Origin of the sequence: Streptococcus sp. 3613 (genome assembly GCF_013277375.1) — a bacterium.
Taxonomy (GTDB): Bacteria; Bacillota; Bacilli; order Lactobacillales; family Streptococcaceae; genus Streptococcus; species Streptococcus pseudopneumoniae.
Map to the genome: position 1 here is coordinate 1 of NZ_VMMV01000008.1, position 57,671 is coordinate 57,671.

The 57,671-nt window shown below is 40.9% G+C and carries 51 protein-coding genes and 6 pseudogenes (1 of these 57 running past the window's edge); 21 read left to right on the forward strand and 36 right to left on the reverse strand.

Annotation, left to right across the window (positions count from 1 at the left end; translation table 11 throughout):
• Window positions 1-104: 104 nt before the first annotated feature.
• Window positions 105-212: pseudogene (locus HT708_RS00875) on the forward strand (IS5/IS1182 family transposase); the annotation flags it as partial.
• A 149-nt stretch (window positions 213-361) separates the two neighbouring features.
• Window positions 362-838 (forward strand): GNAT family N-acetyltransferase, encoded by a 477-nt coding sequence (locus tag HT708_RS00880; RefSeq protein WP_023935296.1) that lies wholly within the window; start codon window positions 362-364, stop codon window positions 836-838.
• Window positions 839-1,411: 573 nt separating this feature from the next.
• On the opposite strand, the pseudogene HT708_RS00885 reads toward HT708_RS00880, so the two are convergent.
• The 19 genes and pseudogenes from HT708_RS00885 to argR all read right to left on the reverse strand — a co-directional run.
• Window positions 1,412-1,537: pseudogene (locus HT708_RS00885) on the reverse strand (SAM-dependent methyltransferase); the annotation flags it as partial.
• A gap of 136 nt (window positions 1,538-1,673) precedes the next feature.
• Complete coding sequence (gene comGG / locus HT708_RS00890) at window positions 1,674-2,075, reverse strand: competence type IV pilus minor pilin ComGG (RefSeq protein ID WP_172925283.1); 402 nt, start codon at window positions 2,073-2,075, stop codon at window positions 1,674-1,676.
• The gene (gene comGF / locus HT708_RS00895; protein ID WP_172925284.1) at window positions 2,053-2,514 is read right to left on the reverse strand and encodes a competence type IV pilus minor pilin ComGF; all 462 of its coding nucleotides are present in this window, start codon (window positions 2,512-2,514) and stop codon (window positions 2,053-2,055) included. Before comGF ends, comGG begins: the two co-directional genes overlap by 23 nt.
• Complete coding sequence (gene comGE, locus HT708_RS00900; RefSeq protein WP_188110781.1) at window positions 2,477-2,779, reverse strand: competence type IV pilus minor pilin ComGE; 303 nt, start codon at window positions 2,777-2,779, stop codon at window positions 2,477-2,479. The genes comGF and comGE overlap by 38 nt, the downstream gene beginning before the upstream one ends.
• Window positions 2,742-3,176, reverse strand: a complete 435-nt coding sequence (comGD, locus tag HT708_RS00905; RefSeq protein WP_172925285.1) for a competence type IV pilus minor pilin ComGD — start codon at window positions 3,174-3,176, stop codon at window positions 2,742-2,744. Before comGD ends, comGE begins: the two co-directional genes overlap by 38 nt.
• Entirely contained in the window at window positions 3,139-3,462 is a 324-nt protein-coding gene (comGC, locus tag HT708_RS00910; protein ID WP_119947511.1) for a competence type IV pilus major pilin ComGC, read from the reverse strand. Before comGC ends, comGD begins: the two co-directional genes overlap by 38 nt.
• A gap of 1 nt (window position 3,463) precedes the next feature.
• Window positions 3,464-4,480, reverse strand: a complete 1,017-nt coding sequence (gene comGB / locus HT708_RS00915; protein ID WP_100104831.1) for a competence type IV pilus assembly protein ComGB — start codon at window positions 4,478-4,480, stop codon at window positions 3,464-3,466.
• The gene (gene comGA / locus HT708_RS00920) at window positions 4,428-5,369 is read right to left on the reverse strand and encodes a competence type IV pilus ATPase ComGA (RefSeq protein WP_172925874.1); all 942 of its coding nucleotides are present in this window, start codon (window positions 5,367-5,369) and stop codon (window positions 4,428-4,430) included. The genes comGB and comGA overlap by 53 nt, the downstream gene beginning before the upstream one ends.
• A 75-nt stretch (window positions 5,370-5,444) precedes the next feature.
• Window positions 5,445-5,810 (reverse strand): DUF1033 family protein, encoded by a 366-nt coding sequence (locus tag HT708_RS00925; RefSeq protein WP_000286407.1) that lies wholly within the window; start codon window positions 5,808-5,810, stop codon window positions 5,445-5,447.
• Window positions 5,811-5,960: 150 nt separating this feature from the next.
• The gene (locus tag HT708_RS00930; RefSeq protein WP_172925875.1) at window positions 5,961-7,019 is read right to left on the reverse strand and encodes a zinc-dependent alcohol dehydrogenase family protein; all 1,059 of its coding nucleotides are present in this window, start codon (window positions 7,017-7,019) and stop codon (window positions 5,961-5,963) included.
• A 317-nt stretch (window positions 7,020-7,336) separates the two neighbouring features.
• The gene (locus HT708_RS00935) at window positions 7,337-7,576 is read right to left on the reverse strand and encodes a hypothetical protein (RefSeq protein ID WP_000907298.1); all 240 of its coding nucleotides are present in this window, start codon (window positions 7,574-7,576) and stop codon (window positions 7,337-7,339) included.
• A gap of 113 nt (window positions 7,577-7,689) precedes the next feature.
• Entirely contained in the window at window positions 7,690-8,124 is a 435-nt protein-coding gene (locus HT708_RS00940) for a cytidine deaminase (protein ID WP_023934276.1), read from the reverse strand.
• A 13-nt stretch (window positions 8,125-8,137) separates the two neighbouring features.
• The gene (gene gltX / locus HT708_RS00945) at window positions 8,138-9,598 is read right to left on the reverse strand and encodes a glutamate--tRNA ligase (RefSeq protein WP_172925876.1); all 1,461 of its coding nucleotides are present in this window, start codon (window positions 9,596-9,598) and stop codon (window positions 8,138-8,140) included.
• 130 nt (window positions 9,599-9,728) lie between these two features.
• Window positions 9,729-11,078 carry a glucose-6-phosphate isomerase gene (locus tag HT708_RS00950; protein ID WP_000018268.1) on the reverse strand — a complete coding sequence of 450 codons (1,350 nt, stop codon included), beginning with the start codon at window positions 11,076-11,078 and terminating at the stop codon, window positions 9,729-9,731.
• Window positions 11,079-11,248: 170 nt separating this feature from the next.
• On the reverse strand, window positions 11,249-11,938 hold the full coding sequence (locus HT708_RS00955) for a gamma-glutamyl-gamma-aminobutyrate hydrolase family protein (protein WP_054388460.1): 690 nt from the start codon (window positions 11,936-11,938) through the stop codon (window positions 11,249-11,251).
• 263 nt (window positions 11,939-12,201) lie between these two features.
• Window positions 12,202-13,968: a multidrug efflux ABC transporter subunit PatB gene (gene patB, locus HT708_RS00960; protein ID WP_054393129.1), complete on the reverse strand. Its 1,767-nt coding sequence runs from the start codon at window positions 13,966-13,968 to the stop codon at window positions 12,202-12,204.
• Window position 13,969: 1 nt separating this feature from the next.
• Window positions 13,970-15,676, reverse strand: coding sequence for a multidrug efflux ABC transporter subunit PatA (gene patA, locus HT708_RS00965; protein ID WP_138707348.1), 1,707 nt, complete (start codon window positions 15,674-15,676; stop codon window positions 13,970-13,972).
• 145 nt (window positions 15,677-15,821) lie between these two features.
• On the reverse strand, window positions 15,822-18,356 hold the full coding sequence (mutS, locus tag HT708_RS00970; RefSeq protein ID WP_031233401.1) for a DNA mismatch repair protein MutS: 2,535 nt from the start codon (window positions 18,354-18,356) through the stop codon (window positions 15,822-15,824).
• Window positions 18,357-18,406: 50 nt separating this feature from the next.
• On the reverse strand, window positions 18,407-18,853 hold the full coding sequence (gene argR / locus HT708_RS00975; protein ID WP_001231476.1) for an arginine repressor: 447 nt from the start codon (window positions 18,851-18,853) through the stop codon (window positions 18,407-18,409).
• A 135-nt stretch (window positions 18,854-18,988) separates the two neighbouring features.
• Between argR and argS the strand changes: the two genes are divergently transcribed.
• Window positions 18,989-20,680 (forward strand): arginine--tRNA ligase, encoded by a 1,692-nt coding sequence (gene argS / locus HT708_RS00980; protein WP_023935327.1) that lies wholly within the window; start codon window positions 18,989-18,991, stop codon window positions 20,678-20,680.
• Between the two features lie 388 nt (window positions 20,681-21,068).
• Here the strand turns inward: argS and HT708_RS00985 are convergent.
• A pseudogene (locus tag HT708_RS00985) lies at window positions 21,069-21,581 on the reverse strand (transposase); the annotation flags it as partial.
• Between HT708_RS00985 and HT708_RS00990 the strand changes: the two are divergent.
• The 9 genes and pseudogenes from HT708_RS00990 to HT708_RS01030 form a co-directional block, all read left to right on the forward strand.
• Window positions 21,574-21,714 (forward strand): annotated as a pseudogene (locus tag HT708_RS00990) (cupin domain-containing protein); the annotation flags it as partial. The pseudogenes HT708_RS00985 and HT708_RS00990 overlap by 8 nt on opposite strands.
• An 83-nt stretch (window positions 21,715-21,797) precedes the next feature.
• A complete protein-coding gene (locus HT708_RS00995) occupies window positions 21,798-22,505 on the forward strand; it encodes a response regulator transcription factor (RefSeq protein ID WP_000166478.1) in 708 nt (235 codons plus the stop codon).
• The gene (locus tag HT708_RS01000; protein WP_023939913.1) at window positions 22,506-23,837 is read left to right on the forward strand and encodes an ATP-binding protein; all 1,332 of its coding nucleotides are present in this window, start codon (window positions 22,506-22,508) and stop codon (window positions 23,835-23,837) included. It begins immediately after the preceding gene.
• 165 nt (window positions 23,838-24,002) lie between these two features.
• Entirely contained in the window at window positions 24,003-24,878 is an 876-nt protein-coding gene (locus tag HT708_RS01005) for a substrate-binding domain-containing protein (protein WP_023939915.1), read from the forward strand.
• 117 nt (window positions 24,879-24,995) lie between these two features.
• Window positions 24,996-25,859, forward strand: a complete 864-nt coding sequence (pstC, locus tag HT708_RS01010) for a phosphate ABC transporter permease subunit PstC (RefSeq protein WP_023935334.1) — start codon at window positions 24,996-24,998, stop codon at window positions 25,857-25,859.
• Window positions 25,852-26,667, forward strand: coding sequence for a phosphate ABC transporter permease PstA (pstA, locus tag HT708_RS01015; RefSeq protein ID WP_000049768.1), 816 nt, complete (start codon window positions 25,852-25,854; stop codon window positions 26,665-26,667). Before pstC ends, pstA begins: the two co-directional genes overlap by 8 nt.
• Before the next feature lies 1 nt (window position 26,668).
• Window positions 26,669-27,421, forward strand: coding sequence for a phosphate ABC transporter ATP-binding protein PstB (gene pstB / locus HT708_RS01020; protein ID WP_000536446.1), 753 nt, complete (start codon window positions 26,669-26,671; stop codon window positions 27,419-27,421).
• Window positions 27,422-27,435: 14 nt separating this feature from the next.
• Window positions 27,436-28,086: a phosphate signaling complex protein PhoU gene (gene phoU, locus HT708_RS01025; RefSeq protein WP_001245781.1), complete on the forward strand. Its 651-nt coding sequence runs from the start codon at window positions 27,436-27,438 to the stop codon at window positions 28,084-28,086.
• Window positions 28,087-28,147: 61 nt separating this feature from the next.
• A pseudogene (locus HT708_RS01030) lies at window positions 28,148-28,579 on the forward strand (transposase); the annotation flags it as partial.
• A 114-nt stretch (window positions 28,580-28,693) separates the two neighbouring features.
• Here the strand turns inward: HT708_RS01030 and HT708_RS12105 are convergent.
• Window positions 28,694-28,945 carry an arginyl-tRNA synthetase gene (locus tag HT708_RS12105; RefSeq protein ID WP_078140763.1) on the reverse strand — a complete coding sequence of 84 codons (252 nt, stop codon included), beginning with the start codon at window positions 28,943-28,945 and terminating at the stop codon, window positions 28,694-28,696.
• Window positions 28,946-29,345: 400 nt separating this feature from the next.
• On the opposite strand from HT708_RS12105, the gene HT708_RS01040 reads away from it, so the two are divergent.
• The gene (locus tag HT708_RS01040) at window positions 29,346-30,362 is read left to right on the forward strand and encodes an NAD(P)H-dependent glycerol-3-phosphate dehydrogenase (protein ID WP_050207897.1); all 1,017 of its coding nucleotides are present in this window, start codon (window positions 29,346-29,348) and stop codon (window positions 30,360-30,362) included.
• 21 nt (window positions 30,363-30,383) lie between these two features.
• The gene (galU, locus tag HT708_RS01045; RefSeq protein WP_000202219.1) at window positions 30,384-31,283 is read left to right on the forward strand and encodes a UTP--glucose-1-phosphate uridylyltransferase GalU; all 900 of its coding nucleotides are present in this window, start codon (window positions 30,384-30,386) and stop codon (window positions 31,281-31,283) included.
• A 160-nt stretch (window positions 31,284-31,443) separates the two neighbouring features.
• On the opposite strand, the gene HT708_RS01050 is transcribed toward galU, so the two are convergent.
• The 6 genes from HT708_RS01050 to pbp1b all read right to left on the reverse strand — a co-directional run bounded on the left by HT708_RS01050 (window position 31,444) and on the right by pbp1b (window position 38,222).
• Complete coding sequence (locus HT708_RS01050) at window positions 31,444-32,118, reverse strand: rhomboid family intramembrane serine protease (protein ID WP_000658506.1); 675 nt, start codon at window positions 32,116-32,118, stop codon at window positions 31,444-31,446.
• Window positions 32,102-32,641 carry a 5-formyltetrahydrofolate cyclo-ligase gene (locus HT708_RS01055; RefSeq protein WP_023935345.1) on the reverse strand — a complete coding sequence of 180 codons (540 nt, stop codon included), beginning with the start codon at window positions 32,639-32,641 and terminating at the stop codon, window positions 32,102-32,104. Before HT708_RS01055 ends, HT708_RS01050 begins: the two co-directional genes overlap by 17 nt.
• A gap of 11 nt (window positions 32,642-32,652) precedes the next feature.
• Window positions 32,653-33,783, reverse strand: coding sequence for an N-acetyldiaminopimelate deacetylase (locus HT708_RS01060; RefSeq protein ID WP_054392633.1), 1,131 nt, complete (start codon window positions 33,781-33,783; stop codon window positions 32,653-32,655).
• A gap of 68 nt (window positions 33,784-33,851) precedes the next feature.
• Entirely contained in the window at window positions 33,852-34,550 is a 699-nt protein-coding gene (gene dapD, locus HT708_RS01065; RefSeq protein WP_000127477.1) for a 2,3,4,5-tetrahydropyridine-2,6-dicarboxylate N-acetyltransferase, read from the reverse strand.
• A gap of 230 nt (window positions 34,551-34,780) precedes the next feature.
• Window positions 34,781-35,692 carry a DMT family transporter gene (locus HT708_RS01070; RefSeq protein ID WP_055349653.1) on the reverse strand — a complete coding sequence of 304 codons (912 nt, stop codon included), beginning with the start codon at window positions 35,690-35,692 and terminating at the stop codon, window positions 34,781-34,783.
• Window positions 35,693-35,756: 64 nt separating this feature from the next.
• A complete protein-coding gene (pbp1b, locus tag HT708_RS01075) occupies window positions 35,757-38,222 on the reverse strand; it encodes a penicillin-binding protein PBP1B (protein ID WP_172925877.1) in 2,466 nt (821 codons plus the stop codon).
• A gap of 141 nt (window positions 38,223-38,363) precedes the next feature.
• Here pbp1b and tyrS point away from each other — a divergent pair, with 141 nt between their 5' ends.
• On the forward strand, window positions 38,364-39,620 hold the full coding sequence (gene tyrS / locus HT708_RS01080; RefSeq protein WP_000546884.1) for a tyrosine--tRNA ligase: 1,257 nt from the start codon (window positions 38,364-38,366) through the stop codon (window positions 39,618-39,620).
• Window positions 39,621-39,697: 77 nt separating this feature from the next.
• Here the strand turns inward: tyrS and HT708_RS01085 are convergent, their stop codons facing one another.
• Together HT708_RS01085 and HT708_RS01090 are read right to left on the reverse strand one after the other, a co-directional pair.
• Entirely contained in the window at window positions 39,698-41,758 is a 2,061-nt protein-coding gene (locus HT708_RS01085) for a heavy metal translocating P-type ATPase (protein WP_172925878.1), read from the reverse strand.
• Between the two features lies 1 nt (window position 41,759).
• Entirely contained in the window at window positions 41,760-42,038 is a 279-nt protein-coding gene (locus HT708_RS01090) for a DUF6110 family protein (protein WP_000910909.1), read from the reverse strand.
• 150 nt (window positions 42,039-42,188) lie between these two features.
• Here HT708_RS01090 and HT708_RS01095 point away from each other — a divergent pair, with 150 nt between their 5' ends.
• Entirely contained in the window at window positions 42,189-43,037 is an 849-nt protein-coding gene (locus HT708_RS01095; RefSeq protein WP_001024685.1) for a putative RNA methyltransferase, read from the forward strand.
• Window positions 43,038-43,389: 352 nt separating this feature from the next.
• On the opposite strand, the gene HT708_RS12295 is transcribed toward HT708_RS01095, so the two are convergent.
• The 3 genes from HT708_RS12295 to malQ form a co-directional block, all read right to left on the reverse strand.
• Window positions 43,390-43,596, reverse strand: coding sequence for a hypothetical protein (locus HT708_RS12295; protein WP_000265678.1), 207 nt, complete (start codon window positions 43,594-43,596; stop codon window positions 43,390-43,392).
• A gap of 333 nt (window positions 43,597-43,929) precedes the next feature.
• The gene (gene glgP / locus HT708_RS01100; protein WP_119941804.1) at window positions 43,930-46,188 is read right to left on the reverse strand and encodes a glycogen/starch/alpha-glucan family phosphorylase; all 2,259 of its coding nucleotides are present in this window, start codon (window positions 46,186-46,188) and stop codon (window positions 43,930-43,932) included.
• 25 nt (window positions 46,189-46,213) lie between these two features.
• Window positions 46,214-47,731 carry a 4-alpha-glucanotransferase gene (gene malQ, locus HT708_RS01105; RefSeq protein ID WP_000747307.1) on the reverse strand — a complete coding sequence of 506 codons (1,518 nt, stop codon included), beginning with the start codon at window positions 47,729-47,731 and terminating at the stop codon, window positions 46,214-46,216.
• 660 nt (window positions 47,732-48,391) lie between these two features.
• Here malQ and HT708_RS01110 point away from each other — a divergent pair.
• The 5 genes from HT708_RS01110 (at window position 48,392) to HT708_RS01130 (ending at window position 53,969) form a co-directional block, all read left to right on the forward strand.
• Window positions 48,392-49,663: an extracellular solute-binding protein gene (locus HT708_RS01110; RefSeq protein WP_000095469.1), complete on the forward strand. Its 1,272-nt coding sequence runs from the start codon at window positions 48,392-48,394 to the stop codon at window positions 49,661-49,663.
• A gap of 111 nt (window positions 49,664-49,774) precedes the next feature.
• On the forward strand, window positions 49,775-51,067 hold the full coding sequence (locus tag HT708_RS01115) for a sugar ABC transporter permease (RefSeq protein ID WP_000414964.1): 1,293 nt from the start codon (window positions 49,775-49,777) through the stop codon (window positions 51,065-51,067).
• Between the two features lies 1 nt (window position 51,068).
• Entirely contained in the window at window positions 51,069-51,911 is an 843-nt protein-coding gene (locus HT708_RS01120) for a sugar ABC transporter permease (protein ID WP_001065638.1), read from the forward strand.
• A gap of 261 nt (window positions 51,912-52,172) precedes the next feature.
• On the forward strand, window positions 52,173-52,973 hold the full coding sequence (locus tag HT708_RS01125) for a DUF1189 domain-containing protein (RefSeq protein WP_050223203.1): 801 nt from the start codon (window positions 52,173-52,175) through the stop codon (window positions 52,971-52,973).
• A gap of 9 nt (window positions 52,974-52,982) precedes the next feature.
• Window positions 52,983-53,969, forward strand: coding sequence for a LacI family DNA-binding transcriptional regulator (locus tag HT708_RS01130; RefSeq protein WP_001145442.1), 987 nt, complete (start codon window positions 52,983-52,985; stop codon window positions 53,967-53,969).
• A gap of 29 nt (window positions 53,970-53,998) precedes the next feature.
• Here HT708_RS01130 and HT708_RS01135 read toward each other — a convergent pair.
• The 4 genes and pseudogenes from HT708_RS01135 to HT708_RS01150 form a co-directional block, all read right to left on the reverse strand.
• Window positions 53,999-54,939, reverse strand: a pseudogene (locus HT708_RS01135) (YitT family protein).
• On the reverse strand, window positions 54,917-56,680 hold the full coding sequence (aspS, locus tag HT708_RS01140) for an aspartate--tRNA ligase (RefSeq protein WP_000830886.1): 1,764 nt from the start codon (window positions 56,678-56,680) through the stop codon (window positions 54,917-54,919). The pseudogene HT708_RS01135 and the gene aspS overlap by 23 nt, the downstream one beginning before the upstream one ends.
• A 155-nt stretch (window positions 56,681-56,835) precedes the next feature.
• On the reverse strand, window positions 56,836-57,066 hold the full coding sequence (locus HT708_RS01145; protein ID WP_000832181.1) for a hypothetical protein: 231 nt from the start codon (window positions 57,064-57,066) through the stop codon (window positions 56,836-56,838).
• Between the two features lie 17 nt (window positions 57,067-57,083).
• On the reverse strand, window positions 57,084-57,671 hold the 3' portion of the coding sequence (locus HT708_RS01150; protein ID WP_000771198.1) for a type II CAAX endopeptidase family protein. The gene runs 54 nt beyond the window's last position; 588 of the gene's 642 nt are visible here — the last part of the coding sequence; its start codon lies beyond the right edge, outside the window — the gene reads right to left on this strand; the stop codon is at window positions 57,084-57,086.

Genomic DNA, 57,671 nt, shown 5'->3' on the forward strand with positions numbered 1-57,671 from the left:
TATAGTAGATTGAAACTAGAATAGTACACCTCTACTTCTAAAACATTGTTAGAAATCGATTTGACTGTCTTGATCGATTTGTCCTGTTCTTATTTCATTTCACTATAAAAACGTTTAAAATGTTTTCAACAACCTATCGAAATCATCGTAAACGCTTCGGCTTACGAATGAATTTGATTGCTGGCATTATCAATCATGAACTAGGATTCTAGTTTTGCAGGAAGTCTAATAATGAAAATAAAGGACTAAAGTAATAACTCTAAATATATCTGATTTTTATAGGACATTTCATAAAAAAATCTACATACCTAGAGTCCTATTTAGTTATGTATCTTACATAAAGAGAAAGGAATTAATTATCATGAAATTATCTTTGTATAGTGAAGTTGACCATTACCATTCTTTAAGTTCTTATTCTTTAAATGATATTACACATACTGATACCCCAAAAAATATTATTGAAAAGTCTAAAAAAGATAAGTATAGATACCCAATAGTAATACTTAATAAAGAACATAAAGTAATTGGATTTTTTTGCCTACACCTAAACACTGGTCCTAAAAAGTATGGCTATTATCAAAAAGATTATGCGCTTATTAGAGGATTTTCTATTGATGATAATTTCAGAAATCAAGGATATGGTTCTAATGCTCTGAATAAAATATTTGAGTTCATAGACTCAACTTTAAAATTAGAAATTAACCATATTGTATTGGCTGTAAATGAAAAAAATATATTGGCTCAAAAAGCATATAGAAATTCAGGTTTTTTTGTTGTGAAGAAAGATTTAGAAGGAAAAAAGGGGAAATTAATTATTATGGAGAAAAGCAGAAACTAGTATCATTTCTAGTTTCTGCTTTTCACTAAGTCTGCTATAAATTTAGTATCCTAGCTTATTTGCATATTTTGAGAGGAATAATCTATATACTAAACTTTTATGTTTATAATTCATTCCTTTCGTTTCACTCAAGCCACAAGACAGAATGAAAAAGTGTTGTGCTCTTTGTTTTATAATAATAGTGAGAAAGCCTATCACTACTACAAATCACGGGGAGGTGAATAAGTGAGTGGTACAGCCACTACCTCGCATTTTTATAGGTGTCATTCTTTCCATCAAGCACAAGAACTGTGACTAGGAGCACGTAAACTTATAATTGAATAAGCGACTCGTTTGTGAAAGGAAAGAATAGTCAAGGGATAGGCAGACTCGAATTTGGTGAAGGGAGACCCCTCATGTTAAAAGCCAAATTTCAATTTAAAAAATTTTAAAATTTGTTTCGTATTTACTACTCCTTGCCTTTATATTGGATTGATTAAGAGAACCTTTCGCGATGTTCCTTAGTAACTTCTTCGTACTAGGAAAATTTAAAAATTCGGATAGGTAGCTACCCCGATTATTCATACAAAAAGCATCCGAAATTTCTTTGTCTGATAGAAGATCAATCTGTTTCTCGGCTGCTTGACATACCAAGTTTGCGAGGAAGATATTTTTAGGGGAATCGAAAGTTTCTGCTTTGTGGTTAAAATCATGTTTCATATCTTTAGTTTAGCACAAAGTATAGTAAACTGAAATAAGATATAAACAAATGAATTGGAGCTTAATATCCATTTCCAGCAATTTTCTAGAAACTATAGTGGACTATTCTGGATTCAACGCATTATAGTTGAATTGACTAGGAATTCTCTTTCTCTTCTGATTTTTTCTTCTCCGCTTTTTCGCTTGAATCGGTCGCTACCTCTTCCTTTTTATCTCTTTTCTCTTCTTTGATTTTGACTGAAGGAAACAGAAACTCATATTGACTCTTCGGCGTACGAACCCTTGTCACCAAGCTTGTTTTCTTATTTTGATAGCTCACCTGACCCAGATTAAAGGTCTGTTCCCCACTTTCTTGCTCAACCTTATCTTTGGCTCGATTGGCCATGGCAAAAGCAATCAGTTTTTCTTTATTTAAAGCATAGTCTTGATAGTGGGCGACTTGTCGGTTCAAGTAAAATTGCAACAAAAGACTAAAGATGGCTGCCATGGTGACTGCATAGAGGAGAACACCTGCCTTAACTTTTTTCTTTTTCCACACGATAGATGAACTCCCTTTCTAAGCCTTTTTGAAATTGGAAACGAAAGTGTACCAGTTGGCCCTCCTCTGTAATCTGAGCAGACTTAAGCCCATAGACCATAGGTTGATAACCTCGACCACGAGCATTCGTTTTACGGAAATCATCTGCCCTAGACTTACCCATAGCGATCTCCTTGCCATCCTGCTTCATATAGATACGATTGCCTTCCACCTTTTCAAACTGAGAACGCTCTAACTCTGCCTCCAGCTGGTTCACAAACAAGAGCCACTCTTTTTGCTCGCTTTGTTGCTGGTAGCGAACTTCTGAAATGAGGAGCTGACTCATAGCTTGAAAAAGGAGTAATCCTCCACTGATGACAATCAGGGCAATCAGGGATTCCAACAAGGTAAAAGCCTTGACCTTATGGCTCTTTGATTGCCAACAACTGTTCTGAACCATGGTAGACCTCCAATCCCTTTTCGCTAGAAAACACCTGAATCTCAACTCCGTTTATGTTTACCTGATTTTGACCTGTCTGCAAGGTCATCTTAGCTACCCTCAAGACTTCTTCCTTTTGCAAGATTTTTGCTTCCTCTTGCCTATTTTTTTGAATTTGTCCCAAAAGGAGGGTCGCAATGCTGGCAAAGATAGCTAGAGCGACTACTGCTTCCAGTAAAATCACTGCCCTAATTTTTTGTTTCCTTAATGCGTTTAATTTTTCCATTTCCTAGATATAATTGATAGCGAATCGCTCCTTTACTGGTCTGAAATTCAACCTTAGCTAAGGACGAATTGCCCCCAGCTCGGTCAAATGTAATACTTTGGCCTGATGGTGCCTGAATTCCTTTAGGAACTGTCAGCTTTTGACTGCCATTGCTAATGGTCTGCCCATCTAAGTTCAGACTAGTCTTTTGTTGACTAGCTACACTGCGTTTTTGGGTTTCCCTATAGAGTTCTTCAAACTCCATAAAGAAAATCTGTTCCTCTACCGCCGCAAAAGTGGACTGGACAGAGCCTGACAAGCCCAAGGCAAGGATACTCACAAGTCCCAAAACCAAGAGACTTTCAAGCATGGTAAAGGCCTTAATCCGCGACCGTTTGAGTCTTATTTTGTTTAGCATGGTATTCTTTATAGGCTTTAGCCTGTTCCTCGGTGATTCGCCCATCTGCTTGTAACTTGCTTAGGCTAGCCTCTTCATTTTTTCCCAAACTATAAAGTTCTGCCTGACTTTCCACCACCTTAACAACAGCAGCTTTTCCTTTGTCGTTGACTGCTTCTTTTTGCTTGGTCAGATTAGGTACAAAGAGCAAGAGAAGCACGCTGATGATTAAAAGGACCACCAACATTTCCACAAGTGTGAAAGCCTTCACTTTCACTTTTTTCAAGAATGTCATCATTTTTTTCATTTTAAAAATTTACCTCCATATTTTGATACATGGGCATGAGCATTGCCGCATAAAGTAAAACGATAATCAGTGCCACAAAGATAAAAACCAGTGGCTGCACCAAATTCATGGTGCGGTTGACTCGGGTAAAAAAGGCTTCCCAAGTTTTTTCAGCATAGATTTCCAACTCACTACCCAGCTTGGACTTGACTTCCCCATACTCGATGATGAGACTCAACTCCTTTTTAAAGAAAGGATAGGTTCCTATAGTCTGAGAAAATTCCTGACCATTTTGTAGGGCTTGCGCCAAATCTCGACCGATTTCTTTAAAGAGTTGGGAACCTTGTTCCTGCATCATCTGAAAAATCTGCGTCAACTCCATCCCTTGAGAAATCATATTCCCCCACTCACGCGCGTAATAGGCTGTCAAATAGGTCTGCACAAAGATTCCAAAAAAGGGAAGGCGTGCTAAGATAGAAAAGACGCGCATCTTAGAACTTCTTTTATAGAAAGTGAGCGCTAAAAGGACACCTACTGAAACAAAAACTATCATGCCTAGAAAGATTTGTGGCAGATTGCCGATAATTTGGGCGGCAATATTGCTACTATCCAGTTGTGGGAGCAGGTAATTCCGTAGCCCCAGCATAATTAAGAGAAGAAAACCCAGCAAAATCAAGGGATAGGTCGCTACTTCAATCAATTTTTTCTTGACCTTAGCCAGATTGTCCAGATATTCTTCTATCTTTCCCAAACTCAGGTGGAGATTGCCATGAACTTCAGCTAGGGATAACTGGGTGACAATGGCACTTGAACATCCCAAACTTTCCATCATTTCTGAGAATGATTTCCCCTGAGACAAGCCCACACGCATCTGGGTCACACACTGCCTGTCCAACAAAGCACTCCTATCTAAAAAGGAGATGGTCTCCACCAGATGAAAACCGCTAGAAAAGAGATTGTTAAATAGGGTGATGATATTTTTTTGCTTAGCTGTAGCTAATTTTTTCCGTCTCAGCCTGAAGACTTGTGATATGTCCATCTTTAAGAAGCTGGTCAATTTGCTCATTCCACTTGGCTGCTTGGTGTTCTTGATAATCTCTGCTTGCAAAGTCAACGATTCCTCCTCCCCCGATTAATCTCTGGTAGCAGACTCCTTGCAGAACAACTGCCAATTCTTCTTCACTCACACCCAACTCCAGCAGACGCTCATAAACACCTCGGATACTCTTGGCGTGAATGGTTGAAAAAACTGTTGCACCTGTCAAACTAGCTCTGACCACTGCACGCGCCGTCTCGCTGTCCCGAATTTCTCCGATAATCAAGAGATCTGGTCGATGACGCAAGGAAAGTTTGATTAGATTTTCATAGGTTAGGCCGATTGCTTCGTTCAACTGCAACTGAAGCATGTCGTCCTGCTTGATTTCGACAGGATCTTCGATGGACATAACTTGTTGCCCCTTAAAGAGTGACTTGGACAATTCATGCATCAGGGTCGTCTTACCACTCCCAACCGGGCCAGCAAAAAGATAGAGTCCCCGTTGCCTGTACTGCTTGCCTAATTCTTCAATATCCTGAAACCAAAAATGCAAGTCCTGCTCTTCATCGTGCAACAAGCGAATGACTAAACTCTCATGCCCTCGATAATCGCCTACGGTAGATAAACGTAGGGACGCCATCGTCTGGTCATATTCATAGTCACAGGAACCGAGTTGACTACGTCGCTTTTCTCCCACATTCATACCCGCCACAAACTTAAAGTGACTGATGACGGCCGCAAATTTTTCGAAGTTATAACAGCCAATTTTACAGCGCTCGTCTCCTACCCTCATATGAAGCTCATAGGCATCTAACTTAGGGACAAAATAAATATCTTGCGCTCCTTTTTTCCGGGCCGAACGAATGATTTCTTGTGCAATTTCTTGAACCATACCTACCTCCTCACCTATACTATTCGCAAAGATTTGGGAAAAATAAAAAAGCAACTCCAAAAAGTTACTTTTTCTCTATTTTACTTTCATACGGCAAGAACGGTGCCTTTCCTTACCTGTTTGTTTTTCATAGCCTGGACGTAGTTTTTCATCTGGAATAACCTGCTCATCCTGTAAAAGAGCCAAAGAATGGTATTGTTGTAAATACTCGTCACATTCATCACACCAGCGTTGGTCTTCTGGGTCCCAAAAAATGGTCATCAAATCACTTCTACTTTTATAAAGAGGGGATTCTTGTTCCAATCTAAACCAGCAAGTTTTGTAGTATTTGAGAGCATCATAATACTGGTCAAATTTCTTACTAGCTACAATATCTTCTTCCCAACCTTCTAAGAACCACCAGGGTTCAAAATCTCCGTACATTTCTATAACACGATACATATTCATTCATTCCTTTGTACCGTATATTATAACCAATTCCGCTAAACAAGGAAAGAAATATGCTCATTTCTTAATTTCTTGATAAAAAATCCAGCCATCTGATGGATGACTGAATTTCTATTTGCTTGTGTTCCAAAATGTTTTTACTACTTAAGCCTCTGAAATATCGTTTTCGATGATGACCTTAATGGCATGGTGGTCTGCTGCCTTACCGAAGACTTCGTAGGCTTTTTCAATTTCACTGAGTTTGAAATAGTGAGTTACCAATTTTTCTGGTTCAATCTTATGACTTTCAAGTGCTTTCAACAATTGTGGAGTTGTATTTGTAGATACCAAACCAGTTGTTACATTGATGTTGCGAATCCAAAGTTTGTCCAAATCGAATTCAACTGGTTTACCATGTACACCACAGTTGGCAACTGTTCCGTCTACACCGATAATCTTTTGACAGAAATCAAATGTTACAGGAATACCAACAGCTTCAATAGCGACATCTACACCACGGCCATCTGTCAAATCATAAATTTCTTTAATCGCTTTTTCAGGGTCTGAAGAATTAACCTTGTGAGTCGCACCAAATGATAAAGCAGTTTCCAAGCGGTTATCGTCTAAGTCCACCATAATCAATTTGGCTGGTGAGTAGAACTGAGCTGTCAAGAGAGCAGCCAATCCAACTGGACCTGAACCAATAATGGCTACGCTACAACCAGGTTCTACTTTTCCTTTCAAGACACCAATTTCATACCCAGTAGGCAGAATGTCTGATAGCATAACCAAGGCTTCATCTGACAAGTCTTCTGGAGTGTGGTAAAGAGTGTTATCTGCATGAGGGACACGTAGATACTCAGCCTGCATACCATCAATCAAGTGACCGAAAATCCAGCCCCCTTCGTCTTCACAGTGGGCATAAATTCCTTTTTTACAGTAGTAGCATTTACCACAGGCACAAACACAAGAAATCAAGACCTTGTCGCCTTTTTTGAAGTTAGAAACTCCTTCCCCAACTTCTTCAACAATCCCAATCCCTTCGTGACCAAGAATGGTACCACTTTGGCAAGCAGGAACATCCCCTTTGATAATATGGAGGTCTGTTCCACAAATAGTGGTTTTTACGATACGCACAATAGCGTCTGTTGGCTTACGAAGCACTGGTTTGTCAACGTCAACAAAAGAAGCAAGTCCTGGTTTAACATAAGTATAGGCTTTCATAAAGCACTCCTCCTTTTTTATTTGTACTATTTATAATATAATTGTAAACCTTTTCATTTGCTTGTTCAAGATTTTTTGTGATATTTTTAACTTTTTTATTTACTGGTAAAGGAATATAGATAAGAAAGCAGAAGCTAATCTCTAACTTCTGCTTTCTCTCTTATGACTCATCTCCAATTTTTCTGATACCTGCAACAAAAATCGAAGATAATAATAATTGGGTAACACTCAACTGATCAAATCCAAAAATGTAATGTTCTAGCAAATGAAATAAGAAAACAAACAAAAACAAAGATAATAAAATCTTACACATAGATTTAAGCCCAGAAATTAATCCGTCCATTATTTGGATATACATCCCTAGCATCAACCCATTGAGCTACCGCATAACCTACATTGTAGAAAATGTTAATATAATCAAATATACGTTCAAGAAGTTCAGCTAACCGATTGCTATAAATGCCTAAACGAATAGCAGCTTTTTTAGCTACCCTACTTAAAGTAGCTTTAGCAACTGCCAATCCTTTTTTCTTTACCAAATTACCAATGCCTGCCACACCACCGGAAATAGCAGTAGCAATTAGATTTTCTACTTTTTTAAACTTTTTTCATTTTTTCAAGTACAGTTTTTCAAATTATAGTAAAAAGAGCCAGAATTATACTGACTCTTCTATTGATTATTAAACTTAGAAGCACGTTCTTCTCCCCACCAATAGGGCATTAGTTCTGCGACTTTCACTGTCTTTCTTGTATCGTAGTCCATCATGAATTCTGCATCTTTATTTTCAGCGTTCAACTCTAAAAGGAATTCTCTGCAAGCGCCACAGGGCATTCCTGAACTTCCACCATAAGGTGCTTTATCTCGAAAGGCTAATACTTTCTTAACCTTAGTTTGTCCTGAAAATTGGTACATATTGAAGAGGGCCGCCCGTTCTGCACAGAGATGGAAAACACCACAGGTTCCCTCCATACAGAAACCTGTAAATATTTGTCCATCTTCTGCTTCTACTGCAGCTACAACATGATTGGCATAAACAAAGTCTGATACTTCATGTGGATTGTATAGTTTCTGTGCTTCTTCGTACATCTTTTCCCAGATGTCCATTATTGTACCCTTCTTACTTAGAGATTTCCTTTAACATATTTTCGATATGCTGGATTGATTTTTCACGTCCAAGCAAGAAAATTGTATCTGGTAATTCTGGTCCATGCATTTCACCTGAAACTGCGATACGAATAGGCATGAAAAGATTTTTCCCTTTAATACCTGTTTCCTTTTGGACTGCTTTAATTTGTGGGAAGATATTCTCTGTCACGAATTCATCATCTGTCATCACTTCGAGTTTTGCTTTGAAGGCTTCAAGAACTGTTGGGACTGTTTCACCTGCCATGACTTCTTTCTCAGCCTCAGTTAATTCTGGGAAGTCTGAGAAGAAGAGGTCTGTCAATGGGATAATCTCATCTACTGATTTCATTTGTGGTTTATAGAGCTCAACTAATTTTTCAGCCTTGTCAGTCAATCGACCTGCTTCTTCTAGGAATGGTTTTGCCATTTCAAAGATAGTTTCTAGGTCTGCATTCTTGATATAATCATTGCTCATCCAGTCTAGTTTTTTCTGGTCAAAGGCTGCTGGAGACTTGCTGAGGCGGTTTTCATCGAAAAGTTTAATCAATTCTTCACGAGAGAAAATCTCATCTTCGCCACCTGGGTTCCAACCAAGAAGAGCAATAAAGTTAAAAACTGCTTCTGGTAAATAACCTTTTTTACGGTAGTCTTCGATAAACTGAAGGGTGTTGGTGTCACGTTTAGATAACTTCTTACCAGTCTCAGAGTTGATGATTAAGGTCATGTGACCGAACTCTGGAGCTTCCCAACCAAGTGCTTCATAAACCATAAGCTGTTTTGGTGTATTAGCAATATGGTCATCTCCACGGATAACATGAGAGATTTGCATATCGTGGTCATCGATGACAACAGCAAAGTTGTATGTTGGGTAACCGTCTTTCTTTTGGATAACCCAGTCACCACCGATATTGCCACCTTCAAATTCGATATCACCTTTGACCATATCATGCCACTTGTAGATACCTGACTCATTGACCGCCAAACGAACAGTTGGGATAATTCCTGCTGCTTCACGTTCTGCGATATAAGCTGCTTTTTCTTCTTCACTCATACCAAGGTATTCGTTAATGTAACGAGGGGTTTCACCAGCTGCTTCTTGGCGTTCACGTTCAGCTGCCAACTCTTCTTCTGTAACATAAGATTTGTAGGCTTTTCCTTCAACTAGCAATTGGTCGATGTATTTTTGATACAAGTCCAAACGTTCAGACTGGCGATAATTTTCATGTGTTTCTGGGCTTTCATCCCAATCCATACCTAACCAGCGAAGGTTTTCAAGCTGTGAACGTTCTCCATCCTCGACATGACGTTTACGGTCAGTATCTTCGATACGGATAATAAAAGTTCCACCGTGATGACGGGCGTAAAGATAGTTGAATAATGCTGTACGAGCATTTCCGATGTGTAGTAGTCCTGTTGGACTTGGTGCGTAACGTACGCGGATATCTTTTGACATAGTTTCTCCTATAAAGTCTCTAGGCGTCTGCCTTTTTGCTCTCTATATTATATCACAAGTCTTGGCTGAGTCCAATTTCTATGGATAAAGAGAGTAAAAAGAGTGGACAAACCACTCTTTTCTTCTATTATTATAGACGTGCGTTAAGTTCTTTGCTCAATTCTTCAAATCCTGGTTTTCCAAGAAGGGCAAACATGTTACGTTTATAAGCTTCAACACCTGGTTGGTCAAATGGGTTGATAGCATTCAAGTAACCAGAAAGGGCGATAGCCAATTCGAAGAAGTAGATAGTGTAACCAAGAGTGAAAGCATCTTGTTCTGGAAGAGTCACGTACATGTTTGGTACGTCACCATCTGTGTGGGCAAGAAGAACACCGTCAGTCGCTTTTTTGTTTACAAAGTCAACGTCTTTTCCTTGAAGGTAACCAAGTCCATCAAGGTCTTCTTCCAAGCTAGGGATAATCACGTTCTTGCGAGGTTTGTCAACACGGACTACTGTTTCAAACATGATACGAGTTCCTTCTTGGATAAATTGACCCAATGAGTGCAAGTCAGTTGAGAAATTAGCTGAAGTTGGGTAGATACCTTTTTGATCTTTTCCTTCTGACTCACCAGCCAATTGTTTCCACCATTCTGAGAAGTATTGAAGTGATGGCTCGTAGTTTACCAAGATCTCAGTTGCATAGCCTTTACGGTAAAGGATGTTACGAACTGCTGCGTATTGGTAAGCTTCGTTTTCAGAGATTTTATCTGAAGTGTAGTCCTTGCGAGCTGCATTCGCACCTTCCATAAGGGCTTTGATGTCAGCTCCTGATGCTGCGATTGGAAGCAAACCAACAGCTGTCAAGACTGAGAAGCGTCCACCTATGTCATCTGGAACAACAAATGTTTCCCAACCGTTAGCATCTGCTTCAACCTTAACAGCACCTTTTTGGCGGTCAGTTGTTGCATAGATACGTTTGTTGGCTTCTTCTTGACCGTATTTCTTAACCAAGAGTTCTTTGAAGACACGGAAAGCGATAGCTGGTTCAGTTGTTGTACCTGATTTAGAAATCACGTTTACTGAGAAGTCTTTGTCTGCAACATACTCTACCAAGTCAGCAAGGTAAGTAGATGAGATTGAGTTTCCTGCGTAAAGGATTTGTGGTGCCTTGCGTTCTTCTTTTGTTTGCAAGTTAGCAAAGTGGTGGTTCAAGAAGTCGATTGCTGCTTTGGCACCAAGGTAAGATCCACCGATACCGATTACAACCAAGACATCGCTGTCTGATTTGATTTGCTCAGCAGCTTTCAAGATACGGTCAAATTCTTCACGGTCGTAGTTTTCAGGAAGATCCAACCATCCCAAGAAGTCGCTACCAGCACCAGTCCCTTTACGGATCAATTCATCTGCTGCTGTTACTTGTGATTGCATGTATTCCACTTCATGTGGTGCAACAAATTTGTCTAAAACTTTTGAATAATCAAATTTAATATGTGACATGTTATTCCTCCAATATTTCTTCTTTTCTATCATAACGCTTACCTTCGTTTTTTTCAAGTTTTTTTGTCAAATTTCTCCAATTTTTATCAGAATTCAAACGTTTGCGTAAAAATCCCACATTCCAAAAATTTTGAAAAAATAAAAGAAAGAACGACCAGATGTCCCAGTCGTTACAGTTCATTCAATAAATACTCAAATAATTCTAAATTGCCATCTTCTTCATTAACCAGAAACTCTGGATGCCACTGCAAACCGATAATGCGGTGTTCGTCGATAGATTCAATCGCTTCAATGGTTTGGTCTCTTGGATCAATAGCGGTTACGCGGAAATTAGGTGCCAAATCTTTAATGCTTTGACGATGGACGGAGTTGACCTGACTTTCTTTCCCAAATAGCTTAGCCACCACGCTTCCTTCTACCGTCTCAATAGAGTGAGATGTTCCGAAAGGGAGTCCTTGCCAGTGACTTTCGATTTCTTGATTGAGGGTTCCACCAAAGGCAACATTGACAAGTTGAACACCGCGACAGATTGCCATAATTGGTTTATTCTGACGAAGCGCTTCTTTCAAGAGGGCCAATTCAAACTCATCACGCACTAGATTGTAATCATCGCTCTCAATGGTCTTTTTCTCTCCATAAAACTGAGGATGAACATTTTGGCCTCCTGTCAAAATGAGCTTGTCAATCATTTCCACATAATCGCGTACAACAGACTCATCACCAACAGGAATGACTAAAGGGAGACCACCGACTTGACGAATGCTCTCTGCGAATCTACAAGATACAGATGAATGAATGTTTTTGCCTTCTGTGTCTACGGGACATAGATTTGCAGCAACTCCTACAACGGTTCTAGGCATGATGTCTCTCCTTTCGAATATTAATACTCTTCGAAAATCTCTTCAAACCACGTCAGCATCGCCTTACCGTATATATGTTACTGACNNGCAGTGCTTTGAGCAACCTACGGCTAGCTTCCTAGTTTACTCTTTGATTTTCATTGAGTATAACGATAGTCCTATCATATCACTCAAAGCGTCTTTCGTCTAATATGTTTTTTTTAAGACTGTGATAAAAATTTTTTATGGACAAGAAAAAGCTGCCCCATAGGACAACTTCTTTCTTATTCAAAAACAAATTGATTGTGATAGAGTTCTGAGTAGAATCCACCTAGTTTCAAGAGTTCATGGTGGTTACCACGTTCAATGACCTCTCCATCTTTAAGGACAATAATCTGATCAGCATTGAGAATAGTTTTCAAGCGGTGGGCAATAACGAAACTGGTTTTGCCTGCTACAACTGCCTCCATGGCATGCTGAATCTTGCTTTCTGTCACCGTATCTACGTTTGAAGTGCCTTCATCGAGAATGAGAACTTCTGGATCTGTCATCAGGGTTCGAGCAATGGAAATCAATTGCTTCTGCCCTGTCGAGAAGATACTCTGCTCATCATCAATAAGAGTATCGTACTTATCAGGCAAACTTTCGATATAGTCGTGAATGTGGCTTGCTTTGGCTGCTGACTCAACCATTTCCTGACTGGCATCTGGCACACCGAAACGGATATTGTCTCGAATGGTTCCGCTAAAAAGAACGGAATCTTGCAAGACAATTCCCACTTTACTTCTAAGACTATCTAAATCATAGTCACGAATGTCTTTATCATCAAAATAAATACCGCCAGCATCAACATCATAAAAGCGATTGATAAGGTTCATAATAGTGGTTTTCCCTGAACCCGTTGGCCCAACAACTGCAGTCATCTGGCCTTTAGGGGCAGAAATGTTGACATCTTTCAAAATAGGTTTATCAGGCAAGTATGAAAAATCGATATGACTGATTTCAACACCTTCTTGCAACTGAGTGAAGATTGGAGCCTTTTCAGGTCGGATTTCTTCCTCTGCATCAAACATTTCCTGTATCCGTTCAGCCCCTGTAAAGGCCAACTGAAGACTTCCCCAACTAGCTGCAACTTGAATAATAGGCTGGTAGTACTGCTGTGAAAATTGGGCAAACATCACAATCAAACCTAGGGCTGTACTTGTTTCAATAGTCTTATCGTTTAATAGAACGGCCGAACCAGCAAAGATAACGACGGCTGTATTAACCAGACTCATCCCATTCATGACAGGGAACAGAATTCCTGAGAACATCCTTCCTTTAAAGGTTGCCTTGCGTACGCGCTCATTTTGTTCAAGAAATCCTGCCATCATATCCTCTTGAATTCCTTGCACAATCACGGCTTTTTGGCCTGAGATACTCTCATCCATATAGGCGTTGAGCTTCCCTACCTCTTTCTGCTGGAGATTGGTGTATTTGCGTGCCATTTTCACGATGAAAATCAGCATAAGGAAAGCCAATGGGGTGCTGGCAATGGTGATAAGAGCCAGCGTCACATTTCTCGAAAACATGACAAGAATCAGACCAATGTATAAAACAATATTGCTCATGACCTGAATCAAGCTTTCGTTAAAGGCTTGGAGGATATTATCCAAATCACTGGTAAAATGAGACAGGATATCGCCATCTTGTCGACGGTCAAAGAAAGAAACCGTCAACTGAGCAAGCTTACCAAAGAGACCTTTGCGCATCTCGTTGGTCGATTCTGCAATCACGCGCGTCATGAGACACATGTATATGACACTAGAGATAAATAGAACCAAAACCAGCAGACCAAGATTGACCATGATTCCTGATAGGCTTTGCCAAACAAGTTCTGGATTGCCATCTTGATAAGCTTGGACTAAATTAACTAGTTGCGTCACTGCTTGTCCAGAAAAGACCGGAAAGAGAGCTTGGGCAAGAGTCGCCAGAACAATCATCAGGATAACAACTACAAATGATAGCTTATAAACTTTAAAATAATTCCAAAAAAATTGAACTGTCTTCATTTTACTCCTCCTTTCCTTTCTGTGTTTCGTAGATTTCACGGTAAACAGCATTGTTGGCAACCAAGTCTGCATGCGTACCTTGACCAATCAATCGTCCTTGATCTAGAACCAAGATTTTATCTGCATTAACAACCGAGCTAATCTTTTGCGCGATGATAATGGTTGTTGTTCCCTTCAAGTCCTTATTCAAGGCTTCTTGAACCAGGCGCTCTGACTTAGCATCCAAGGCCGAGGTCGAATCGTCAAAAATCAGAATACGTGGATTGCTGACAATCCCACGCGCAATCGACATCCTTTGTTTTTGTCCACCTGAGAAGTTGGTTCCTCGTTCCTCAACTGGACTTTCAAAGGTTTTCTCCATACGATGAATGAATTCACTGGCTTGGGCAATATTGGCTGCACGCTCCATTTCAAATAGAGTGGCATCTCCTTTGCCCTGTCTCAAGTTATCTGCAATGGTTCCACTGAAGAGAATAGCACGTTGGAGAACGATAGAAACAGTTTTACGCAGGGTTCCTTCACTCACTTTGCGAATATCCTTGCCTCCGATTTTGATAGCCCCTTCCTGCGGGTCAAAGAGACGTGGAATCAATTGAGCCAAGGTTGACTTTCCTGCACCAGTGGCTCCAACTACACCAACCATCTGACCAGGTTCAATAGTAAAGCTCACATCTTTCAGCATCGGTTCCTTATCCATTGGATAGGTAAAGGTCACATTTTCAAAGCTAAGACTTCCGACCAACTCTTCATCTGGGACATCCTTGAAGGTCATGGCTGGCTCTGCGTCAAGAATTTCTCGAATACGACGCATAGAAATCATGGCACGACTGACAGAATTTCCTAAAAATCCAACCATAACAATGGTAAAGATAATCTGGCTCAAGTAATTGACAAAGGAAGCAATGGAGCCAACAACTGACGGATCCGACTGAACCATCCCTGCAACTAGCCAAATAGAGAGGAATACCGCCCCATAACCGACCAACATCATGAAAGGTTCCACTACTGAAAAGGCATAACCAATGTAAAGGTTTTGACCAAGAAGCTCGTCTGAAACCTCCGTAAACTTAGCAAATTGCTCTTTTTCTTGGACAAAGGACTTGACCACGCGAACGCCACGCAGATTTTCCTTGGCAATGGCATTGATACGCTCAAGAAGGGTTTGAAACTTGGCAAAACGAGGCCCCATCATTCCCATCATGACAGCAGTCAAACCAAAAATCAAGACTACCATGAGAACAATCACCCACCACAGAGAAGGTAAGGTTTGAACTGCCAAGATAAAGGAACCGATGAACAAGAGGGGGAGTCTGAAAAGAATTTGGAAGGTCATCATGACGACGTTCTGAATCTGGTTGATATCATTTGTCATGCGAACGACTAGATTTCCCGCATTAAATTGTTCAATATTAGCATAAGAAAAGGTTTGGATTTTACGGAAGGCATCCTCCCGAAGGTCAGATGAAACTCCTTGGGCAATATAGGCTGCGAGGACAACATTGAGTCCACCAGCAACTAGACCGACTACGGCCACACCAATCAACCAAGCCCCGATACTATAAATAGCTTCATATTTTCCAGCAAGGAGGGCGTCTAAGACTTCCTGCAGATAACGCGGTTGCAGAAGTGAACTAGCAACCATCAAGCCTGTCATCAGAAGCGAAGTCAAGGCCTGCCACTTGTAGGTTTTTATTTTCTGAATCAGCATACTTTCTCCTTAAAAAATAGACAAAAGGGAGCGACAATGTGTCAGCTCCTTCTCATTCTGTTTGTGTGATGTTATTCTAGCAAAAAAGTGGGGGATTGTCAAAGAAGTCTCCTTGATACAGCTAGAATGACTAGTAATTTTCTCTTTATAGTTTCTGTTTTAACTCGACCAAGACATTCATAGCCTGCATAGGTGTCATATTGTAAACATCCAGTTTAGCTAATTCTGCTAGGATAGGATGTTCTTCAGTCGTATCAAAGAGTGAAATTTGTTCTGAGACAGTACTTGTTTGTTTCATAGGAGCAGGACTTTCTTGCCCCTGACTCTCCAGTTGCGTTAAAATCTTATCCGCTCTCGCTAAAAGATCAGCCGGTAAACCAGCAATCTTGGCAACATGGATACCATAGGATTTATCAGCTGGCCCTGGTTCAATCTTGTGAAGGAAGGTGACCTGCCCATCCTGCTCCAAGGTTGCCACGTGGACATTGACCAAGTGTTGTAAACTAGACTCCAGACTAGTCAACTCATGGTAGTGGGTCGCAAAGAGGGTCTTGGCTCCGATATGTTCATGGATGTATTCGATGATGGACTGGGCAAGAGCCATCCCGTCATAAGTTGCAGTTCCACGACCTAACTCATCAAAAAGAATCAAGGAATTCTTTGTTGCATGCGAAATGGCATTGTTGGCCTCCATCATCTCCACCATGAAGGTTGATTGGCCTGAAACCAAATCATCGGCTGCTCCGATACGGGTAAAGATAGCATCAAAAATAGGTAAATGGGCACTTTCTGCTGGCACATAAGAGCCCAACTGGGCCATTATCGCCGTCATGGCTAACTGACGCATGTAGGTTGACTTCCCGCTCATGTTGGGTCCTGTAATCAGTTGAATACTGGTATCTTCTGCCATCTGAATCGTATTGGGAATATAGGTCTGAGCCCCCATAACCTTTTCAACGACAGCATGGCGTCCTTTCTGGATATCAATTCGCGAATCATCTCCGAATTCAGGTCGAATCAAATGCTGGGTTTCAGCTACAACCGCCAGACTTTGCAAGACATCAACGGTCGCAATTCCTTGAGCTAGAGCCTGCAAACGCTGAATGTACTTGCCGACCTCTTCACGAATGCGCATAAAAATTTCGTACTCTAGGTTAGCTGACTTCTCACGCGCCTCCAACATGTCGCCTTCGATACGAGCTAATTCCTCGGTACCGAAGCGTTCTGAGTTTTTCAGCGTCGCCTTGCGGAAAAAGTGAGCAGGCACATTTCCCAGTTGTGAATTGGTCACATGGAAATAGTAGCCATCCTTTTTATTATAGTCAATCTTGAGCGTACTGATACCAGAGTTTTCGCGTTCCTTAGCCTCAATCTCAGCAATCCAGCCAGTCCCTTCTCTGAGAACGCGACGGTACTTGTCTAAAGTCTCATCAAATCCAGTTCGGATAATACCACCTTCTGTAATCACATGAGGAGCTTCAGGAGCAATCGCTGCGCTAATCAAACTCTCCAACTCAGGAATTCCATCCAGTTGTGCGATGAGATAGGCTAGAGCAGGTTGCTCCATCCCTTCTAAAATCGCACGAATCCGTGGCACACTAGACAAGGTAGTCGCCAACTGCAAGAGATCCTTGGGATTGGTCTTGCCAAAAGAAACACGACTAGCCAAGCGCTCAATGTCATAAACACCCTTGAGACTGTCTGTCAAATCACTACGCTCAAAGAAGTGGTCAAGAAAGACCTGCACCACTTCTTGACGTTGGACGATTCGTTCCTTATCAATCAAAGGACGATGAATCCAAGAACGCAAGAGACGCATCCCCATAGCCGTTTTGGTTTCATCCAAAAGCCAGAAAAGACTGCCTTGCTTCTTGCCTGAACGAGCATTCTCAACCAAATCCAGACTAGCCTTGGTCGCATAATCCATCTGCAAGAAATCTTTGATTTCATAGCGGATAACAGGCTTGAGGTGATTCAATTCCCTCATCTGAGTCCGATGAACATACTGGAGCAATTTACTAGATGCCGCTTGCTCCACAGCTGCCAATCGTGAATCCAGTAAATGAAGGTCTTCAAAGCCTTCTTTTTCATAGGAAAGTACCAGATTCATCTGACGACTAAGGATTTGTTCCTCTTCCTCAGACAAGTCATAGCCCAGCACCACTTCTCGAGCCTTGAGATTACGGATTTCCCCACAAACCAGCGTGAAATCCAAAAGACCTGTCACATAAAAGTCACCCGTCACCAGGTCCATATAAGCTAGGCCAAATTGATTGCCAGCACGGTCTATGGCAACCAAAAAATTATTCTGACTGTCCGGCTTACTGCTATCGACCACTGTCCCTGGCGTAATGACCTGAACAACCTCTCGTTTCACAACCCCAACTGCTTGTTTAGGATCTTCCATCTGCTCTGCGATAGCCACCTTATAGCCCTGCTCAATCAAGACATCGATATACTGTTGGGCAGAATGATAGGGGACACCCGCCATAGGAATCGGATTGTCGGCATTCTTGTTGCGACTCGTTAAGGAAATTTCCAGAATCTGCGCAGCATTGACCGCATCCTCATAAAATAATTCATAAAAATCACCCATCCGAAAGAGCAAAAACGCATCTGGATATTGCTTTTTAATCTCCACATACTGTTGCATGCCAGGTGATAGCTTTTCTGTCGCCATTGTCCGTCTCTCCTTGTCAAAAATAAGTCTTGAGAGCAACTCTCAAGACCTTACTTATCTTTCATCAAATCTAGCAAACGATCTTCCATGAGTTTGGCAACGTGCTGGTCTCGACAAATGACCAATAAGGTATTGGCACCAGCAACTGTTCCTAAAATCCATTCATCCTTGTTTGCATCTACAATATTTGCCAAAACAGAAGCTTCTCCCAGTTTGGTATGAAGCACCAAGGTAAACTCTGCTCTTGCAACACCTTCTAAATGATGAGACAAAAATTCCACCAAATCAATCTTTTCTGTCTCATTTGCTAGTACATAATACACCATATCATTTTTCTTGACCTTGGTCAAGCCGATTTCGCGCAAATCACGAGACAGGGTTGTCTGCGTCACAAAAACATTGTGCGCCTCCAACCGATCTTGAATTTCTTTTTGTGTACTTAATTTTTCCTCAGTAATCATTTTTTTTATTAACTGATGACGATCTCTTTTTCTCATAAAATCCTCTTATGTGAATATTTATAACTATTTTTATAACTATATTATACCAAAAAAACGGGAGATTTCAAAAATTTTTTCTTCTTTCTTTAAAATTGTGATAAAATAGTAGAAAAGTCCAAAAAGGAGCTCTTAATGAATACAAAAGAATTGATTGCTAGCGAATTGGCTAGCGTCATTGATAGCCTGGACCAAGAGGCTATTTTAAATTTACTGGAAACCCCTAAAAACTCAGAAATGGGAGACATTGCTTTCCCTGCTTTTTCTCTTGCAAAAGTCGAACGTAAAGCACCTCAAATGATCGCGGCTGAACTGGCTGAAAAAATTAACAGCCAATCCTTTGAAAAGGTTGTTGCAACAGGACCTTACGTCAACTTTTTCCTTGATAAATCTGCCATTTCTGCTCAAGTATTGCAAGCTGTTATCACTGAAAAAGAACACTATGCTGACCAAACTATTGGCAAACAAGAAAATGTTGTTATCGATATGTCTAGTCCCAATATCGCTAAACCATTTTCTATTGGTCACCTGCGCTCAACTGTCATCGGAGATAGCTTATCACATATTTTCCAAAAAATCGGTTATCAAACAGTCAAGGTCAACCACTTGGGAGACTGGGGTAAACAGTTTGGGATGTTGATTGTTGCCTACAAAAAATGGGGCGACGAAGAAGCTGTAAAAGCTCATCCAATCGATGAACTTCTTAAACTCTATGTCCGTATCAACGCTGAAGCTGAAAATGACCCTAGCTTGGATGAAGAAGCACGCGAATGGTTCCGTAAACTGGAAAATGGAGATGAGGAAGCCCTCGCTCTCTGGCAATGGTTCCGTGATGAAAGTTTGGTGGAATTTAACCGCCTTTACAATGAATTGCAGGTTGATTTTGACAGCTATAACGGAGAAGCCTTCTACAACGATAAGATGGATGCAGTTGTAGACATTCTTTCTGAAAAAGGCCTTCTTGTTGAATCAGAAGGTGCCCAAGTTGTCAATCTTGAGAAATATGGAATTGAACATCCAGCCCTTATCAAAAAATCTGATGGTGCAACTCTCTATATCACACGTGACTTGGCTGCAGCCCTTTACCGTAAAAACGAATACCAATTTGCTAAATCTATCTACGTCGTTGGTCAAGAGCAATCTGCCCACTTTAAACAGCTCAAAGCTGTCTTGCAAGAGATGGGCTACGATTGGAGTGACGACATTACTCATGTTCCTTTTGGTTTGGTTACAAAAGAAGGGAAAAAACTCTCTACCCGTAAAGGGAATGTCATCTTGCTAGAGCCCACTGTTGCAGAGGCTATTAGTCGTGCAAAAGCCCAAATTGAAGCTAAAAATCCTGAACTTGAAAATAAAGATCAGGTAGCACATGCTGTTGGGGTTGGAGCCATTAAGTTCTATGACCTCAAGACTGACCGTACAAACGGATATGACTTCGACTTAGAGGCCATGGTATCCTTCGAGGGTGAAACTGGACCTTATGTTCAATACGCCTACGCTCGTATCCAATCGATCTTACGCAAAGCGGATTTCAAACCAGAAACAGCTGGCAACTATAGCTTGAATGATGCTGAAAGCTGGGAAATCATTAAACTCATTCAAGACTTCCCACGTATTATCAACCGTGCGGCAGATAACTTTGAACCTTCTATCATTGCTAAATTTGCAATTAACCTAGCTCAATCCTTTAACAAATACTATGCACATACACGTATCTTGGATGAAAGCCCAGAACGCGACAGCCGTCTAGCCCTCAGCTACGCAACCGCAGTCGTTCTCAAAGAAGCCCTTCGCTTGCTTGGAGTAGAAGCGCCAGAGAAGATGTGATTCAGTACTAACAATTGGAACTAAAGTTCCTAATTGTTAGACGCTAGCCGCGTATGTGCGGACTAGCTAACTGCTTCACTAGTCATGGTCTCTAAATATAATCGATTTAGAGACCATGACGTCGTAACTATGGCGATTTGCCTAATCGCTTTACTAATTCACCAAACCAAATAATATCGATTTGGTTTGGTTCATGTCGTAATCTTTTAATCACTTTATTGTAAAGTAGTCTAAGCGTCTAAGCAAATCCTATCAGGGATTTGCTTAGACGCTTCACTAGTAAAGAAACATAAATATTATCGATTTATGTTTCTTTACGTCGTAACCAGAGACACTTGCCTAAACGCTTCACTAATTCACCTAACCAAATAATAGACTTCCTGCAAAACTAGAATCCTAGTTCATGATTGATAATACCAGCAATCAAATTCATTCGTAATCCGAAGCGTTTACGATGATTTCGATAGGTTGTTGAAAACATTTTAAACGTTTTTACTTTGGCAAAGATGTTCTCAACCTTGCTTCTCTCCTTAGATAGCGCATGGTTACAGGCTTTATCTTCAGCTATTAGCGGCTTGAGTTTGCTGGATTTACGTGGAGTTTGTGCTTGAGGATCTATCTTCATGATTCCTTGATAACCACTGTCAGCCAAGATTTTACCAGCTTGTCCGATATTTCTGCGACTCATTTTGAACAACTTCATATCATGACAATAGTTCACAGCGATCTCCAAAGAAACAATTCTCCCTGGACTTGTGACAATCGCTTGAGCCTTCATAGCGTGGCATTTCTTTTTACCAGAATCATTCGCTAATTGTTTTTTAAGGCGATTGATTTTTACTTCCGTCGCATCAATCATTACCGTATCCTCAGAACTGAGAGGAGTTCTTGAAGTTGATAAGGATTATGCTCTGGTTTCTTGTCTTGTTGCTCCTGGTTTTGAATTTGAGGATTTTGAATTATTTGAAAGGGTAGATCTACTGGCGACCTATCTAGAGCACAAGGAGATGATTGAGCGTTTGACCAGATCCTAGTCTTGATAAGCAAATTTAATCTGATTTAGCAATGTTAGGATTTCTGATAATTGTGTTATAATGTTACCAATAGGAGATAATAGATGACAAAACAAGTCTTATTAGTGGATGATGAAGAACACATTCTGAGATTGCTTGACTACCATTTAAGTAAGGAAGGCTTTTCTACTCAATTGGTAACAAATGGACGGAAGGCCTTAGCTTTGGCAGAAACAGAACCCTTTGATTTTATCTTGCTTGATATCATGTTACCACAATTAGATGGCATAGAAGTTTGTAAGCGGCTGAGAGCCAAAGGCGTCAAAACTCCAATTATGATGGTTTCTGCGAAAAGTGATGAATTTGATAAGGTTTTGGCCTTGGAATTAGGGGCTGATGACTACCTGACCAAGCCTTTTAGCCCTAGAGAATTGCTGGCGCGTGTCAAGGCTGTCCTCAGGCGAACTAAAGGAGAACAAGAAGGAGATGATTCAGATAATATCGCTGACGATTCTTGGCTATTTGGGACCTTGAAAGTATACCCTGAGCGTCATGAAGTCTACAAGGCGAATAAGTTACTGAGTTTGACCCCAAAAGAATTTGAACTCTTGCTCTATCTTATGAAACATCCCAACATGACACTGACTAGAGAGCGTCTTTTGGAACGTATCTGGGGGTATGACTTTGGGCAGGAAACACGTTTGGTGGACGTTCATATTGGTAAGTTGAGGGAAAAAATTGAAGACAATCCTAAAGCCCCTCAATTTATTCGAACCATTCGGGGTTATGGTTATAAGTTCAAGGAGTTATAGATGAAACGCTACCTTCAATTTTGGCTAGTCAATCTAAGTGTTAGCCTCATTCTGATTGCAGGGATGGCATTAACTTGGATCAGTAAAGGCATCGGTCTCTTTCTTCTAGCCCTTTCTTTGGGACTAGGTAGCTACTGGCTCTTTTGCCTTTGGAAATGGGAAGTTGCTTTTGAGACCTTGCACCAACCTCTCTTGACCAGTAGTGAATACTTTTTAGAAAAAGGGCAAGAAGACTTAAAGTCTTTGGCTCAGTATGTGTCTGGCCTAAAAACCAAAGTCTCCCAACAGGATCAGCAATACAAGGACCTAGCCGAAACAATGGAGGTTCTTCTGTCGCACCTAACCATGGGGACGTTTTTAGTTTCCGCTCAAGGTCAGATGTTATTATCCAGTCGCTCTCTGCCTCATTATTTTCCCGATGTGGACGGCGACATAAGTTCACTTGATGACCTCAAACGGATGGATATTCGGAATTTAGTTCACCAAGCCTTTGATCAAAAAACAAGGTTAAAACAAGAAGTAAGTGGGTTTCATGAGGGTGACTTGATTTTAGAAGTGACAGCAGTTCCCGTTTTTAGCCCCACCCAATCTGTGGAAGCTGTGCTCGTCTTGCTATATGATTTAACAACGATTAGAACTTATGAAAAGTTAAATTTAGCCTTTGTTTCAAATGCCTCCCATGAATTGAGGACACCAGTTACTTCGATTAAGGGCTTTGCTGAAACCATTAAGGGGATGTCAGTTGAAGAAGAAGCGCTCAAGGATGACTTTCTAGACATTATTTACAAAGAAAGCTTGCGTCTTGAGCATATTGTTGAGCATCTTCTTACCTTATCTAAGGCTCAACAAATGCCTGTACAATGGACGACCCTTTCTTTGGCAGAATTTGTACAGGATTTGACTCAAAGCTTGCAACCTCAGCTCAAGAAGAAGGATTTACAGCTAAAGGTGCAGGTGCCAGATGATGTCACTCTCGTATCAGATAGTCAATTACTTTCCCAAATCTTACTCAATCTTTTAACCAATGCCATCCGTTACACTGAACAAGGGGGAAAAATTGAGGTCAAGACCCAAAAGGTGAACGAAGGCATTAAGATTTCTGTGTCAGATACAGGGATTGGTATTAGTCAATTAGAGCAGGATCGTATTTTTGAACGTTTTTACCGAGTTAATAAAGGTCGAAGCAGACAAACTGGTGGCACTGGTCTTGGCCTTGCTATTGTCAAAGAACTTAGTCAATTATTAGGTGGCCAAGTCACGGTGACGAGTCAGCTTGGCAGAGGCAGTTGCTTCACGATTTTTCTTCCTAACCAATCTTTCGCACAGGACTAATAATTTTTAAAGCTATTTTTAGGAGCAGCCACTTTTCAAAAGTGGCTTTTTTTGATTCTTTACACAATCTTTACATGAATCAGGGATAAACCTTTACAAAGACTTGTTAGACTATAAGTGTAGTAATCCTACACAAGAAAATACATAGAAATAAAGGTGATTCTTATGAAATTCAAAAAAATGCTTACTCTTGCAGCCATTGGCTTATCAGGATTTGGGCTTGTTGCCTGTGGCAATCAGTCATCTGCTTCCAAACAGTCAGCTTCAGAAACGATTGAGGTGATTTCACGAGAAAATGGCTCTGGAACACGGGGTGCCTTCACAGAAATCACAGGGATTCTCAAAAAAGACGGTGATAAAAAAATTGACAACACTGCCAAAACAGCTGTGATTCAAAATAGCACAGAAGGTGTTCTCTCAGCAGTTCAAGGGAATGCTAATGCTATCGGCTACATCTCCTTGGGATCTTTAACGAAATCTGTCAAGGCTTTAGAGATTGATGGTATCAAGGCTAGTCGAGACACAGTTTTAGATGGTAAATACCCTCTTCAACGTCCCTTCAACATTGTTTGGTCTTCTAATCTTTCCAAGCTAGGTCAAGATTTTATCAGCTTTATCCACTCCAAACAAGGTCAACAAGTGGTCACAGATAATAAATTTATTGAAGCTAAAACCGAAACCACAGAATATACAAGCCAACACTTATCAGGCAAGTTGTCTGTTGTAGGTTCCACTTCAGTATCTTCTTTAATGGAAAAATTAGCAGAAGCTTATAAAAAAGAAAATCCCGAAGTTACGATTGATATTACCTCTAATGGGTCTTCAGCAGGTATTACCGCTGCTAAGGAGAAAACCGCTGATATTGGTATGGTTTCTAGGGAATTAACTCCTGAAGAAGGTGAGAGTCTCAGCCATGATGCTATTGCTTTAGACGGTATTGCTGTTGTGGTCAATAATGACAATAAGGCAAGCCAAGTCAGTATGGCTAAACTTGCAGACGTTTTTAGTGGCAAATTAACCACCTGGGACAAAATTAAATAAAATGTTTGCTCCATAAATCTCTAAAGAGATGCAGACGTTTCATCGTACAATAAGATAAAGAAGGCAAGTAGGGAGGTGTCGCATCTCCCTTACTTTCTTCACTAGAAAGGACAAAATGTGACAAAACAAGCCTTCAAGGAAGCAGTTTTTAGGGCAATTTTTTTCATGAGTGCAGCAGTAGCTGTTGTAGCTATTTTGCTAATCTGTTTCTTTATTTTTAGTAATGGCTTGCCTTTCATGGCTAACTACGGCTTTACCCGTTTTTTATTAGGCAGTGATTGGTCGCCAACGAACAATCCGGCAAGCTATGGTATTTTACCAATGATTGTTGGTTCCTTATTAATTACCTTAGGAGCGATTGTGATTGGGGTGCCAACAGGCATCTTGACATCGGTGTTTATGGTTTATTATTGTCCAAAGCCCGTCTATGGCTTCTTAAAATCAGCTATCAACTTGATGGCGGCCATTCCATCTATTGTTTATGGTTTTTTCGGCCTACAATTATTGGTGCCTTGGATTAGAACCTTTTTAGGAAATGGCATGAGTGTCCTAACCGCTTCGTTACTATTAGGAATAATGATTTTGCCAACCATTATCAGTTTGTCAGAATCTGCTATCCGAACAATTCCCAAAACGTATTATTCTGGTAGCTTGGCTCTAGGAGCTAGTCATGAACGGAGTATTTTTAGTGTCATCTTGCCAGCTGCGAGATCTGGTATTTTATCAGCAGTTATTTTAGGAATCGGTCGCGCAGTAGGCGAAACCATGGCAGTTATTTTGGTGGCAGGCAACCAGCCGATTATTCCAAGTGGACTCTTTTCAGGAACCAGAACCTTAACAACCAATATTGTTCTGGAAATGGCTTACGCATCAGGTCAGCATAGGGAAGCCCTTATTGCAACCTCAGCAGTTCTCTTTTTCCTTATTCTCTTGATTAATGCCTACTTTGCCTACTTGAAAGGAAAATCATCTTATGAGTAAATACCTGCTAAAACTTCTCGTTTATTGTTTTTCAGCTTTAACCTTTGGCTCTCTCTTTTTAATCATTGGTTTTATCCTCATCAAAGGCTTACCTCATCTAAGTCTATCCCTCTTTTCTTGGACTTATACTTCTGAGAACATTTCCCTTATGCCAGCGATTATTTCCACCGTTATTCTGGTCTTTGGTGCTCTTCTTTTAGCCTTGCCCATAGGGATTTTTGCTGGTTTTTATCTTGTGGAATATACAAAAAAAGATTCCCTTTGTGTTAAAATCATGCGATTGGCCTCAGATACCTTGTCTGGGATTCCTTCCATTGTTTTTGGTCTGTTTGGCATGCTCTTCTTTGTAGTCTTCTTAGGTTTTCAATACTCTCTGTTATCAGGAATCTTAACCTCAGTCATCATGGTGTTGCCAGTCATTATTCGCTCAACAGAAGAAGCCCTTTTATCTGTTAGTGATAGCATGCGTCAAGCAAGTTATGGACTTGGGGCAGGTAAGTTACGGACTGTTTTTAGAATTGTTCTACCAGTTGCCATGCCAGGTATTTTAGCTGGAGTGATACTAGCTATTGGCCGTATCGTTGGTGAAACAGCTGCCCTCATGTATACATTAGGTACCTCTACCAATACGCCAAGTAGTCTCATGTCTTCAGGCCGTTCTCTAGCCCTACATATGTATATGCTGTCAAGTGAGGGGCTACATGTCAATGAAGCCTATGCTACCGGCGTGATTTTGATTATTACTGTTTTAATGATAAATACTCTATCAAGCTTATTATCTCGGAAACTTGTGAAAGGAGCTTCCTAGTATGGGAACATTTTCAGTCAGACACCTAGACTTATTTTACGGGGACTTTCAAGCCTTAAAAAATATTTCGATTCAATTACCAGAAAGACAGATTACTGCCTTGATAGGCCCATCTGGTTGTGGTAAATCAACTTTTCTAAAAACCCTTAATCGGATGAACGATTTGGTTCCTTCTTGCCATATTGAAGGCCAAGTCCTCTTAGATGAGCAAGATATTTATAGTAGCAAATTCAACCTTAATCAGCTACGTAAGCGTGTAGGGATGGTTTTTCAACAGCCTAATCCCTTTGCCATGTCTATCTATGATAACGTGGCTTATGGCCCAAGGACACATGGTATTCGAGACAAAAAACAATTAGATGCCTTAGTGGAAAAATCTTTAAAAGGGGCAGCCATTTGGGACGAAGTCAAAGATAATCTTAAAAAGAGTGCCATGTCCTTATCAGGCGGTCAGCAGCAACGCCTTTGCATTGCGCGAGCTTTAGCAGTAGAACCTGATATTCTGTTAATGGATGAGCCGACTTCAGCCTTAGACCCTATCTCCACTTTAAAAATTGAAGACCTCATTCAGCAACTAAAAAAGGATTATACGATTATCATTGTTACCCATAACATGCAACAAGCTTCACGTATTTCAGATAAAACTGCTTTTTTCTTAACAGGAGAAATTTGCGAATTTGGAGATACCGTTGACGTGTTTACCAATCCAAAAGATCAGCGCACAGAAGACTATATTTCAGGACGGTTCGGATAAGGAAGGAAAAACCTATGAGAAATCAATTTGATTTAGAATTGCATGAATTAGAACAATCCTTTTTAGGACTAGGACAACTTGTCCTTGAAACAGCTTCAAAAGCCTTACTGGCCTTAGCCTCCAAAGACAAGGAGATGGCAGAGCTAATTATCAATAAGGATCATGCTATCAACCAAGGTCAAAGCGCTATCGAATTGACCTGTGCCCGTTTGTTAGCCTTGCAGCAGCCACAAGTGTCTGACCTTCGATTTGTGATTAGCATCATGTCTTCTTGTTCAGACCTTGAACGTATGGGAGACCATATGGCAGGCATTGCCAAAGCTGTTTTGCAACTAAAAGAAAATCAACTAGCCCCTGACGAAGAACAGTTACACCAAATGGGTAAATTATCCCTCAGCATGCTAGCCGATTTATTGGTTGCCTTTCCTTTGCACCAAGCCTCAAAAGCTATTAGTATTGCTCAAAAAGATGAACAGATTGACCAATATTATTATGCCTTATCAAAGGAAATCATTGGACTTATGAAAGACCAAGAAACCTCAATTCCCAATGGAACTCAATACCTTTATATCATAGGGCATCTGGAACGCTTCGCTGATTACATTGCTAACATTTGTGAACGCCTAGTCTACCTAGAAACAGGAGAACTAGTGGATTTGAATTAATTCAACTAATCCTTAAAAGAGAAGAGTACGATTAAGTGCTCTTTTTTATGGTTGTAAAAAAGTTCATTTGACCAATTTAAGCAGTGTAGATAGTGAGGAGCTGTTTCAATTCTATCGTGAACGAGGGAATGCTGAAAACTTTATCAAAGAAAGGAAAGCAGGATTCTTTGGGGATAAGACAGATAGTTCGACCATGATTAAGAATGAAGTACGTATGATGATGGGCTGTCTGGCTTATAATCTCTACCTCTTTTTAAAGCAGCTAGCTGGTGATGAAGTAAAGGCCTTGACTATCAAGCGTTTTCGACGTCTCTTCCTTCATATTGCCGGAAAATATGTCTCTACTGCTAGACGACATATTCTCAAATTCTCAAGTCTATATTCCTATTCAAAACAGTTTCAAGCCTTATTTGATACAATCTGCCAGATAAATCTGATACTCCCTGTTCCATATAGAGCTAGAGGGCAGGGGAAAACATGCCTAACAGAATAAGTCACCTTATTTTAAAAATCGAGCATCAAACCAAGGGAGGAGTCTGCCCTTTTTTAGGAAAAAATCAAGACAAATCTCCTCAATCATGTCTCGAACATCAGAAATTAAGCAAAATCACCAGAAGGACAGTAGTTTAACTAGCTTTTCTGGTAATTTTTGAACTGTGTAGTTCGTTAGTGCCAGATATGAATAATTTGGGATGATAAATCTTTCTTCCTCAGGTAGCCTATCATAATACTCTTCAAAAATCTTATCAAAAACACTCTCTTTCTTTTGGGCGATAGTTTCATCTTCGTATGTAGGAGTCCTCATCAAGAAATACTTCAATTCTAGGTATTCCTTATCCAACTCTATATAACTTGGCATCAACTTGTAATCTTCAACCTCCAAACGTTCAGCAATATATTTTAACTTTGTTAGTATTGGTCTGGATTCTCCATTTTCAATTCTAATTAATTGACGGATACTTCATTCAGACTCATCGCCACAAAATTCTGAACGACTGATTTTTTTAGCCAAACGTAATCTTTTAATTTTTTCGCCAAACTCTCGCAAGCTACAAGAACCTCCTGAGTTGTTTACCTCTATTATAAGCATATACTGAATCAAACTATCTATCAGATTTCTTCTCACTTTAACTAAAGACTAAGAGTTTATCCCTTCGTCTCGGTTTTTGTGCATTTTTCCACCATACCCCAGTAATGAAAGTGCAAAATCCCCTAGAATATGATAGAATAAGAGAAAGAACTCTATCAAGGAGGAAATCATGGAAAAACAAACCATCGCCGTCTTGGGGCCTGGTTCTTGGGGAACTGCCCTTTCACAAGTCTTAAATGACAATGGACACGAGGTACGTATTTGGGGAAACATTCCCGAACAAATCAATGAAATTAATACCTATCATACTAACAAACACTACTTTAAAGATGTCGTTCTAGATAAAAATATCATTGCCTACACCGACTTAGCAGAGGCACTGAGAGATGTGGATGCGATTTTGTTTGTTGTCCCAACAAAAGTGACACGACTTGTTGCCCAACAAGTTGCACAAACATTGGACCATAAGGCTATCATCATGCACGCATCAAAGGGATTAGAACCTGATAGCCATAAACGATTATCAACCATCCTTGAAGAAGAAATTCCTGAACATCTCCGCAGTGATATTGTCGTTGTTTCAGGCCCTAGTCATGCAGAAGAGACCATTGTACGTGACCTAACTTTAATCACTGCTGCTTCTAAAGATTTACAAACGGCTCAATACGTTCAAGAACTCTTTAGTAATCACTACTTCCGACTTTATACCAATACGGATGTTATCGGGGTTGAAACCGCTGGTGCTCTTAAAAACATTATCGCTGTTGGCGCCGGAGCTTTACATGGTTTGGGATTTGGTGACAATGCCAAGGCAGCCATCATCGCTCGAGGCTTGGCAGAAATCACCCGCCTAGGGGTAGCACTCGGGGCCAGTCCATTGACCTATAGCGGCTTATCTGGTGTGGGAGATTTGATCGTAACAGGAACCTCCATCCACTCTCGTAACTGGAGAGCTGGAGATGCCCTTGGTCGGGGAGAATCCCTAGCTGATATCGAAGCCAATATGGGCATGGTGATTGAAGGGATTTCAACGACTCGAGCAGCCTATGAACTAGCGCAAGAACTTGGAGTCTATATGCCAATTACACAGGCCATTTACCAAGTTATTTATCACGGAACCAACATCAAAGATGCCATTTATGATATCATGAACAATGAATTTAAAGCAGAAAATGAGTGGTCTTAACCCTCTAAAGAAAGGATTCTTATGACATCAAAAGTTAGAAAGGCAGTCATCCCTGCCGCTGGACTCGGGACTCGTTTCTTACCAGCCACCAAGGCACTTGCTAAAGAAATGTTGCCAATTGTAGATAAACCAACTATCCAGTTTATCGTAGAAGAAGCTCTTAAATCAGGCATTGAAGATATTCTGGTTGTCACTGGTAAATCAAAACGTTCTATTGAGGACCACTTTGATTCAAACTTTGAATTGGAATATAATCTCAAAGAAAAAGGGAAAACAGATCTGTTAAAATTAGTAGATGAAGCAACTGGTATGCGCCTTCATTTCATCCGCCAAACTCACCCTCGTGGTCTTGGAGACGCTGTCTTACAAGCCAAAGCTTTTGTGGGGAATGAGCCCTTCGTTGTTATGCTGGGTGATGACCTTATGGACATCACAGACGAGAATGCCGTTCCTTTGACAAAACAACTGATGAATGATTACGAAAAGACACACGCATCAACCATTGCTGTCATGCCCGTACCACACGAAGATGTTTCATCATATGGAGTTATCGCTCCTCAAGGTGAAGGGATTAATGGTCTCTACAGTGTCGAAACTTTCGTTGAAAAACCAGCTCCCGAAGATGCACCAAGTGATTTGGCAATCATCGGTCGCTATCTACTCACACCTGAGATTTTTGATATCCTCGAAAAGCAAGCTCCTGGTGCTGGAAATGAAATCCAACTTACTGATGCTATTGATACGCTCAATAAAACACAGCGTGTTTTTGCCCGTGAATTTACAGGAGCTCGTTACGACGTTGGGGATAAGTTTGGATTTATGAAAACATCTATTGACTACGCCCTCAAACATCCACAAGTCAAAGATGACTTAAAAGATTACCTCATCCAACTGGGAAAAGAATTGGCTGAGAAGGAATAATACTCTTCGAAAATCTCTTCAAACCACGTTAGCTTCACCTTGCCGTACTCAAGTATAGCCTGCGGTTAGCTTCCTAGTTTGCTCTTTGATTTTCATTGAGTATAAAATAAAAAAAGATAAGGTTCAAAAAATGCCTTATCTTTTTTCATTCCACAAATTTTCATCCCATTCCCTTGTAGAGAAGTAAGACTGCGAGTCCTACGAACAAGACTAACGCTACCAGTCTCTGACTAGCACTATACATCCGTCTTTCTCCTCTAACTGGAAAGATAATTGCTAGAAATGCGCCACCAACTGCACCTCCGATATGGCCTGCTAGGCTGATTCCTGGAATCAGAACACTTCCAATAATGTTAATCACAAAAAGTGTCAGATAAGACTGTCCTAGCTGTTGGATATAAGGATTACGAGTTGCATAGCGAAGAATGATAATCGCGGCAAATAGACCATAAAGAGAGGTGGATGCACCTGCTGCTAAGGATTTGGGACTAAATACAAAAACAAAGAGATTGCCCATCATTCCTGATAAAAGATAGAGAAAGAAAAACTGCTTAGAACCGAAAATCTCCTCTACCTGCCTTCCAAGATAATAAAGTGAAAGCATATTAACAATGAAATGCTCCCACCCAATATGAACAAAAATAGCCGAAAAGAGACGCCAAATTTGCTCGGGAAAGAGGCGAATGGCAGGCCCATACATGGCTCCAAATCGAAATAGAGTATCCGCCCTGTCAAAGTTTCCTCCTGTAGTTACCAACATTAGTAGAAATACCACGGCCGTCACTAAAAGAAAGAAACTCGTCACAGGGTAACGCCTATCAAAGATTTCTTTCATCAATCAGTACCTCCTGAACAGGAATATCATGATTTTCAGGAATAAAGTCCTGAATTTGACAAGGATATATCGTACTCAAAGTATGACCAGAAAAATATTCCAGATAGCGGTCATAATAACCTCCGCCATAGCCAATCCGATAGCCTTCCATCGTAAAAGCCAGCCCTGGGACATGAATCAAATCAATCTGAGAGGCATCTACCACTTCTAAATTTCCCTGTGGTTCCAGTAAGCCAAAGGAAGTTTTGACCAGTTGTTGCAGATCATAGACCACAAAGTCCATGCGCCCCTTGGAATAGGTTTTGGGTATCAGAACCTTCTTGCCGTCCCTCAGCGCCTGCTCAATCAATCCCTGCGTTTGAAATTCGTGCGGAAAAGAGAGATAGGTTGCGATGACCTTGGCTTCTTGGTAGAAGGGATGGTGTAAAAGCCGCTCAGTTAAAGTTTGGTCTATAAACTGTTTTTGCTGTCGAGGGATAGCCTTCATTTCTTGCAAGACTTGCTTGCGTAGTTCCGATTTCATAGACAACCCCTCTACTCTGCTGCCTTCTTTTTCAGGAAACTAGAGACCGCATCCACCCCAATAGCTAATGCTTCTTCCTTAGGAGCCATCTGAGGGTGATGAAGGGCGTAGGGACTATCGATACCCAGCCAAAACATCACGCCATCAACCTTTGAAAGGAGATAACCAAAGTCCTCGCCTGTCATAGCAGGCTCGATATCAATCAACTCAATTCCGTCTTTCTCTTCAAAAAAGTCCATTAGTTCACGCGCCAAGGCTGGATGGTTCTCAACAGGTAGGTATCCACCTTGTTTGAGTTCCACTTCGACTTCCATATCAAAGGCAGCTGCAACTCCTTCTGCAACTGTTTTGACCCGCTTTTGTACCAAGAGACTCATGTCCTGAGTCAAGGCCCGAATAGTTCCATGTAAAAAGGCTGTGTCTGTGATGACATTGTTGGTTGTTCCAGCTTGGAAAAGACCAAAGGTCACCACTGCTCCCTCTATTGGGTTGACATTGCGGCTGACAACTGACTGCACCTGGGTCACAAAGTAACTAGCCGCCACCAAGGCGTCATTAGCTTCATGAGGAAAAGCTGCGTGGCCACCTTTGCCTTTGAAACGAATCTTCACCTCACAGGTCCCTGCAAAGAGTGTATGAGTATTGGTCGCAATCTGTCCAACCTTCAGATCTGGTCGCACATGGAGCCCATAAAACTGGTCTGGCAACCAGTCTCCAAAAGCGCCATCCTCATACATAAGCATGCCACCAGCTTCATTTTCTTCAGCAGGTTGAAACAGAAAGAGCAGATTGTTCTTTGGTTGCTCCTCAAGGGCGCGCTCTAGACAGCCTAAGGCAATAGTCATATGAAAATCATGTCCACAAGCATGCATGCGACCTTGATGCTGAGAAGCAAAAGGAAGGCCTGTTTGTTCGACGATAGGCAGGCCATCAATATCTGTTCTCCAACCAATGGTACGCTCTGGCTGACTTCCCTGCAAATAAACCAAAATCCCTGTCCGCCAAGTACGAACTTGAACAAAATTCTTGCCCGCAGTCAATTTCTCAATCACATCTAGCAAATAAGCATGAGTCTTGAACTCCTCCAAGCCAATCTCTGGAATCTGGTGCAAATCTCGTCTAGTCTGAATCAAATCTAACATCTATCTATCCTCCTATATAGCAGAAAGAGGCTGGAAAAAGGGTCCCGCCTCTATTTTTCTTTTACAAATTACAAGGTACGAAGCGCATCCTCTAGCGCTGTTTTTTGTTGAGTTTGGGCATCAATCTCTTTGATAATTCGAGCTGGAACACCTGCTACTACTACATTTTCTGGAACATCTTGGGTAACGATAGCTCCTGCTGCGACAACTGAACCACTACCGATTTGGACTCCTTCAATAACCACTGCATTGGCACCGATAAGAACATTGTCTCCAACACGGACTGGTTCTGCGCTAGCTGGCTCAATCACACCTGCTAAAACTGCACCTGCACCAACGTGGCTATTTTTCCCAACGATGGCACGGCCACCAAGGATAGCCCCCATGTCAATCATGGTTCCTGCACCGATTTCAGCACCGATATTGATAACAGCTCCCATCATGATAACAGCATTGTCACCAATTTCTACCTGGTCACGGATAATAGCGCCTGGCTCGATACGAGCGTTGATAGCACGTTTATCTAGCAAAGGAACTGCAGAATTGCGAGCATCTTGCTCAACAACATAGTCTTGATTTTCTACCAAACCATTGAGAAGCGGAGCCACGTCCTTCCAGTCTCCAAATAAAACATTCCCTAGTCTAACAACCGAGCTAGGTACAGCAGTTGCGAGTTGTCCCTCAAAAGTTACTTTCACACTGGTTTTCTTCTCAGCATTAGCGATAAATTGGATAATTTCTTGAGCATTCATTTTTGTAGCAGTCATAAAAAAACCTCTCATTCTTTATAATGATAACTATTCTACCAAAAAAAGCCTCAAATTTGAAGCCTTTTTGTCTGTTTTTAGGTATGATTTTTTAGGGATGTGAGATAAAACGTGCTGTCGGTAAAAGCAAACCCCTACCGATACAACCTAAAAACACTCTTCACAACTATCTCCCCGTGTTTTATTGACTATTCTAGTATAGCACACTTTTAGAATTAAGAAAAGACTTTTTATCTACTTTCTTTCGCTTCTTCTATAGACAAAAATATCATGGGTAAAATAATCAAGGCCATAGCTAGAAGGAGTGACCAATCCACTACCAGGCCTAAGAACAAAACACTCAAGAGAGCAGAAGAGAGAGGTTCACTGGCACTGATAACGGAAACCACCAAAGGAGAAACCAAGGACACCGCCTTCATGGAAATAAAAAAAGCAAAAGCCGTCCCAAAGAAAGCGATAATGAGACAAATCAAGATACTCCAAATATCAAGAGTAAAGGAAAGCTGATGCACTGGCGAGAGAACATTGCTAAATAAACCTGCCAAAATCATCCCCCACCCAACCGTAGGAACAAAACCATAGCGCTTCGCAAAAGGCTGGGGCAAGATAACATTAAACATAACACCCATAGCACTCAGTAAGCCCGTCACAAGGGCTAGTGGTGTCATGGATAACTGAGAGAGATCTCCCTTTGTCGCCATCAAGCAAACACCCAGCATAGCAATCAAAACATAGAAAATAGCACTTTTTGACGCTCGTTTTTGATAAACCAAGCGATTGTAAAAGAGGATAAAGACAGGACTGATAAACTGTAAAATAGTCGCTGTCGCTGCATTTGAGTATTCTACACAGAGATAGAAAAAATACTGGACTGAAAAAATCCCTAAAATAGCGTAGGCCAAAAAGGGCAGGTAATTTTTCTTATCTCGCCAAATATCTAGCACTTGCGATTTTAATTGTATTGCAGACCAAATGAGTACAAGACTCCCTGCCAGTGTCAAACGCATAGAGGTAATCCAGCCCGAAGACACCTGATAATGAGTAAAGAAGTACTCTCCTAAAATTCCACAGATTCCCCATATTAAGCCGGATAGGAGCGAATAAATTTTTCCGTTAACAATCTTTTTCTGATACTGATTCATACCCTTATTGTAACACGAAAGGAAAAAAGTGGCAATCCATTGATTGGCCACTTCATTTAGAGAATTATCGTCTCGCCCTTGAAGAAGAAGGTCGTGTAGTACTTGAGTTACTGTTATCGCTAGAACTACTACTTGAACTGCTGGAACTTGATGGAGTTGGTAGACTCCCCACAATGCTAGACCAAGCATTCTGATAATCCGCATCACTTCCACCAATAGCAAAGCGATAACTGGTCGTTGGCGCTCCTGCCTTATTAGCCCAATAGCTGGTAACAGTCGAACCTGTGACCTCTACTTCTTTTCCTTCAACAGAAACCTTCCCTGGTTTTTGACCTGTTGATTTCAAGACTTCCGATTTCACTACACTAGGATCTAAAGTAAAGCGCTCGTTCCCCCAAATGCTTGGTGAGGCTTGCTGAATCGCATTTACCAGATGAGCCATGTAATTAGAGTTATTGGAATAACCTGCTCTACGTGACAATGAATGATTATCATCATGCCCAATCCAGCCACCTAGGGTTAATCTAGGTGTCGAAAGCATGAGCCACATATTTTCGTCTTGGTTGGTTGTACCAGTCTTCCCAATCCAATCTGCATTAGCCAGAGTAGGATTTAAAACAGTCAGATTCGTCTTGAAGGTTGTTGTCACACGAGAGGATAGAACTTCTCGCAGCAAGCCCTGCATAATTGTCGCAGTAGCTTTTGAATAGACTTGAACTGGTTTATCCTGATACTCATACACCACTCTACCATCTGCTGCTTCAATTTTAGAAATCACATGTTTCTGATGATAAACTCCGTTATTAGCTAGGGTCTGATAGCCATTAGTATGCTGGGCAACTGTGACTTCAATACCACCACCCATTGGCAGGCTCTCAATACCGTACTCAGGAATCTCGTAACCCATCTTTTCCATATAACCCTTGACATCAACACCCTTTTCACGGAGCATACGATAGGTCCAGTAAGCAGGGATATTCCATGAATAGTTCAGAGCTTCTCCCAAGGTCATCATTCCTGTTCCCTTGCTATTAGCATACATAATCGGATTACCATTAGCAAAGTTTGTTGGATAGTTAGATAGAATCGTTTCGCTTCCCATCAAGCCCTGATCAATAGCAATACCGTAGGCCAGCAAAGGCTTGGTAGTAGAAGCTGGTGAGCGTTTGGTATCAAAGGCATGATTATTTTGATTTTCTTGATAATTACGACCACCTACAAAGCCTAGAATAGCACCTGTTTGGTTGTCCATCAAGACATTTCCTACTTCTACACGACCTGTTCCATCGTCTAAAAGATAGCCATAGTCAGCAACCGCATTTTGCATGGCAGAATGAATTTTCTGGTCTATGGTAGTAGTAATCTTATAACCACCATTTTCAATTTCCTTGGCTGCCAAATCACGATAAAACTTCTGAGTTGCCTCATTTTTCAATTCCTTAGTGGAGACATTGTCTCTCTGAGCTAGATAGTCATACATACGTTCTTGAGCTTCTGCCAAAGTTGTAAAGTATAAATAGTCTCGTGAAATTCCTGTGACCGTGCCCGATGGTAAAAAGTCCTGTTTAAGGTCATAATCCTTGTACTGAGAATACTCGTCCTTGCTTAAGGCACCTGTACGATACATACTGTAAAGAACTGCCTTAGCCCGTCTTAAGCCAATTTCTAGGTCTTCATCACTCTTCAACTCCCCAGTATTTTCATAAGGAGAGTAAGTAATGGGACTCTGTGGAAGTCCTGCTAAAAATGCTGCTTGAGGAACAGTCAACTGACTGGCATCGACACCGAAAATCCCCTCAGCCGCCTGCTGAGCTCCTGCAATATTCTGCCCCTTATTATTTCGGCCAAAGGGAGCCACATTGAGATAGGTCGTTAAAATCTCATCTTTATTCATGGCGCGTTCCAAGGCAAGAGCATCCACAATCTCTGTCGCCTTACGAGCCAAGGTCGGCGCATCCCCAACCACCTGCTGTTTAATCAGTTGCTGGGTCAAGGTTGAACCCCCACTAGAGGAACCCAAACCTACAAATTTCCCCAAGGTCGCACGAATCACCGCCTTGGGTACTACACCCTTATGTTCTTTAAAGTGTTCGTCTTCCGTCGCAATGATAGCCTTCTTCAGATTTTCCGAAATTTGCTCAGATGAGATAGAAGTGCGCAACAAATCACTCTCTATGGAAGCAATTACCGTCCCATCCGCATAGGTAATCTCTGAAATAGAAGAGATGTCCTTGACCTGATGTACCAATTCTTCTGTCTGAGGCACCCGAACCTTGTCAAATAAGGCCACTCCGTACCCCAAAGCAATCCCGGCTCCCAACATTCCTCCTAGAAAACCAAGCACAAAGAGTAAGTTAAATAAGGCTTTTATACTCAGTAAAATAGCTGGAAAAATGGCTGGCCTATCTAAGGTTTTAGATTTTTTGGTACTCGAACCTTTCTTTCCAGGTCTAGCTGATTTTTTATGTTTTTGTTTTTGCTGGAAAAATTCCAGCATTTTTCGTTTTAATTCATTTAATTGATTTTGCATGGACTTCCTCACTCTATCTATTATACCACAAAAGGGAAACTTTCAATAAAATAGCCACTTTCTTCCCTATTCTGCTAGGCTATTGCCCAAGTTTGTGATACAATAGTTAGAAACAATAATTTTAAAAAGGAGAAAAGACACATGCACATTTTTGATGAGCTAAAAGAGCGTGGTTTGATTTTTCAAACGACTGATGAAGAAGCTTTGCGTAAAGCCCTAGAAGAAGGTCAAGTTTCTTATTATACTGGCTACGATCCAACTGCTGACAGCCTTCACCTAGGCCATCTTGTCGCAATCTTGACAAGTCGTCGCTTGCAACTAGCAGGTCACAAACCTTATGCGCTCGTTGGCGGTGCTACAGGTCTCATCGGAGATCCGTCCTTCAAAGATGCTGAACGTAGTCTCCAAACAAAAGACACAGTAGATGGCTGGGTCAAGTCTATCCAAGGACAACTTTCTCGTTTTCTTGACTTTGAAAATGGGGAAAACAAGGCTGTCATGGTCAACAACTACGACTGGTTTGGCAGCATCAGCTTCATTGACTTCCTCCGTGATATTGGAAAATACTTCACTGTCAACTACATGATGAGTAAGGAGTCTGTGAAAAAACGGATTGAAACAGGGATTTCTTACACTGAGTTCGCTTACCAAATCATGCAAGGGTACGACTTCTTCGTCCTTAACCAAGACCATAATGTCACTCTTCAAATCGGTGGTTCTGACCAGTGGGGAAATATGACAGCTGGTACCGAATTGCTTCGTCGTAAAGCTGACAAGACTGGACACGTTATCACAGTTCCGCTTATCACAGATGCAACTGGTAAGAAGTTTGGTAAATCAGAAGGAAACGCAGTCTGGCTCAATCCTGAAAAGACCTCTCCATACGAAATGTACCAATTCTGGATGAATGTTATGGACGCTGACGCTGTTCGCTTCTTGAAGATCTTTACTTTCTTGTCACTTGATGAGATTGAAGACATTCGTAAACAATTTGAAGCAGCGCCACACGAACGCTTGGCTCAAAAAGTCTTGGCTCGTGAAGTCGTTACACTTGTTCACGGCGAAGAAGCCTACAAAGAAGCCCTCAACATCACTGAGCAGCTCTTTGCAGGAAACATCAAAAACCTTTCTGTTAAAGAACTTAAACAAGGACTTCGTGGTGTGCCAAACTACCAAGTTCAAGCAGACGAAAACCACAATATCGTGGAACTGCTCGTGTCATCTGGTGTGGTTAACTCAAAACGCCAAGCCCGTGAAGATGTCCAAAACGGAGCTATCTACGTCAACGGCGACCGTATCCAAGACCTTGACTATGTCTTGAGTGACGCAGATAAGTTAGAGAATGAACTGACTGTTATCCGTCGTGGAAAGAAAAAATACTTTGTATTAACTTACTAAATTGTTCAACATTTACCTATAAAAAAAGGAGTTACCCTCGAGAAAGGTAACTCCTTTTTGCTGTTAATAGTCCCCACCTATCCCTTAATAGACAGGCTACGCAGTACAATACGTAAGGTTGTTAGATTATGTAAGATAGAAAGATTTGAAGGACTGAGCCAATTAAACAAGCCAAAGCCAATCAAACTACTATTTACGACAACGGTATCTTGAATATTCTTCTTGATGAGTGTTTGCAAAGATGATGATAGCCAATCCAACTCTTGGAAGAAATCCAAACGATTATCTAACAATAAGATATCACTCATCTGCTTAGAAATATCTGCACTCTCATTCATCACCACACCGATATCTGATAGGGTTAGAGCCGCTGAGTCATTCAATCCATCTCCAACCATCAAAATAGTGTGACCTGCTTTCTGTAGTTCCTCTACTAACTCAAATTTTCCATCAGGTTTCAAGTCTGTATAGACCTGATCAAAGGGCAAATCTTTGACTAATGCCTCTGTTCTAACCAAGGTGTCCCCTGTTGCCAGAATCAATTTTTTCCCTTGTGCCTTAAGTTTCTCCAAGGCTGCTTTTGCTTCTTTTCTCAAAGGAGTATGAATGCAGAACATTCCAATCAATTCATTCTGGTAGGCTAAGAATAAGAGATTGTAGTGACTCTTGTACTCTTCAATTAAAGCATTTTGTTCTGAACTGATATGAATTTGCTCATCCTGCATCAAGACATAATTTCCAATAAGAACTGGTTGACCATCGATATGGGACTTAATTCCCTTGCTTGCGATATATTGGAGTTTCCCATGCATTTCCTCATGTTCAATCCCCTCTATCTCAGCTTGCTTGACGATGGCATTAGCAATAGGATGATAAATGTGTTCCTCAAGACAGGCACTGATTCTGAGAATATCTTCCTCACTATAGTCTCCAAAAGGTAACACCTTTTCAACTATAGGATAACTAGTTGTGATTGTTCCTGTCTTATCAAACAAGAAAGTATCAACTTCCAGATATTTCTCCAGAACATCTCCATCCTTAATTACCATCTCACGATTCAACCCCTCCTTAATAGCTGTCAAATAAGCTACAGGAGTAGAGATTTTCAAAGCGCAGGAGAAATCGACCAATAGAAAAGAAATAGCCTTAGAAAAAGAAGCTGTTAATAGGTAAGTTAGCCCAGCCCCCAAGAAATTATATTTGACGACCTTGTCCGCCATCTTGATGAAATAGCGTTGTTTCGTTTTCTTGTTTTCTTCAGATTTCTTCATCAACTCAATCAGTTGTAAAATTCGGCTGTTCATCTGATTATCGGTTACACGAATGCGTAACTCTCCAGTTTCTAATACTGTATTTGCACAAACCAAATCAGACTCTCTTTTTTCAACTGGAAAACTCTCTCCTGTCAAGGAACTTTCGTTGACCATACCTAAACCTGAAACTACTTGTCCATCAAACAGAATTTCATTTCCTTGAGATAGGACCAAGACATCTCCTATTTGAACATCGGAACTCTTGATACTAACGACCGTATCGCCCTGCACTAAGAATACATCACTTTCTTTTGCAAGAAGACTCTGTTCTAAATCCGTTGCAGTTTTTTTCAAGGACCACTGATCTAAATGATTCCCCAAATCAAGCATAAACATGATATTGCTAGCTGTCTTGGATTGGTTCATAAACAAGGACAATAAAATCGCCGAACAGTCCAAGACCTCCATCGTTAGTTCCTTACGCGCTAGTGTTTGATAGGCTTCTCTAATATAACCCAAAGCCTGATAACAAGTCCATATATAGCGAATAGGATACGGCACAAAACTACGAAAAAGTACACGCTTAACCGCTGCACCTGAAACAATAGAATAAGCACTCTCTTCTCTACGAATGGGAAGAGTCATCAACTCAGAAACTTTCCCTTTATCAATTCTTTTTAAAAAGGCTTCTGCATTATCTAATACAGAAAAGCCTTCTTTTATGCGTAGAGTAAAGTGCTGTTGATCCATGTAAAACTGGATAGACTCAATCCCCTTTTCATCTCTCGCCAAGGAACGAAGATAGTCTTGAATATCCAAGGTGAGTGAAAAAGAAGATGATAGTCGGATATGTTGGTATCCTCTATGTAGCACTTTAAAAGACATATTATTCTCCTATAAGGCTATCTAATTGCTCTTCTTTTTTCTCTTGCTCGTACAAATATTTGGCATCTTGCAAGACATCGTCTCCATGTTGCTTCACAACAGAAACAGATGCATCTAGCTCGTCTTTCAACTTGTAAGCCTTAGCCAAAGCTTTAGAATAACCTTTTTTAGCTTCCTTACTTGCCAAGATTTTCAAACCAAGGGTACCAAATGCGACACCACCCAAAAAGAGTGATGATTTTTTCGCAACTTTTGCAACGGTTAATACTTCTTTTAACATACTTATTTCCTCCTAGCTATTATTATATAGCAATTTAGATATAAAAGCAATTTAATTTTGGTACTTTGAAAAGTAATTATACTACTATTTAATTCTATTACAAATCATCCTAAAGTTGCTTTCATTTACCTCTTTTGATACACTTAAACTATGAATATAAACCTCAAACCTAAACTCCAGCGTTTTGCTTCTGCGGCTGCCTTTGCCTGTCCTATCTGCCAAGAAAATCTGACTCTGGTAGAGAGCAGTCTCAAATGCTGCAACCGTCATTCTTTTGACTTGGCGAAATTTGGCTATGTCAATCTAGCACCTCAAATCAAGCAATCTGCTAACTATGACAAGGAAAATTTTCAAAACCGTCAACAAATCCTAGAAGTCGGCTTTTACCAAGCTATCTTAGATGCTGTATCTGACTTGCTTGCAAGCTCAAAAACAACCACAACAATTTTGGATATCGGTTGTGGTGAAGGATTCTATTCTCGCAAACTACAAGAAAGTCACTCTGAAAAAACTTTCTATGCCTTTGACATCTCCAAAGATTCAGTCCAAATCGCTGCTAAAAGTGAACCCAACTGGGCAGTCAATTGGTTCGTTGGTGACTTGGCTCGTCTTCCTATAAAAGACACCAGCATGGATATCCTACTAGATATCTTTTCACCTGCCAACTATGGAGAATTTCGTCGCGTTTTATCCAAAGACGGTATCTTGATCAAGGTTATCCCAACTGAAAATCACCTCAAGGAAATCCGTCAGAAGGTACAAGACCAGCTGACAAACAAGGACTATTCCAACCAAAATATCAAAAATCATTTCCAAGAACACTTTACCATCCTATCTAACCAAACTGCCTCTCTGACTAAGACTATCACAGTAGAACAACTCCAAGCCCTACTCAGTATGACTCCTCTCCTCTTTCACGTTGACCAGAGCAAGATTGACTGGAGCCAACTGACAGAGATTACTATTGAGGCTGAGATTCTGGTTGGGAAAGCATTCTAAACTAGACTTCCCAAAGGTATAAAACTTACCGAAAATCTTCAATATTACAAAAACGCATAAGAACAGGTACTCAAACCTTAATCTTATGCGTTTTGTTATGCAAAAATCACTGGAGTTTCCATACATATTAAGTGGAAATAGTTGAAATCAGTTCTTTTAATAACCATTGAATACCATATAGTACATTTACCCCAAATATGATATAGGCCGTATAAATCAAGTATTTCGATTTTTCCCGTCTCAAAGAATAAATCTTGTACAAAATAGATAAATTTAAAATAATAAATAATAGAGACAAAATCTTCCTCCAAAATCAATATTAAAAGTAGCCAGTCAGGCATATACCTCATATTTATTTTCGATTCGAGATAACAAACTTATCAATAAATAGCAAGTGATATAAGGCAAGTACAGACCCCCAGAAACTACCTCGAAGAGAGATTTCTTGATGATTGAGAGGAAACAAATCATGGTTACCTATATAGAGGCAGGTCAAAATAACAAATAAAATCCAAAATAAATCCGTCCATTTATATTTTGAAAAATATTTTTTCCACATAAAAACACCTTCTTTCCTACAATTATATTATAATACTTTATGTAAGCGAATACAAGGGGTATAAGGCTGAAGACAGTAAAAACCAGCATTTAAAGCCTTCACTGTATCTATAATTTCTCTATTTTTAGACAGGATTGACTAAAATCCACAACATTTAAAAAAGCGAATTTCAATTGAAACTCGCTTTTTTACAAAATGTATTAGTATAAATCTTGTATCTTATACTCAATGAAAATCAAAGAGCAAACTAGGAAGCTAGCCGCAGGTTGCTCAAAGCACAGCTTTGAGGTTGCAGATAAAGCTGACATGGTTTGAAGAGATTTTCGAAGAGTATTAGTTCAAGTGCCAGATATCTTCGTTATACTGAGCGATTGTACGGTCAGATGAGAAGAATCCTGCTTTAGAAATGTTAACGATGACTTTATCCAACCATGCGTCACGGTCTTCGTAGTCAGCAAGCATTTGCTCTTTGACTTTGATGTAGTCTTCCAAATCAAGAAGAGTCATGAACCAGTCTTTGTTGATCAATTCATTGTAAAGACGTTCCAAGCGCTCTTTGTTTCCAGCTGCAAGAACTGCATCACTAACGATGAAGTCAACCAATGGTTTGATAGCTTCACGAGCGTAGAATTCGCTTGATTTATATGCTGCTTTTGCGTAAAGGTCGATAACAGTTTCTGAATCTTCACCGAAGATGTAGATGTTTTCTTCTCCAACCAACTCAGCGATTTCCACGTTAGCACCGTCCATAGTACCAAGTGTCAAAGCTCCGTTCAACATGAATTTCATGTTACCAGTACCTGAAGCTTCTTTAGAAGCAAGTGAGATTTGTTCAGAGATATCACATGCCGGGATAAGGAAGCTTGCTGCAGTAACGTTGTAGTTTTCAACCATAACTACTTGCAAGTGTGGAGCTACTGCTGGATCGTTAGCAATCACTTCTGACATGCAAAGGATCAAGTGGATGATGTCTTGAGCGATTGTGTAGGCTGGAGCTGCTTTACCACCAAAGAAGATTGTAATTGGGCGAGCAGGGATGTTACCAGCTTTGATGTCAAGGTATTTGTGGATTACGTACAAAGCGTTCATTTGTTGGCGTTTGTACTCGTGAAGACGTTTGATTTGGATATCAAAGATAGAGTTTGGATTGATTTCCACACCTTGGTGTTCTTTCAAGTGACGAGCCAATTTACGTTTGTTGTGAGCCTTGATGCTTTCCAATTTTTCTTTGACAGCTGCTTTGTCTTCATAAGACAAAAGTTTTTCAAGCTCATCTGCTTCATGGTGCCAACCATCTCCAAGAATCTCATCCAAGTAGTGAGACAATCTTGGGTTAGCATGCATGAGCCAACGACGGAAAGTGATCCCGTTTGTTTTGTTGTTGAATTTTTCTGGGTAAAGGTCGTAGAAAGCTTTCAACTCAGAATTTTTCAAGATTTCAGTGTGAAGTGCTGCTACTCCGTTAACACTGTATCCGTAGTGGATATCCATGTGAGCCATGTGAACACGTCCGCTCTCATCGATGATTTGAACAGCTGGATCTTTGTATTCTGCTTTCACACGACGGTCCAATTCTTCGATGATTGGTACCAAGTGAGGAACCACTTCTTGCAAGAATTCAAGAGGCCATTTTTCAAGCGCTTCTGCAAGGATTGTGTGGTTAGTATAAGCAGTCATACTACGAACGATTGAGATTGCTTCGTCAAGCTCGATACCACGTGCAGTCAAAAGACGGATCAATTCAGGAATCACCATTGATGGGTGAGTATCGTTGATTTGCACAACTGCGTAGTCAGCAAGGTCATGCAAGTTGCTTCCTTTTTCGATTGCTTCGTCGATGATCAATTGCGCACCGTTTGAAACCATGAAGTATTGTTGGAAGATACGGAGCAATTCACCTTGACGGTCACTATCATCTGGGTAAAGGAAGAGAGTCAAGTTACGAGCGATATCTGTCTTGTCAAAGCTGATACCGTCTTTAATAATAGAAGAATCAACTGAATCCAAGTCAAACAAACGCAAGCGGTTCTTCGTTTCTGTCTTGTAACCAGGAACATCAATATCATAAAGAGTTGATGTCAAAGTAAAGTCTGCAAATGGCACTTGGTAGCTACGGCTTGAGCGAACCAACCAGTTTTGCTCTGTCAACCATGCATTTGGAATTGTTTCTTGTTGGTTGTTTTTAAGAACTTGTTGGAAAAGACCAAAGTGGTAATTAAGACCAACACCGTCACCATTCAAACCAAGAGTCGCAATTGAGTCGATAAAGCAGGCAGCCAAACGTCCCAAACCACCATTACCAAGAGATGGTTCCAATTCAACTTCTTCAACTTCGATCAAGTCTTTACCTGCAGCTGCAAGTTCTTTTTTGACATCGTCGTAAAGACCAAGGTTAATCAAGTTGTTTGACAAGAGTTTACCAATCAAGAACTCAGCTGAGATGTAGTAAACTTTTTTCTTACCAGTGTTAACTGGTTTTTGGCTACTTGCAAGCTTGCTGTAGTTAAGAAGGGCAAGGTAAAGCTCTTCATTGCTACATTCTGCAATGGTTTTATTGTAACGATTTTGTACAAATTCTTGTAGTGATAACATGTTTAAGATGTCTCCTGATATTGTATTATTTCTTTAATTCTACCAAATTTTCATTGATTCGGCGATAGATTGTTGTTAAGTCAAGCAAACCTTCCTCAACAGCTGGTGTCAATTGCTCTTCAGTCATACGCCAAGACCAGTTTCCACCAAGGGTAGATGGGAAGTTCATACGAGCCGCCTCATCCAATTCTAGCAAATCTTGCATAGTTGCAATTGCCATGAAGCTAACTGATGAAAAGACTGTACGAAGCATAGCATGTGGCACTGTTTCGTATTCTTTACGGTTCGTGTAACGAGCCATGTACTCACGAGTCGCATCATCAATCTCGTTACGGTACCAACCAAGAACCGTATTGTTATCGTGAGTTCCTGTGTACATAACTGAGTTAGCAGGTGCCAAGTGTGGGCTATCGATACTTTCGTCTTCTGGGTTGAAGGCAAATTGAAGAATCTTCATTCCTGGGAAGCCAGTACGTTCACGCAACTCAATAACTTCATCTGTCATGAAGCCAAGGTCTTCTGCGATGATGTTTAGCTCACCAAGTTCTTCCTTAACGGCTGCAAAAAGCTTGTAGCCCGGACCTTTCACCCACTCACCAGGTGCTGCTGTATCGGAACCAGCAGGGATTTCCCAGTAAGATTCGAAACCACGGAAGTGGTCAATACGAACGATATCGTAGATTTTGAAGCTTTCACGCAAGCGTTCAATCCACCATTTGTAACCATCTTTGTCCATTGCTTCCCAGTCATAGATTGGGTTACCCCAAAGCTGACCAGTTGCAGAGAACTCATCTGGTGGACATCCTGCGATGCAAGTTGCCTTACCGTTGACATCTGTTTTGAAGAGATGCGGATTTGCCCACATATCGCTTGAATCTTCCGCTACGTAGATTGGCATGTCCCCAACGATTTCGATGTGGTTGTCGTTAGCGTAAGCTTTCAATTTCAACCATTGTTGAAAGAAGAAGTATTGAGTCACACGGTGGTAAACCAACTTGTCTGCCAATTGCTCACGGTAGCTTTCAAGTGCTGAAGCTTTACGAGCACGAACATCTGCATCTGGCCATTCAGTCCAAGCAAGATTGTCAAAATGCTCTTTGATAGCCATATACTCAGCAAAGAGCTCAAGCCATGATTGGTTGTCTTGAGCAAATTTCTCAAAATCTTTAACATCTCCTACTTCCAAGAAACGTTTTACCGCTTTTTCTAAAAGAGGACGACGTGCATAGTAGATTTTCGCATAATCAACTTCAGACGCATCGCTACCAAAGTCAACTCCTTCAAGGTCACTTGCTTCCAACAAACCTTGCTCCACCAAGATATCTAAATCGATAAAATGAGTGTTTCCTGCGAAGGCTGAGAAAGATTGGTAAGGAGAGTCCCCGTAACTAGTTGTTCCTAATGGAAGGATTTGCCAGTAACGTTGTTTTGTACGAACCAAGAAATCAACGAAGTCGTAAGCACTTTGACCAAACGATCCGATTCCGTAAGCTCCTGGAAGAGAAGAGATGTGCATCAACACACCACTTTGACGTTTTTTCATAATAGCACCTCATGTGTTAAAATTAATGGAACGTTGCGTATTTTTGCAGACGCAAACGTTTGCGCTACTTATAAGTATACTCCTTTTCAAGCATAATTGCAAGCGTTTTTAAAAAACTTTTTTGATTATTTTTAAGGAGATTAACCCATTTTAGCAAAGATAACTTATACTCAATGAAAATCAAAGAGCAAACTAGGAAACTAGCCGCAGGCTGTACTTGAGTACGGCAAGGCGACGTTGACGCGGTTTGAATTTGATTTTCGAAGAGTATTAAAACTATCTAATCCTAAAATTTGACTCTCACAGAATCCGTCTACAAACTGCAAATCCTCCCCTAGAAAACTTGAATTTAGATGCAAGGAGGCACAAAGGTCTATAGAAAATAGATAGGAATTAGAAACAGGGAGGTAGCCCCTCCTGATTTCCTTCTTTAGATAGATTACATCTATTTTTTATTAAAAATACTGTATTCTTATCTATTTCACACTTTTCTTCTATTAAAAAGCAAAATCATGCTATCAAATCAAGCTTAAAAATTTTTTAAAATTTTTGTCAAAAACACTTGCAACCGTTTTCTATTTGTGCTATACTAAGGTCATAAAGGAAAACGTTTGCGTTTCCTTATCAATAAAACTTGTTATTCTTTAGGAGGAATACACTATGTCATCTAAATTCATGAAGAGCGCTGCGGTGCTTGGAACTGCTACACTTGCTAGCTTGCTCTTGGTAGCTTGCGGAAGCAAAACTGCTGATAAGCCTGCTGAGTCTGGTTCATCTGAAGCGAAAGAAATCACTCTTTACGTTGAGGACCAATACAAAGCTTATGCTGAAACAGTTGCTAAAGCTTATAAAGAGCAATCAGGCACAACAGTTAACATCAAATCTGGTGACCAACTTGGTGGGCTTGACAAACTTTCTCTTGACAACCAATCTGGTCAAGCTGCTGACGTTATGATGGCTCCATACGACCGTGTGGGTAGCCTTGGTTCTGACGGACAACTTTCAGAAGTGAAATTGAGCGATGGTGCTAAAACAGAAGATACAACTAAATCTCTTGTAACCGCTGCTGACGGTAAAGTTTACGGTGCTCCTGCCGTTATCGAGTCACTTGTTATGTACTACAACAAAGACTTGGTAAAAGACGCTCCCAAAACATTTGCTGACTTGGAAAACCTTGCTAAAGATAGCAAATATGCCTTCGCTGGAGAAGATGGAAAAACTTCTGCCTTCCTAGCTGACTGGACAAACTTCTACTATGCATACGGACTTCTTGCTGGTAACGGCGCTTACGTATTCGGACAAAACGGTAAAGACCCTAAAGACATCGGTCTTGCAAACGACGGTTCTATCGCAGGTATCAACTACGCTAAATCTTGGTACGAAAAATGGCCTAAAGGTATGCAAGATGGTACAGCTGCTGGAAACCTAATCCAAACTCAATTCCAAGAAGGTAAAACAGCTGCTATCATTGATGGGCCTTGGAAAGCTCAAGCCCTCAAAGATGCTAAAGTAAACTACGGTGTTGCGACTATCCCAACTCTTCCAAATGGAAAAGAATATGCTGCATTCGGTGGTGGTAAAGCTTGGATCATTCCTTCAAGTACTAAGAACCTTGAAGGCGCACAGAAATTTGTAGACTTCCTTGTTTCAACTGAACAACAAAAAGCTTTCTACGATGCAACTAACGAAATCCCAGCTAATACTGAAGCTCGTTCATACGCTGAAGGTAAAAACGATGAGTTGACAACAGCTGTTATCAAACAATTCAAGAACGCTCAACCAATTCCAAACATCTCTCAAATGTCTGCAGTTTGGGAACCAGCTGCTAACATGCTCTTTGATACTGTAAGTGGTCAAAAAGATGCTAAAACAGCTGCTAACGACGCTGTAACATTGATCAAAGAAACAATCAAACAAAAATTTGGTGAATAAAAAATTTGTTCAAGGGGGGTGGAATTCAAATCCCCCTTTGAATTTATCAATAGAGACACAAATAATTTAGCTTTCTTATAAAAAAAGTAGTATCCTATGAAAGGAGTTATTATGGAAAAGCAACAACCTAGTAAAGCAGCCCTGCTGTCTATCATTCCTGGGTTAGGACAGATTTACAATAAACAAAAAGCCAAAGGTTTTATCTTCCTTGGTGTAACCATCGTATTTGTCCTTTATTTCCTAGCACTTGCAGCACCTGAATTGAGCAATCTCATCACTCTTGGTGACAAGCCCGGTCGTGATAATTCCCTCTTTATGCTGATTCGTGGTGCCTTCCATTTAATCTTTGTAGTCGTTTATGTACTCTTTTATTTCTCAAATATCAAAGATGCATATACGATTGCAAAACGCATTAACAATGGAATTCCAGTTCCACGTACCCTCAAAGACATGATCAAAGGGATTTATGAAAATGGTTTCCCTTATCTCTTGATTATTCCATCTTATGTTGCCATGACCTTCGCGATTATCTTCCCAGTTATCGTAACCTTGATGATCGCCTTTACCAACTATGACTTCCAACACTTACCACCAAACAAATTGTTGGACTGGGTTGGTTTGACAAACTTTAGTAATATCTGGAGTTTGAGTACCTTCCGTTCTGCCTTTGGTTCTGTTCTTTCTTGGACCATCATCTGGGCTTTGGCAGCCTCAACTTTACAGATTGTGATTGGTATCTTCACAGCTATCATTGCTAACCAACCATTTATCAAAGGAAAACGTATCTTTGGTGTTATTTTCCTTCTTCCTTGGGCTGTCCCAGCCTTCATCACTATCTTGACATTCTCAAACATGTTTAACGATAGTGTCGGAGCTATCAACACCCAAGTATTGCCAATCTTGGCTAAATTCCTTCCTTTCCTTGATGGCGCTCTTATTCCCTGGAAAACAGACCCAACTTGGACTAAGATTGCCTTGATTATGATGCAAGGTTGGCTTGGATTCCCATACATCTACGTTCTGACCTTGGGTATCTTGCAATCTATTCCTAACGACCTTTACGAAGCAGCTTATATTGACGGTGCCAATGCTTGGCAAAAATTCCGCAACATCACTTTCCCAATGATCTTGGCTGTTGCGGCACCTACTTTGATTAGCCAATACACCTTCAACTTTAACAACTTCTCTATCATGTACCTCTTCAACGCTGGAGGACCTGGTAGTGTCGGTGGTGGAGCTGGTTCAACCGATATCTTGATTTCATGGATTTACCGTTTGACAACAGGTACATCTCCTCAATACTCAATGGCGGCAGCTGTCACCTTGATTATCTCTATCATTGTCATCTCAATCTCTATGATCGCATTCAAGAAACTACACGCATTTGATATGGAGGACGTCTAAGATGAATAACTCAATTAAACTCAAACGTAGACTGACTCAAAGCCTTACATACCTTTACCTGATTGGTCTATCAATTGTCATTATCTATCCACTTTTGATTACCATTATGTCAGCCTTCAAGACTGGTAACGTAGTAGCCTTTAAACTAGACAGCAACGTCGACTTTAGTTTTGCTAACTTCCAAGGCCTCTTCACTGAAACCTTGTACGGTACTTGGTACCTCAACACCTTGATCATTGCCTTGATTACCATGGCTGTTCAAACAAGTATCATCGTACTTGCTGGTTATGCCTACAGCCGTTACAACTTCTTGGCTCGTAAACAAAGTTTGGTCTTCTTCTTGATTATCCAAATGGTGCCAACTATGGCCGCTTTGACAGCCTTCTTCGTTATGGCGCTTATGTTGAACGCCCTTAACCACAGCTGGTTCCTCATCTTCCTCTACGTTGGTGGTGGTATCCCGATGAATACTTGGCTCATGAAAGGCTACTTCGATACAGTGCCAATGTCTTTAGACGAATCTGCAAAACTAGACGGTGCAGGACACTTCCGCCGCTTCTGGCAAATTGTTCTTCCACTTGTTCGCCCAATGGTTGCCGTACAAGCTCTCTGGGCCTTCATGGGACCTTTCGGGGACTACATCCTCTCTAGTTTCTTGCTTCGTGAGAAAGAATACTTTACTGTTGCCGTAGGTCTCCAAACCTTCGTTAACAATGCGAAAAACATGAAGATTGCCTACTTCTCAGCAGGTGCTATCCTCATCGCCCTTCCAATCTGTATTCTCTTCTTCTTCCTACAAAAGAACTTTGTTTCAGGACTTACAAGTGGTGGCGACAAGGGATAATTTATCCCCGCCACCCTTTTTCATTTTATACTCTTCTAAAATCTCTTCAAACCACGTCAGCTTCCATCTGCAACCTCAAAGTTGTGCTTTGAGCAACCTGCGACTAGCTTCCTAGTTTGTACTTTGATTTTCATTGACTATTAGCGATTGTCACTGTAAGTAATGTCCTTACAACAAGCAATTTTTCTCCTAGACTTGAAATAAAGCGAATTTAACTATATAATAATACTCATATAGAAAACACCTTTTAGAAAGATACCTATGCTTCCATATCCATTTTCTTATTTTTCAAGTATTTGGGGATTTCGTAAGCCCCTGTCCAAACGTTTCGGGCTCAACTGGTTTCAACTACTCTTTACCAGTATCTTCCTTATCAGCTTGTCTATGGTACCCATTGCCATCCAAAACAGCTCCCAGGAGACTTATCCGCTAGAAACCTTTATCGATAATGTCTATGAACCATTGACAGATGAGGTTGTCCAGGATCTCTCTGAACATGCTAGAATTGTTGATGGTAAGCTAACTTATACAGGAACTGCCAATCAAACGCCTTCTCTTGTGATTAGCCCCAGTCAAAGCAAGGAATTACCTAAGGACTTGCAACTGCATTTCGACACAAAAGAACTGGTCATCAGCAAGGAAAGTAAAGAGTTGACACGCATCTATTACCGAGCTATTCAGACTGAGAGTTTCAAAAGCAAAGACAGCTTGACCCAAGCAATTTCTAAAGACTGGTACCGGCAGAATCGTGTCTATATCAGTCTCTTCCTAGTTCTCGGTGCGAGCTTCCTCTTTGGTTTGAATTTCTTTATCGTCTCTCTAGGGGCGAGTCTTCTCCTTTATATCACTAAGAAATCCCGACTCTTTTCATTTAGAACCTTTAAAGAGTGCTATCATTTTATCTTGAACTGTTTAGGATTGCCGACTCTGATTACGCTTATTTTGGGATTATTTGGCCAAAATATGTCAACCCTGATTACTGTACAAAACATTCTTTTTGTTCTGTATCTGGTCACTATCTTTTATAAAACACATTTCCGTGATCCAGATTACCATAAATAGGAGATTTTTATGCCCGTTACGATTAAAGACGTGGCCAAGGCTGCTGGTGTTTCACCTTCAACCGTAACCCGTGTTATTCAAAATAAATCAACCATTAGCGACGAAACAAAAAAACGCGTTCGCAAGGCTATGAAGGAGCTCAATTACCATCCCAACCTCAATGCTCGCAGCTTGGTAAGTAGCTATACTCAGGTGATTGGTTTGGTTCTTCCTGATGACTCAGACGCCTTCTACCAGAATCCTTTCTTTCCATCGGTTCTACGTGGCATCTCTCAAGTCGCATCTGAAAACCACTATGCCATTCAGATAGCAACAGGGAAAGATGAGAAGGAGCGCCTCAACGCTATTTCACAAATGGTCTACGGCAAGCGTGTAGATGGGCTAATCTTTCTCTATGCCCAAGAAGAAGACCCTCTCGTAAAACTCGTAGCAGAAGAACAGTTCCCCTTCCTTATCTTAGGTAAATCTCTATCTCCTTTCATCCCACTTGTAGACAACGACAATGTTCAAGCTGGTTTTGATGCAACCGAATATTTCATCAAAAAAGGCTGCAATCGTATTGCTTTTATCGGAGGAAGCAAAAAGCTCTTCGTGACCAAAGACCGTTTAACAGGCTATGAACAGGCGCTTAAGCATTACAAACTTACCACTGACAACAATCGCATCTACTTTGCCGACGAGTTTCTGGAAGAAAAGGGCTATAAATTTAGCAAGCGATTATTCAAGCACGATCCACAAATTGATGCTATCATCACAACCGATAGCCTCCTAGCTGAAGGTGTTTGTAACTATATTGCCAAACACCAGCTGGATGTCCCTGTTCTCAGCTTTGACTCGGTTAATCCCAAGCTCAACTTGGCAGCCTATGTCGATATCAATAGCCTAGAACTTGGTCAAACATCATTTGAAACGATTCTTCAGATTATCAACGATGCTAAAAGCAATAAACAAATTTGTTACCGCCAGTTGATTGCCCATAAAATTATAGAAAAATAAAAACCAGCTCACGCTGGTTTTTTTGGTCACTAATTATCTATCTCAACAAACCTTCCTAGAATATGAACATTTTCCGAGACAGAGACAAAGGCGCTTGGATCCACTTGTGTCATAATCTGTTTAAATTCATTAAACTCTGCACGTGTAATGACAGTGATTAGAACTGCCTTTCTCTCGTGATTATAGGTTCCTTCTGCATCGTGGATCATGGTTGCTCCGCGGTGCAATTTTTATGGATTTTTTCAATTACCTTGTCTGGATGATTGGTCACAATCATAGCCTGCATACGTTTTTGCTTGGTAAAGACGGCGTCTGTCACACGGCTAGAGACAAAGATGGTAATCATAGAGTAAAGAGCGTATTTCCAACCAAAGGTCAAACCAGCTATCAGCATGATAGTCCCATTTACCAAGAAAGAAATACTACCAACGTTCTTACCCGTTTTCTTACGAATGGTCAGACTGACGATATCCGTTCCACCACTGGAGATATTGTTTCGAAGAGCAAAACCAATCCCCAAGCCCATGACAACACCCCCAAAAAGGGCATTGATAATGGGATCCTCCGTCAAGGTTGCCACAGGGACAAACTGGATAAAGAAGGAACTCATAGATACCGTGATAAAGGTAAAGACGGTGAACTTATGGCCAATCTGATACCAAGCTAAGACCATCAAAGGGAAGTTAATGGCGTAGAAGGTTAGCGAAATCGGAATATGAAAACCAAACCAGTGATTACTCAAAGCAGAGATAATCTGTGCCAGACCTGTCGCACCACTCGAATACACATGCCCTGGTTGGAAAAAGAAATTGACCGCCACTGCTGATAAAAAACCATAGACCAGAGAGGCCGAAATCTTCTCATCATACTTTTCTCGAGAGATACTTTGTAAGACACGTAAAATTTTTATCTGATAAGCAAAGCGGCGCAGATAATAGCGCCACCGCTTAATTCGTTTTGCTTGTTTCATCTTCTTCTACTTGTAAGCTGAGTTCCTCTAGTTGTTTGAGAGCGACTGTTGATGGAGCTTGTGTCATTGGGTCAGTTGCTTTATTGTTCTTAGGGAAGGCAATAACTTCACGGATATTTTCTTCTCCAGCTAAGAGCATGACAAAGCGGTCAAGCCCGATAGCCAAACCACCGTGTGGTGGGAAACCATAGTCCATGGCTTCAAGAAGGAAGCCAAACTGGTCATTTGCTTCTTCGGCTGAGAAACCAAGAGCCTTGAACATACGTTCTTGAAGGTCTTTTTGGTTGATACGAAGGCTACCACCACCAAGCTCATAACCGTTCAAGACGATATCGTAAGCAATGGCACGAACCTTAGCCAAATCACCTTCTAATTCGTGAGCTGTTTCTTCCTGTGGAAGTGTGAATGGATGGTGGGCGCTCATGTAGCGGCCTTCTTCTTCAGACCATTCAAACATTGGCCAGTCAACCACCCAAAGGAAGTTGAATTTATCGCTATCAATCAAACCAAGCTCTTTGGCAATACGTCCACGAAGGGCACCAAGCGTTGCATTAGCCACTTCAAGCGTATCTGCCACAAAGAGAACCAAGTCCTTATCTTCAAGCGCAAGTGCTGCTGTCAATTCTGCTTGGATGTTAGTCAAGAACTTAGCAACTGGTCCATTTAATTCTCCATCAACAACCTTAACCCAAGCAAGACCTTTGGCACCATACTGTTTGGCTACTTCTGTCATCTTGTCGATGTCTTTACGTGAATAGTTGTCCGCAGCTCCTTTGACCACAATGGCTTTTACAGCAGGTGCTTCTGAAAAGACTTTAAAGTCTACACCTTTGACTACTTCTGTCAAGTCCTGAAGCAACATGTCAAAACGAGTATCAGGCTTGTCAGAACCGTAACGAGCCATAGCGTCATCATACTTCATACGTGGGAAAGGCAGAGTGACTTCGATGCCTTTAGTCTCTTTCATCACGCGCGCAATCAAACCTTCTGTAATATCTTGGATTTCTTGCTCCGTAAGGAAAGATGTTTCCAAGTCGACCTGGGTAAACTCAGGTTGACGATCTCCACGCAAGTCCTCATCACGGAAACATTTGACGATTTGGTAGTAACGGTCAAAACCAGCATTCATCAACAATTGCTTAGTGATTTGTGGACTTTGAGGAAGAGCGTAAAAATGCCCTTTATTAACACGAGACGGCACTAAATAGTCACGCGCCCCTTCTGGCGTTGACTTAGAAAGGAATGGTGTCTCCACGTCGATAAACTCCAACTCATCCAAGTAGTTGCGGATAGAATGGGTCACCTTAGCACGAAGTTTAAGATTTTCCAACATTTCTGGACGACGAAGGTCAAGGTAACGGTAACGCAAACGCGTATCGTCATTGGCCTCAATCCCATCCTTAATCTCAAATGGTGTTGTTTTTGCTGTATTGAGCACTATCAGAGCTGTTACATTTAACTCAACCGCACCAGTTGGCAACTTATCATTGGCTTGCTCACGCGCAGCGACCTGTCCAGTCACCTCGATAACAAATTCGCTACGAAGGCTTTCAGCTGTTGCCATAACCTCGGCAGATACTTTTTCAGGATTGATAACCAACTGCATGATTCCTTCACGGTCACGAAGGTCAATAAAGATCAAACCACCAAGGTCACGACGACGGCCAACCCATCCTTTCAAGGTTATTTCTTGTCCGATGTGTTCCTCACGAACACGACCAGCATACATACTACGTTTCATGTTTTCTCTCCTCTTTTATTCTGTTACTATTTTACCATAAAAGCGCAGGCTCTTCATGAAAATCAGCAGAAAAGTTTGCCAGTCTTTAAAAATCAGGTAAAGTCCCTAAAAATTAACGCCCATACAAAAAATCCGATGAACTTCACCGGACTCTTTTATTTTGAATTGTTGCCTGCTTTACGCTTTTCAGCAATTTCAGCTGCCTTTCGAGGCAAGACAATTTCCGTTATGTAAGCTGTCCCAAAACGCAAGACACCTGCAATAGGGGCAAAGACAACTGCTAGATAGTTATAGAAGAAATCGCCTTTGAAGGCATAAGCTAGCGCCCCAATGATGAAAAATAGAACGACTGCTTGAATCACTGCTAATAAAATTACTCGTTTCATGTGACCTCCTGACTCTATTATAGCATGAGAATCATCAAAAAGCCGACTAAATTATTCAAAGCGTGAAGAGAAATACTGTAGACCAGACCTTTTCTGCTAATATAAGCCAAGCCCAAACTAAAACCAAGGCTAAAATAGACAAAAAATTGTTGCACATCACCTGGGAAATGAATCAAGGCAAACAAAACACTCGATACCAGAAGAAAAATCAGAGTTTGTTTACTATTGTCCTGCTTAGGAAAGAGGTAGCGTGCTAACATCCCTCTAAAGATAAGTTCTTCCGTCAAAGGAGCAAAAATAACGACCGCAAAGAATGAGAAAAGTGGTTGAGACAAGGTCAAGTCTATCGCTATTTGCTGATTTACTGAAGGATCATTTGGCAAGAAAAACTGGACAACAAGAGATAAGAACCAAACCAAGGCAGGAAGCCAAATAAATCGGTTGAAGCCACTCTTCTCAATACGAACAGGACCTTTCTGATACCATTTGTAAATACCGTACACATAAACTCCAGCCAAGGCCACATAGAGCAAGGTCACAGCATAGGGTGAAGCGCCTAAGGCAAGCGACGTAGTCGCGAGTACCTGAATGAAGCCATAGATGAA

Bases quoted from the DNA above. Each gene is read 5' to 3' on its own strand.
- HT708_RS01145 (WP_000832181.1), bottom strand. From the start codon at position 57,066: ATGAAACGAGTAATTTTATTAGCAGTGATTCAAGCAGTCGTTCTATTT.
- HT708_RS01050 (WP_000658506.1), bottom strand. From the start codon at position 32,118: ATGAAAGAAATCTTTGATAGGCGTTACCCTGTGACGAGTTTCTTTCTT.
- pbp1b (WP_172925877.1), bottom strand. From the start codon at position 38,222: ATGCAAAATCAATTAAATGAATTAAAACGAAAAATGCTGGAATTTTTC.
- HT708_RS00930 (WP_172925875.1), bottom strand. From the start codon at position 7,019: ATGAAAGCCTATACTTATGTTAAACCAGGACTTGCTTCTTTTGTTGAC.
- galU (WP_000202219.1), top strand. From the start codon at position 30,384: ATGACATCAAAAGTTAGAAAGGCAGTCATCCCTGCCGCTGGACTCGGG.
- HT708_RS01060 (WP_054392633.1), bottom strand. From the start codon at position 33,783: ATGTTAGATTTGATTCAGACTAGACGAGATTTGCACCAGATTCCAGAG.
- HT708_RS01120 (WP_001065638.1), top strand. From the start codon at position 51,069: ATGAATAACTCAATTAAACTCAAACGTAGACTGACTCAAAGCCTTACA.
- comGB (WP_100104831.1), bottom strand. From the start codon at position 4,480: ATGGACATATCACAAGTCTTCAGGCTGAGACGGAAAAAATTAGCTACA.
- patB (WP_054393129.1), bottom strand. From the start codon at position 13,968: ATGAAGACAGTTCAATTTTTTTGGAATTATTTTAAAGTTTATAAGCTA.
- HT708_RS01070 (WP_055349653.1), bottom strand. From the start codon at position 35,692: ATGAATCAGTATCAGAAAAAGATTGTTAACGGAAAAATTTATTCGCTC.
- HT708_RS01085 (WP_172925878.1), bottom strand. From the start codon at position 41,758: ATGTCTTTTAAAGTGCTACATAGAGGATACCAACATATCCGACTATCA.
- comGC (WP_119947511.1), bottom strand. From the start codon at position 3,462: ATGAAAAAAATGATGACATTCTTGAAAAAAGTGAAAGTGAAGGCTTTC.
- tyrS (WP_000546884.1), top strand. From the start codon at position 38,364: ATGCACATTTTTGATGAGCTAAAAGAGCGTGGTTTGATTTTTCAAACG.
- HT708_RS01040 (WP_050207897.1), top strand. From the start codon at position 29,346: ATGGAAAAACAAACCATCGCCGTCTTGGGGCCTGGTTCTTGGGGAACT.
- HT708_RS01110 (WP_000095469.1), top strand. From the start codon at position 48,392: ATGTCATCTAAATTCATGAAGAGCGCTGCGGTGCTTGGAACTGCTACA.
- glgP (WP_119941804.1), bottom strand. From the start codon at position 46,188: ATGTTATCACTACAAGAATTTGTACAAAATCGTTACAATAAAACCATT.
- comGA (WP_172925874.1), bottom strand. From the start codon at position 5,369: ATGGTTCAAGAAATTGCACAAGAAATCATTCGTTCGGCCCGGAAAAAA.
- aspS (WP_000830886.1), bottom strand. From the start codon at position 56,680: ATGAAACGTAGTATGTATGCTGGTCGTGTTCGTGAGGAACACATCGGA.
- HT708_RS01130 (WP_001145442.1), top strand. From the start codon at position 52,983: ATGCCCGTTACGATTAAAGACGTGGCCAAGGCTGCTGGTGTTTCACCT.
- HT708_RS12295 (WP_000265678.1), bottom strand. From the start codon at position 43,596: ATGTGGAAAAAATATTTTTCAAAATATAAATGGACGGATTTATTTTGG.
- HT708_RS01055 (WP_023935345.1), bottom strand. From the start codon at position 32,641: ATGAAATCGGAACTACGCAAGCAAGTCTTGCAAGAAATGAAGGCTATC.
- mutS (WP_031233401.1), bottom strand. From the start codon at position 18,356: ATGGCGACAGAAAAGCTATCACCTGGCATGCAACAGTATGTGGAGATT.
- HT708_RS00955 (WP_054388460.1), bottom strand. From the start codon at position 11,938: ATGCCTAGAACCGTTGTAGGAGTTGCTGCAAATCTATGTCCCGTAGAC.
- HT708_RS00950 (WP_000018268.1), bottom strand. From the start codon at position 11,078: ATGTCACATATTAAATTTGATTATTCAAAAGTTTTAGACAAATTTGTT.
- malQ (WP_000747307.1), bottom strand. From the start codon at position 47,731: ATGAAAAAACGTCAAAGTGGTGTGTTGATGCACATCTCTTCTCTTCCA.
- comGE (WP_188110781.1), bottom strand. From the start codon at position 2,779: ATGGAAAAATTAAACGCATTAAGGAAACAAAAAATTAGGGCAGTGATT.
- HT708_RS00940 (WP_023934276.1), bottom strand. From the start codon at position 8,124: ATGGACATCTGGGAAAAGATGTACGAAGAAGCACAGAAACTATACAAT.
- HT708_RS01125 (WP_050223203.1), top strand. From the start codon at position 52,173: ATGCTTCCATATCCATTTTCTTATTTTTCAAGTATTTGGGGATTTCGT.
- comGD (WP_172925285.1), bottom strand. From the start codon at position 3,176: ATGCTAAACAAAATAAGACTCAAACGGTCGCGGATTAAGGCCTTTACC.
- HT708_RS01115 (WP_000414964.1), top strand. From the start codon at position 49,775: ATGGAAAAGCAACAACCTAGTAAAGCAGCCCTGCTGTCTATCATTCCT.
- comGF (WP_172925284.1), bottom strand. From the start codon at position 2,514: ATGGTTCAGAACAGTTGTTGGCAATCAAAGAGCCATAAGGTCAAGGCT.
- HT708_RS00995 (WP_000166478.1), top strand. From the start codon at position 21,798: ATGACAAAACAAGTCTTATTAGTGGATGATGAAGAACACATTCTGAGA.
- pstB (WP_000536446.1), top strand. From the start codon at position 26,669: ATGGGAACATTTTCAGTCAGACACCTAGACTTATTTTACGGGGACTTT.
- argR (WP_001231476.1), bottom strand. From the start codon at position 18,853: ATGAGAAAAAGAGATCGTCATCAGTTAATAAAAAAAATGATTACTGAG.
- HT708_RS01095 (WP_001024685.1), top strand. From the start codon at position 42,189: ATGAATATAAACCTCAAACCTAAACTCCAGCGTTTTGCTTCTGCGGCT.
- HT708_RS01090 (WP_000910909.1), bottom strand. From the start codon at position 42,038: ATGTTAAAAGAAGTATTAACCGTTGCAAAAGTTGCGAAAAAATCATCA.
- patA (WP_138707348.1), bottom strand. From the start codon at position 15,676: ATGCTGATTCAGAAAATAAAAACCTACAAGTGGCAGGCCTTGACTTCG.
- HT708_RS01005 (WP_023939915.1), top strand. From the start codon at position 24,003: ATGAAATTCAAAAAAATGCTTACTCTTGCAGCCATTGGCTTATCAGGA.
- dapD (WP_000127477.1), bottom strand. From the start codon at position 34,550: ATGACTGCTACAAAAATGAATGCTCAAGAAATTATCCAATTTATCGCT.
- HT708_RS00880 (WP_023935296.1), top strand. From the start codon at position 362: ATGAAATTATCTTTGTATAGTGAAGTTGACCATTACCATTCTTTAAGT.
- HT708_RS12105 (WP_078140763.1), bottom strand. From the start codon at position 28,945: ATGCCAAGTTATATAGAGTTGGATAAGGAATACCTAGAATTGAAGTAT.
- HT708_RS01000 (WP_023939913.1), top strand. From the start codon at position 22,506: ATGAAACGCTACCTTCAATTTTGGCTAGTCAATCTAAGTGTTAGCCTC.
- phoU (WP_001245781.1), top strand. From the start codon at position 27,436: ATGAGAAATCAATTTGATTTAGAATTGCATGAATTAGAACAATCCTTT.
- HT708_RS00925 (WP_000286407.1), bottom strand. From the start codon at position 5,810: ATGTATCGTGTTATAGAAATGTACGGAGATTTTGAACCCTGGTGGTTC.
- pstA (WP_000049768.1), top strand. From the start codon at position 25,852: ATGAGTAAATACCTGCTAAAACTTCTCGTTTATTGTTTTTCAGCTTTA.
- argS (WP_023935327.1), top strand. From the start codon at position 18,989: ATGAATACAAAAGAATTGATTGCTAGCGAATTGGCTAGCGTCATTGAT.
- gltX (WP_172925876.1), bottom strand. From the start codon at position 9,598: ATGTCAAAAGATATCCGCGTACGTTACGCACCAAGTCCAACAGGACTA.